The sequence below is a fragment of the Nonomuraea basaltis genome, assembly GCF_005893125.1.
Lineage (GTDB): Bacteria > Actinomycetota > Actinomycetes > Streptosporangiales > Streptosporangiaceae > Nonomuraea > Nonomuraea basaltis.
Window position 1 is genome coordinate 1 of the sequence record NZ_VCJS01000060.1, and the last position, 55,096, is coordinate 55,096.

At 68.6% G+C, this 55,096-nt stretch carries 61 protein-coding genes and 1 riboswitch; of the genes, 35 read left to right on the forward strand and 26 right to left on the reverse strand.

Features of this window, described 5'->3' with window-relative positions; genetic code table 11:
- The 4 genes from EJK15_RS26730 to EJK15_RS26745 form a co-directional block, all read right to left on the reverse strand.
- The coding region (locus tag EJK15_RS26730; protein WP_138713225.1) for a heavy metal translocating P-type ATPase at positions 1–1,498 on the reverse strand (1,498 nt) is incomplete at its 3' end.
- Positions 1,499–1,519: 21 nt separating this feature from the next.
- Positions 1,520–2,509: a hypothetical protein gene (locus tag EJK15_RS26735; protein ID WP_138713226.1), complete on the reverse strand. Its 990-nt coding sequence runs from the start codon at positions 2,507–2,509 to the stop codon at positions 1,520–1,522.
- On the reverse strand, positions 2,506–2,715 hold the full coding sequence (locus EJK15_RS26740) for a heavy-metal-associated domain-containing protein (protein ID WP_138713227.1): 210 nt from the start codon (positions 2,713–2,715) through the stop codon (positions 2,506–2,508). Before EJK15_RS26740 ends, EJK15_RS26735 begins: the two co-directional genes overlap by 4 nt.
- Positions 2,716–2,747: 32 nt before the next feature.
- The gene (locus tag EJK15_RS26745) at positions 2,748–3,029 is read right to left on the reverse strand and encodes a metal-sensitive transcriptional regulator (RefSeq protein ID WP_138713228.1); all 282 of its coding nucleotides are present in this window, start codon (positions 3,027–3,029) and stop codon (positions 2,748–2,750) included.
- A gap of 145 nt (positions 3,030–3,174) precedes the next feature.
- Here EJK15_RS26745 and EJK15_RS26750 point away from each other — a divergent pair, with 145 nt between their 5' ends.
- The 3 genes from EJK15_RS26750 to EJK15_RS74840 all read left to right on the forward strand — a co-directional run bounded on the left by EJK15_RS26750 (position 3,175) and on the right by EJK15_RS74840 (position 6,625).
- A complete protein-coding gene (locus tag EJK15_RS26750; RefSeq protein ID WP_171074551.1) occupies positions 3,175–4,098 on the forward strand; it encodes an MFS transporter in 924 nt (307 codons plus the stop codon).
- Between the two features lie 27 nt (positions 4,099–4,125).
- Complete coding sequence (locus EJK15_RS26755) at positions 4,126–4,605, forward strand: universal stress protein (RefSeq protein ID WP_138713230.1); 480 nt, start codon at positions 4,126–4,128, stop codon at positions 4,603–4,605.
- A gap of 262 nt (positions 4,606–4,867) precedes the next feature.
- Positions 4,868–6,625, forward strand: a complete 1,758-nt coding sequence (locus tag EJK15_RS74840) for a DJ-1/PfpI family protein (RefSeq protein WP_240777241.1) — start codon at positions 4,868–4,870, stop codon at positions 6,623–6,625.
- Between the two features lie 88 nt (positions 6,626–6,713).
- On the opposite strand, the gene EJK15_RS26770 is transcribed toward EJK15_RS74840, so the two are convergent.
- Both EJK15_RS26770 and EJK15_RS26775 read right to left on the reverse strand, forming a co-directional pair.
- Positions 6,714–7,238 carry a carboxymuconolactone decarboxylase family protein gene (locus tag EJK15_RS26770; protein ID WP_138713232.1) on the reverse strand — a complete coding sequence of 175 codons (525 nt, stop codon included), beginning with the start codon at positions 7,236–7,238 and terminating at the stop codon, positions 6,714–6,716.
- 388 nt (positions 7,239–7,626) lie between these two features.
- Positions 7,627–8,049: a DUF4396 domain-containing protein gene (locus tag EJK15_RS26775; RefSeq protein WP_240777233.1), complete on the reverse strand. Its 423-nt coding sequence runs from the start codon at positions 8,047–8,049 to the stop codon at positions 7,627–7,629.
- Positions 8,050–8,282: 233 nt separating this feature from the next.
- On the opposite strand from EJK15_RS26775, the gene EJK15_RS26780 reads away from it, so the two are divergent.
- Positions 8,283–9,248: a C40 family peptidase gene (locus tag EJK15_RS26780; RefSeq protein WP_240777234.1), complete on the forward strand. Its 966-nt coding sequence runs from the start codon at positions 8,283–8,285 to the stop codon at positions 9,246–9,248.
- A gap of 199 nt (positions 9,249–9,447) precedes the next feature.
- Here EJK15_RS26780 and EJK15_RS26785 read toward each other — a convergent pair whose 3' ends face one another.
- On the reverse strand, positions 9,448–9,693 hold the full coding sequence (locus EJK15_RS26785) for a hypothetical protein (protein WP_138713233.1): 246 nt from the start codon (positions 9,691–9,693) through the stop codon (positions 9,448–9,450).
- A 526-nt stretch (positions 9,694–10,219) separates the two neighbouring features.
- On the opposite strand from EJK15_RS26785, the gene EJK15_RS77185 reads away from it, so the two are divergent.
- Together EJK15_RS77185 and EJK15_RS26795 are read left to right on the forward strand one after the other, a co-directional pair.
- A complete protein-coding gene (locus EJK15_RS77185; RefSeq protein ID WP_138713234.1) occupies positions 10,220–10,480 on the forward strand; it encodes a hypothetical protein in 261 nt (86 codons plus the stop codon).
- Between the two features lie 25 nt (positions 10,481–10,505).
- Positions 10,506–11,183, forward strand: a complete 678-nt coding sequence (locus EJK15_RS26795; protein ID WP_240777235.1) for a DUF305 domain-containing protein — start codon at positions 10,506–10,508, stop codon at positions 11,181–11,183.
- A 352-nt stretch (positions 11,184–11,535) separates the two neighbouring features.
- On the opposite strand, the gene EJK15_RS26800 is transcribed toward EJK15_RS26795, so the two are convergent.
- Positions 11,536–12,222 (reverse strand): hypothetical protein, encoded by a 687-nt coding sequence (locus EJK15_RS26800; protein WP_240777236.1) that lies wholly within the window; start codon positions 12,220–12,222, stop codon positions 11,536–11,538.
- Positions 12,223–12,563: 341 nt separating this feature from the next.
- Here EJK15_RS26800 and EJK15_RS26805 point away from each other — a divergent pair, with 341 nt between their 5' ends.
- Genes EJK15_RS26805 through EJK15_RS26820 form a run of 4 tightly spaced genes read left to right on the forward strand, consistent with a single transcriptional unit; the run spans position 12,564 to position 15,926 of the window.
- Positions 12,564–13,379 (forward strand): transporter substrate-binding domain-containing protein, encoded by an 816-nt coding sequence (locus tag EJK15_RS26805; RefSeq protein WP_138713235.1) that lies wholly within the window; start codon positions 12,564–12,566, stop codon positions 13,377–13,379.
- Entirely contained in the window at positions 13,379–14,026 is a 648-nt protein-coding gene (locus EJK15_RS26810) for an amino acid ABC transporter permease (protein WP_138713236.1), read from the forward strand. The genes EJK15_RS26805 and EJK15_RS26810 overlap by 1 nt, the downstream gene beginning before the upstream one ends.
- Complete coding sequence (locus EJK15_RS26815; protein WP_138713237.1) at positions 14,023–14,760, forward strand: amino acid ABC transporter ATP-binding protein; 738 nt, start codon at positions 14,023–14,025, stop codon at positions 14,758–14,760. Before EJK15_RS26810 ends, EJK15_RS26815 begins: the two co-directional genes overlap by 4 nt.
- Positions 14,757–15,926, forward strand: a complete 1,170-nt coding sequence (locus tag EJK15_RS26820) for an aminotransferase class V-fold PLP-dependent enzyme (RefSeq protein ID WP_138713238.1) — start codon at positions 14,757–14,759, stop codon at positions 15,924–15,926. The genes EJK15_RS26815 and EJK15_RS26820 overlap by 4 nt, the downstream gene beginning before the upstream one ends.
- Before the next feature lie 425 nt (positions 15,927–16,351).
- On the opposite strand, the gene EJK15_RS70865 is transcribed toward EJK15_RS26820, so the two are convergent.
- Positions 16,352–16,504, reverse strand: coding sequence for a hypothetical protein (locus EJK15_RS70865; RefSeq protein WP_171074552.1), 153 nt, complete (start codon positions 16,502–16,504; stop codon positions 16,352–16,354).
- A gap of 202 nt (positions 16,505–16,706) precedes the next feature.
- Between EJK15_RS70865 and EJK15_RS26825 the strand changes: the two genes are divergently transcribed.
- From EJK15_RS26825 to EJK15_RS26840, 4 genes are all read left to right on the forward strand, one after another.
- Positions 16,707–17,066: a BlaI/MecI/CopY family transcriptional regulator gene (locus EJK15_RS26825; protein WP_138713239.1), complete on the forward strand. Its 360-nt coding sequence runs from the start codon at positions 16,707–16,709 to the stop codon at positions 17,064–17,066.
- On the forward strand, positions 17,063–18,016 hold the full coding sequence (locus EJK15_RS26830; RefSeq protein WP_138713240.1) for a M56 family metallopeptidase: 954 nt from the start codon (positions 17,063–17,065) through the stop codon (positions 18,014–18,016). The genes EJK15_RS26825 and EJK15_RS26830 overlap by 4 nt, the downstream gene beginning before the upstream one ends.
- Before the next feature lie 273 nt (positions 18,017–18,289).
- Positions 18,290–18,913 (forward strand): HoxN/HupN/NixA family nickel/cobalt transporter, encoded by a 624-nt coding sequence (locus EJK15_RS26835; RefSeq protein ID WP_138713241.1) that lies wholly within the window; start codon positions 18,290–18,292, stop codon positions 18,911–18,913.
- Between the two features lie 70 nt (positions 18,914–18,983).
- Positions 18,984–19,430, forward strand: coding sequence for a cupredoxin domain-containing protein (locus tag EJK15_RS26840; RefSeq protein WP_171074553.1), 447 nt, complete (start codon positions 18,984–18,986; stop codon positions 19,428–19,430).
- A gap of 27 nt (positions 19,431–19,457) precedes the next feature.
- On the opposite strand, the gene EJK15_RS26845 is transcribed toward EJK15_RS26840, so the two are convergent.
- Positions 19,458–19,862: a hypothetical protein gene (locus EJK15_RS26845; protein WP_240777237.1), complete on the reverse strand. Its 405-nt coding sequence runs from the start codon at positions 19,860–19,862 to the stop codon at positions 19,458–19,460.
- 402 nt (positions 19,863–20,264) lie between these two features.
- Between EJK15_RS26845 and EJK15_RS26850 the strand changes: the two genes are divergently transcribed.
- Entirely contained in the window at positions 20,265–21,374 is a 1,110-nt protein-coding gene (locus tag EJK15_RS26850) for a GNAT family N-acetyltransferase (protein WP_138713243.1), read from the forward strand.
- Between the two features lie 3 nt (positions 21,375–21,377).
- Positions 21,378–22,547 (forward strand): DegT/DnrJ/EryC1/StrS family aminotransferase, encoded by a 1,170-nt coding sequence (locus EJK15_RS26855; RefSeq protein WP_138713244.1) that lies wholly within the window; start codon positions 21,378–21,380, stop codon positions 22,545–22,547.
- Here the strand turns inward: EJK15_RS26855 and EJK15_RS26860 are convergent.
- Both EJK15_RS26860 and EJK15_RS26865 read right to left on the reverse strand, forming a co-directional pair.
- On the reverse strand, positions 22,507–22,827 hold the full coding sequence (locus EJK15_RS26860) for a hypothetical protein (RefSeq protein ID WP_138713245.1): 321 nt from the start codon (positions 22,825–22,827) through the stop codon (positions 22,507–22,509). The two genes, EJK15_RS26855 and EJK15_RS26860, sit on opposite strands and share 41 nt — an antisense overlap.
- Positions 22,828–23,132: 305 nt before the next feature.
- Positions 23,133–23,855, reverse strand: a complete 723-nt coding sequence (locus tag EJK15_RS26865; RefSeq protein WP_138713246.1) for a hypothetical protein — start codon at positions 23,853–23,855, stop codon at positions 23,133–23,135.
- A gap of 268 nt (positions 23,856–24,123) precedes the next feature.
- Between EJK15_RS26865 and EJK15_RS26870 the strand changes: the two genes are divergently transcribed.
- From EJK15_RS26870 to EJK15_RS76410, 4 genes are all read left to right on the forward strand, one after another.
- Positions 24,124–24,495 carry a BlaI/MecI/CopY family transcriptional regulator gene (locus EJK15_RS26870; RefSeq protein WP_138713285.1) on the forward strand — a complete coding sequence of 124 codons (372 nt, stop codon included), beginning with the start codon at positions 24,124–24,126 and terminating at the stop codon, positions 24,493–24,495.
- Positions 24,492–25,445: a M56 family metallopeptidase gene (locus EJK15_RS26875; RefSeq protein WP_138713247.1), complete on the forward strand. Its 954-nt coding sequence runs from the start codon at positions 24,492–24,494 to the stop codon at positions 25,443–25,445. The genes EJK15_RS26870 and EJK15_RS26875 overlap by 4 nt, the downstream gene beginning before the upstream one ends.
- 110 nt (positions 25,446–25,555) lie before the next feature.
- Entirely contained in the window at positions 25,556–26,497 is a 942-nt protein-coding gene (locus EJK15_RS26880) for a DUF5134 domain-containing protein (RefSeq protein WP_138713248.1), read from the forward strand.
- 468 nt (positions 26,498–26,965) lie between these two features.
- On the forward strand, positions 26,966–27,094 hold the full coding sequence (locus EJK15_RS76410) for a hypothetical protein (protein ID WP_276615430.1): 129 nt from the start codon (positions 26,966–26,968) through the stop codon (positions 27,092–27,094).
- 38 nt (positions 27,095–27,132) lie between these two features.
- Here EJK15_RS76410 and EJK15_RS26885 read toward each other — a convergent pair whose 3' ends face one another.
- From EJK15_RS26885 to EJK15_RS26930, 10 genes are all read right to left on the reverse strand, one after another.
- Positions 27,133–27,462, reverse strand: a complete 330-nt coding sequence (locus tag EJK15_RS26885) for a BlaI/MecI/CopY family transcriptional regulator (RefSeq protein ID WP_138713249.1) — start codon at positions 27,460–27,462, stop codon at positions 27,133–27,135.
- A gap of 367 nt (positions 27,463–27,829) precedes the next feature.
- Complete coding sequence (locus EJK15_RS26890) at positions 27,830–28,687, reverse strand: esterase/lipase family protein (protein ID WP_138713250.1); 858 nt, start codon at positions 28,685–28,687, stop codon at positions 27,830–27,832.
- A gap of 458 nt (positions 28,688–29,145) precedes the next feature.
- On the reverse strand, positions 29,146–29,649 hold the full coding sequence (locus tag EJK15_RS26900) for a flavin reductase family protein (protein WP_138713251.1): 504 nt from the start codon (positions 29,647–29,649) through the stop codon (positions 29,146–29,148).
- Between the two features lies 1 nt (position 29,650).
- Positions 29,651–30,115: a type II toxin-antitoxin system RatA family toxin gene (locus EJK15_RS26905; protein ID WP_138713252.1), complete on the reverse strand. Its 465-nt coding sequence runs from the start codon at positions 30,113–30,115 to the stop codon at positions 29,651–29,653.
- Complete coding sequence (locus EJK15_RS26910) at positions 30,115–31,356, reverse strand: aspartate aminotransferase family protein (protein ID WP_138713253.1); 1,242 nt, start codon at positions 31,354–31,356, stop codon at positions 30,115–30,117. Before EJK15_RS26910 ends, EJK15_RS26905 begins: the two co-directional genes overlap by 1 nt.
- Complete coding sequence (locus tag EJK15_RS26915) at positions 31,353–32,408, reverse strand: SDR family oxidoreductase (RefSeq protein WP_138713254.1); 1,056 nt, start codon at positions 32,406–32,408, stop codon at positions 31,353–31,355. Before EJK15_RS26915 ends, EJK15_RS26910 begins: the two co-directional genes overlap by 4 nt.
- An 11-nt stretch (positions 32,409–32,419) precedes the next feature.
- A complete protein-coding gene (locus tag EJK15_RS26920) occupies positions 32,420–33,550 on the reverse strand; it encodes an acyl-CoA dehydrogenase family protein (protein WP_138713255.1) in 1,131 nt (376 codons plus the stop codon).
- Positions 33,551–33,710: 160 nt separating this feature from the next.
- The gene (locus EJK15_RS26925; RefSeq protein WP_138713256.1) at positions 33,711–35,918 is read right to left on the reverse strand and encodes an MMPL family transporter; all 2,208 of its coding nucleotides are present in this window, start codon (positions 35,916–35,918) and stop codon (positions 33,711–33,713) included.
- Positions 35,915–36,091, reverse strand: coding sequence for a hypothetical protein (locus EJK15_RS70870; protein ID WP_171074554.1), 177 nt, complete (start codon positions 36,089–36,091; stop codon positions 35,915–35,917). Before EJK15_RS70870 ends, EJK15_RS26925 begins: the two co-directional genes overlap by 4 nt.
- Before the next feature lie 18 nt (positions 36,092–36,109).
- A complete protein-coding gene (locus EJK15_RS26930) occupies positions 36,110–36,994 on the reverse strand; it encodes a formyltransferase family protein (protein ID WP_138713257.1) in 885 nt (294 codons plus the stop codon).
- Between the two features lie 182 nt (positions 36,995–37,176).
- Here EJK15_RS26930 and EJK15_RS70875 point away from each other — a divergent pair, with 182 nt between their 5' ends.
- Entirely contained in the window at positions 37,177–37,341 is a 165-nt protein-coding gene (locus tag EJK15_RS70875; RefSeq protein ID WP_171074555.1) for a hypothetical protein, read from the forward strand.
- On the opposite strand, the gene EJK15_RS26935 is transcribed toward EJK15_RS70875, so the two are convergent.
- Together EJK15_RS26935 and EJK15_RS26940 are read right to left on the reverse strand one after the other, a co-directional pair.
- Positions 37,332–38,726: a sensor histidine kinase gene (locus tag EJK15_RS26935; protein WP_138713258.1), complete on the reverse strand. Its 1,395-nt coding sequence runs from the start codon at positions 38,724–38,726 to the stop codon at positions 37,332–37,334. The two genes, EJK15_RS70875 and EJK15_RS26935, sit on opposite strands and share 10 nt — an antisense overlap.
- A gap of 2 nt (positions 38,727–38,728) precedes the next feature.
- Positions 38,729–39,400: a response regulator transcription factor gene (locus EJK15_RS26940; RefSeq protein ID WP_138713259.1), complete on the reverse strand. Its 672-nt coding sequence runs from the start codon at positions 39,398–39,400 to the stop codon at positions 38,729–38,731.
- A gap of 184 nt (positions 39,401–39,584) precedes the next feature.
- On the opposite strand from EJK15_RS26940, the gene EJK15_RS26945 reads away from it, so the two are divergent.
- From EJK15_RS26945 to EJK15_RS26990, 10 genes are all read left to right on the forward strand, one after another.
- Entirely contained in the window at positions 39,585–41,051 is a 1,467-nt protein-coding gene (locus tag EJK15_RS26945) for a hypothetical protein (protein ID WP_206061120.1), read from the forward strand.
- A gap of 16 nt (positions 41,052–41,067) precedes the next feature.
- On the forward strand, positions 41,068–41,631 hold the full coding sequence (locus EJK15_RS26950; RefSeq protein ID WP_206061121.1) for a TetR/AcrR family transcriptional regulator: 564 nt from the start codon (positions 41,068–41,070) through the stop codon (positions 41,629–41,631).
- 45 nt (positions 41,632–41,676) lie between these two features.
- Positions 41,677–42,075 (forward strand): hypothetical protein, encoded by a 399-nt coding sequence (locus EJK15_RS26955; RefSeq protein ID WP_138713261.1) that lies wholly within the window; start codon positions 41,677–41,679, stop codon positions 42,073–42,075.
- A 92-nt stretch (positions 42,076–42,167) separates the two neighbouring features.
- Positions 42,168–43,700, forward strand: coding sequence for a multicopper oxidase family protein (locus EJK15_RS26960; protein ID WP_138713262.1), 1,533 nt, complete (start codon positions 42,168–42,170; stop codon positions 43,698–43,700).
- Between the two features lie 272 nt (positions 43,701–43,972).
- A riboswitch (cyclic di-AMP (ydaO/yuaA leader) is annotated at positions 43,973–44,112 on the forward strand.
- Positions 44,113–44,116: 4 nt separating this feature from the next.
- Positions 44,117–45,109: a coiled-coil domain-containing protein gene (locus EJK15_RS26965; protein ID WP_240777238.1), complete on the forward strand. Its 993-nt coding sequence runs from the start codon at positions 44,117–44,119 to the stop codon at positions 45,107–45,109.
- Between the two features lie 11 nt (positions 45,110–45,120).
- Positions 45,121–46,797: a murein biosynthesis integral membrane protein MurJ gene (gene murJ / locus EJK15_RS26970; RefSeq protein WP_138713263.1), complete on the forward strand. Its 1,677-nt coding sequence runs from the start codon at positions 45,121–45,123 to the stop codon at positions 46,795–46,797.
- Between the two features lie 54 nt (positions 46,798–46,851).
- Positions 46,852–47,517, forward strand: coding sequence for a GNAT family N-acetyltransferase (locus EJK15_RS26975; protein WP_240777239.1), 666 nt, complete (start codon positions 46,852–46,854; stop codon positions 47,515–47,517).
- Entirely contained in the window at positions 47,514–48,500 is a 987-nt protein-coding gene (locus tag EJK15_RS26980; RefSeq protein ID WP_240777240.1) for a hypothetical protein, read from the forward strand. Before EJK15_RS26975 ends, EJK15_RS26980 begins: the two co-directional genes overlap by 4 nt.
- 32 nt (positions 48,501–48,532) lie before the next feature.
- Positions 48,533–48,895 carry a BlaI/MecI/CopY family transcriptional regulator gene (locus EJK15_RS26985; protein WP_138713264.1) on the forward strand — a complete coding sequence of 121 codons (363 nt, stop codon included), beginning with the start codon at positions 48,533–48,535 and terminating at the stop codon, positions 48,893–48,895.
- Between the two features lie 13 nt (positions 48,896–48,908).
- Positions 48,909–49,775 carry a M56 family metallopeptidase gene (locus tag EJK15_RS26990; protein WP_138713265.1) on the forward strand — a complete coding sequence of 289 codons (867 nt, stop codon included), beginning with the start codon at positions 48,909–48,911 and terminating at the stop codon, positions 49,773–49,775.
- Here the strand turns inward: EJK15_RS26990 and EJK15_RS26995 are convergent, their stop codons facing one another.
- Entirely contained in the window at positions 49,776–49,991 is a 216-nt protein-coding gene (locus tag EJK15_RS26995; protein WP_138713266.1) for a hypothetical protein, read from the reverse strand.
- A 133-nt stretch (positions 49,992–50,124) separates the two neighbouring features.
- Here EJK15_RS26995 and EJK15_RS27000 point away from each other — a divergent pair, with 133 nt between their 5' ends.
- The 4 genes from EJK15_RS27000 (at position 50,125) to EJK15_RS27015 (ending at position 54,113) form a co-directional block, all read left to right on the forward strand.
- Positions 50,125–50,766, forward strand: coding sequence for a class I SAM-dependent methyltransferase (locus EJK15_RS27000; RefSeq protein WP_138713267.1), 642 nt, complete (start codon positions 50,125–50,127; stop codon positions 50,764–50,766).
- Positions 50,767–50,819: 53 nt separating this feature from the next.
- A complete protein-coding gene (locus tag EJK15_RS27005; RefSeq protein WP_138713268.1) occupies positions 50,820–51,500 on the forward strand; it encodes a WD40/YVTN/BNR-like repeat-containing protein in 681 nt (226 codons plus the stop codon).
- Between the two features lie 41 nt (positions 51,501–51,541).
- Positions 51,542–53,206: a VanW family protein gene (locus EJK15_RS27010; RefSeq protein ID WP_171074556.1), complete on the forward strand. Its 1,665-nt coding sequence runs from the start codon at positions 51,542–51,544 to the stop codon at positions 53,204–53,206.
- Between the two features lie 400 nt (positions 53,207–53,606).
- Positions 53,607–54,113, forward strand: a complete 507-nt coding sequence (locus EJK15_RS27015; RefSeq protein ID WP_276615431.1) for a pyridoxal-phosphate dependent enzyme — start codon at positions 53,607–53,609, stop codon at positions 54,111–54,113.
- On the opposite strand, the gene EJK15_RS27020 is transcribed toward EJK15_RS27015, so the two are convergent.
- A complete protein-coding gene (locus EJK15_RS27020; protein ID WP_138713270.1) occupies positions 54,114–54,992 on the reverse strand; it encodes a class I SAM-dependent methyltransferase in 879 nt (292 codons plus the stop codon).
- Positions 54,993–55,096 lie beyond the last annotated feature (104 nt).

Here is a 55,096-nt window from a genome sequence, read left to right on the forward strand (position 1 = left end):
CCTCGACGTTGGCGAAGTCCTCGACGCCGGCGTCGGAGCCGGCGGCGCGGGCGACGGCCTGGGCGATCGGGTGCTCGGAGGCATGCTCCAGCGCACCCGCCAGCCTGAGCACCTCCTCCCGGCTTTCGCCCTCGGCCACGTGCACCTCGACCAGGGTCATCTTCCCCTCGGTGACCGTGCCGGTCTTGTCCAGCACCACCGTGTCGATCTTCCGGGTCGACTCCAGCACCTCCGGACCCTTGATCAAGATGCCCAGCTGCGCCCCCCTGCCGGTGCCGACCAGCAACGCGGTCGGCGTGGCCAGACCCAGCGCACACGGGCAAGCAATGATCAGCACCGCCACCGCGGCCGTGAACGCGGCCCCCACACCATCACCGGTGCCGAGCCAAAAGCCCAGCGTGCCGAGCGCCAACGCGATCACGATCGGCACGAAAATCCCGGAGATCCGGTCGGCCAGCCGCTGCACCGCGGCCTTGCCGGTCTGCGCCTCCTCCACCAGCCTGGCCATCTGCGCCAATTGGGTGTCGGCGCCCACCCGGGTCGCCCGGACGATCAACCGGCCGCCCGCGTTCACCGTCGCGCCGGCCACCCCATCCCCCGGCCGCACCTCGACCGGCACCGACTCGCCGGTCAACATCGAGGCATCGACCGCCGAGGCACCTTCCTCGACCACCCCGTCAGTGGCGATCTTCTCACCAGGACGGACCACGAACCGGTCCCCGGCTGACAGCTCCTCGACCGGCACCCGCCGGCCGTCGGCCAACTCCACATCCTTGGAGCCCAGCTCCAGCAGAGCTCGCAACGCCGCACCCGCCCGCCGCTTGGAACGCGCCTCGAAATAGCGCCCCGCCAGGATGAACGCGGTCACCCCAGCGGCAGCCTCCAGATAGATGTTGCCGGAGCCGTCACTGCGTTCGATGGTGAACGCGAACGGGTGCGTCATCCCGGGCGTGCCGGCAGTGCCGAAGAACAGCGCCCACAGCGACCAGCCCAGCGCGGCAATGGTGCCGATCGAGATCAGCGTGTCCATCGTCGCGGCGCCGTGCCGCAGATTCGTCCAGGCCGCCTTGTGGAACGGCCAGCCCGCGTACACCACCACCGGCGCCGCCAGCGACAGCGACAACCACTGCCAGGAGGTGAACTGCAACGGCGGGATCATCGCCATCGCGATCACCGGCACGGCCAGCACCACAGACGTGATCAAGCGTTGGCGCAGCGGCCGGAGCTCGTCCCCGGGCTCCTGCCCGCCCGTTTCCCCCTTCGGCGGGGCGGGCAGGGCGGCGCTGTAGCCGGCCTTCTCCACCTCGGCGATGAGCTGCTGCGGGTCGACCCCTTCGGGGAAGGTGACCTTCGCCTTCTCCGTGGCGTAGTTGACCGTCGCGGTCACGCCGTCCATCTTGTTGAGCTTGCGCTCGATGCGGTTGGCGCAGGACGCGCAGGTCATACCGCCGATCGAGAGCTCGACCGCGTTCTGCCGGTCATCGGTGACCGAGGACATCAGCGTTCTCCTTTCTCTCGCTCAGTGGCTGTGGTCGTCGCCATGCCCGCTTGATGTGGGCGTGGATGTGGATGTTGTCGTGGGCGCGGGATCCACGTCCGTCCTCTGTCCGGCGCCGAGGGTGAAGTCGGCGGTACGGACCTTGCCCTCGTGCTGGAAGTCGAGGAAGAGCCGGTAGTCGCCGACGCTGGGCACCTCGGCATAGAAGACGATCTCGGGCCCGGCCTTGGTGGTGCCGTCGCCTGGCTCGCCGTCCGGGTGGACGTGCAGGTAGGCCAGGTCTCTGGCGCGCAGGGCCACCAAGTGGCCGTAGGCGCCGAGGTAGGGCTGCAGGTCGGTGACCGGCTTGCCGTCATTGCTCACCTTGAGGGTGAGCTTGCTGGACTGCCCGGGCGTCAGCTCGCCGTCCAGGGTGACGGTGTAGCCGTCGACCGTCGCGGTACGGCTGGCCTGCGGAAGCGCCTGCGACTTGTAGTCGCCTGCCACGGACAGGTCGGCGCCCAGGGTCAGGGCGCTGCCACCGGTGGGCGCGAAGTCGGCGAAGGCACGGTACGCCCCGGCACCCGGCAGCGTCAGCTTGACCGACCAGACGCCGTCGGGCGTCATCTCGGGGTGCACGTGCTGGAAACTGCCGAGGTCGCGGGAGACGACGATGAAGTGCAATTTCTTGTCGTGCTCGATCTCGTAGTCAGTGACCGGCTTGTTGTCGGGGCCCGTGACGGTGAAGCGGAAGTCGGTCGGCTCGCCGGGCTTGATCGCGTCGGTGAGCGGGTTGAGGGTATAACCGTTCTCGGACACTTGAAGCCCTCCGGGGGTATCGCTCTTCGCCTGCTCGGTGGCGTGCTCCCCGTGTCCCGCGCCCGCCTCCGGCGTCGCCATCGTCGCCATCGCGGCGTGGTCCTGTGCCGGGGGCGTCCCGACCGGTCCCACCGCGTTGCCCACTCCTAAGGCGCCGCCGAAGACGACGGCCAATCCCAGGACGTAGGAGCCGAGCTTGGCCGCGGTGTTCACGGGTTCGCCACCTCGTATCCGGCCTCCTCGACCGCGGCGACGATCTTCACCGTGTCGATGGGGGCGTCGCTGTCCACGGTCAGCAGTCCGGTGGCCAGGTCCACCTCGACGCCCGTGACGCCGGCCACTTCGCTGACCTCTTCCTTGACCGAGCTGACGCAGTGACCGCAGGTCATGCCCTTGACGGTGTAGGTGGCGGTGCTCATATCGATCTCTCCTTCAATACGGGTCAATGCGATCAGGAACGGACGAGTCTGGCGATGGCGTCGGAGGCTTCCTTGATCTTCGCGTCCGCCTCCGGGCCGCCCTTCAGGGTGGCCTCCGCGACGCAGTGGGCCAGGTGCTCTTCGAGGAGCGACAGGGAGAACGACCGCAGCGCGCTGGTCGCCGCCGACACCTGAGTCAGGATGTCGATGCAGTACTTGTCGTCGTCGACCATGCGCTGCAGGCCACGGATCTGGCCTTCGATGCGGCGCAGTCTCACCGCATGGTCCTGCTTGGTGCTGGTGTATCCGGGCATGTCGGTCCTCCCTCGGGTTCGTCACCCAGAACAACACTATACCCCCCTATGGTATTCCTGGAAAGCCGAGTACGTTCGGGCAGCTTGTCCGACGCTGCCGGCACCCCGGAACGCAGCCATCCATCGCGAATCCGAGGAGTTCGACATGCCACACGTGATCCGCAGACCAGGCGTGCTCGGCGGGACATCACTCGCCGTCTTTCTCGCCACCGTCCACTTCGTCAACGACGCGATCACCGCGATGCTGGGCGCCCTGCTGCCGACGTTGCAAGCGCGATTCCAACTCGGGCCGACGTTGCTGGCCCTGATCGTCGCCGTCTACTCGATCTCATCATCGGTCACCCAACCCTTCTTCGGCGCGGTAGCGGAAGATCGCAGCTTGCGCCTGGCAGGGGCGACGGGCGTGCTGCTGGCCTCGTTGTCCCTCAGCCTGATCGGTGTCGCGCCCGCCCTGGTGGCCGTTTTCGCCCTCCTGGTCATCGGCGGCATGGGCTCGGCCGCACTGCATCCCGTCGGCACGGCGATCGCGGGCGGCCCCACCACGCCGAACAGGGTGCTCGGCGTGGGGTTGTTCACGGCCGGCGGGATGATCGGGTTCGCCCTGGGCCCGGTGCTGATCCTCTCCATGGTGTCGGCGTACGGCGTGGCCGTCACCCCATGGCTGATGGCGCCGGGCATCCTGCTCGCCGTCCTGATCTTCGCTCTGCTGCCCGACTGGGAACCGCATGGCCACCGGCCCCTGCGGACACTGTTTCAGCTCCGATTGCTGCGCGGACCCATCGGCGGGCTCACGGTCGCCTCCAGCCTGGCGAGCGTCGCCTTCGTCACCTTCACCAGTTCGCTGCCCCTCTGGCTGGTACGCGAACACGGCCTGGCGACCGACGACGCGTTGATCGGATGGACACTGGCCGCGTTCTCACTGGCAGCGGGGGTGGGCTCGGTGCTCGGCGGCATGCTCGCGCCACGCCTCGGCCGCCGCACGACGCTGGTCGGCTCCCTGGTCGCCGCGGGAACCCTGCGCTCCCACACGTCCGTACCCGCCGAAGAAGTCCCCGCCTCCCGCGGCTGACACTCCACACGCAAAAGGAGAACCCCCATGTCCACACCCATCCTCATCGCCTACGACGGCACCCCAGGCGCCCGGCACGCCATCCAAGAGACCGCACGGCTGTTCCCCGCCGCCCCCGCAGTAGTCCTGTACGCCCGCCGGCCGCTGGAGAGCCTCGCCGCCCACCTCGAAGGCCACCCCGCCCTGAAACACCTGCGCGACATCGACGCCAACACCCACGACGCCTCCGAGCGACTGGCCACCGAAGGCGCCCAGCACGCCCGCACTCTCGGACTGAAGGCCGAGCCACACGTCGCCTCCGTCCCCGAGGAGGTCGTCGCCGACGCCATCGCGGACGTCGCCGAGCAGCTCGACGCCTCACTGATCGTCCTGGGCTCCCGCGGACGGCACGGACTACGAGCGATGCTGTCCGGCAGCACCTCCACCCGCGTCATGCACACCACCGGACGACCCACACTCATCATCCCGTCCAAGCCACTCACGGCCGCCCGCCGCGCCGATCGCTGAGGCGGCGTGCCCCCGGCTCCGATACTCTCGCGGAACCAGGTGCATGCGGCGTCGGCAAGATGACGGACCATGCCCAGCAGGGACTGCTTGGAGAGCACAAGCGGTTGTTCGGACAATCGAGCCATGCTTCGCCGAAGCGCCATACATGGAACCAGAACAGCGGCGGTCAGGCACCGCCAGCCGGCCCTCCTGGATGTCCGGATCCGTGGAATAGGTGTCCTTGTGGCCGTCCGTCGTGCGCCGAGAGACTGGCCCCGTGACGATGACTGGGTCCGGCGAAGTGATCTTCGCTGTGTCCGACGGGGTGTTGCTGCTCGATGTGGCGGGCCCGGTTCAGGTCTTCAACGATGCCGGTGGATATCGGGTGCGGTTGGCTTCGCTGGACGGGCGACCCGTTCGCACCGATGTCGGTATCTCGCTGAGTGTGGATCTCGCGCTGTCGGATCCGAACCTCACTGTGGACACGTTGGTCGTGCCGGGCTACCCGAGGAGCGCGTTCGCGACCCTCGCGCCCGCGCTGGTCGACGGTCTGCGGCAGGTGGCGCCTCGTGCCCGGCGGGTGGTCTCGGTCTGCACCGGCGCTTTCCTGCTCGCCGAAGCCGGTCTGCTCAACGGCCGGCGGGCCACGACGCATTGGGAGGCGTGCGACGCGTTCGCGGCACGGTTCCCCGATGTCACGGTGGAGCCGGACGCCATCTACGTGCGGGACGGTCCGATCGTCACCTCAGCGGGCGCCTCCGCCGGGATCGATCTCGCGCTGGCGCTCGTCGGAGAGGACCATGGCGAGGGCCGGGCCCGCTCGGTCGCCAAGCACCTCGTCGTGTTTCTGCAACGTCCGGGCGGTCAGTCCCAGTTCGCCGATCGCGGCGCCGTTCCCGCGCCCCGCAACGCCACCGTACGCCGGGCGCTCGATCTCGTCGCGGCAAACCCGTCCGGAGACCACCGCCTCACCACGATGGCCGCCAACCTCGCCATCAGCGAGCGTCACCTGACCCGCCTGTTCCGCCGCGAACTCGGCTTGACGCCCGCCCAGTTCGTCGAGCGGCTTCGCGTCGAAGCGGCGCAGGCACGGCTGGAGTCCGGCGACACCCCCATGCCCGAAGTCGCCAAGGCATGCTGGCTTCGGCTCACAGGAGACGATGCGCAAAGCGTTCCTGCGGGTGCTCGGCGTCGCGCCATCGGCGTACCGGCACCGGTTCCGGCTGTCCAGCCACAGGCCCACACCAGATCGTCAAGACGAAGGAATGTGATCATGCCTTTCCCCGTGTCCCGCCGCGCCGTGCTCACGACCGGTCTGGCCGGCACCGCAGCCGTACTGAGCGGCTCACCGTCCGCCGCCCGCGCCCACGCGGCCACGCCGGGCGGCCCCGACCTGTCGTTACCGTCCACCCGGCTCGCCCGCGAGGCCCTTCGGCTGGTCAACCGCAACCAGGAGCCCTACCTGCGCAACCACAGTCTGCGCAGCTTCCTGTTCGCCCGGGCGGCAGCCGAGCAGGCGGGGCAACGGCCGGGCCGGGACTACGACGTCGAGGTGGCCTTCCTGATCTGTGTCCTCCATGATATGGGGCTGACCACCGCGGCCGCCGGCGGCAACCAGCGGTTCGAGGTCGCCGGAGCCGACTTCGCCGCACGCTTCCTCGAGGAACGCGGCATGACCGACGGCCGCGTGGACACCATCTGGGACGGCATCGCCTTGCATACGACGTACACCATCAGCCGTTCACCGGTGTACCAGCGCCGCCGCCCGCCGGAGGTCATCATCACCACGAACGGGATCGGCCTCGACCTGTTCGGCCGGCCCGAAGACCTTCCACCCGGCTACGCCGACCGTGTGCACGCCGCCTACCCCCGCCTTGGCGGTGGCCGCGCGCTGACCGACGCGATCGTCGCCCACGCGATGTCCGACCCGCGCCAAGCCCCGCCGATGACCTTGCCCGGCGAGATCCTGCACCAGCGGCACCCATCTTTGCCGTACGAGACCTGGGACATGACGCTGGACTCCGGCGGCTGGGGCGACTAACGGACGGCAAACCTGTGGTGACCGCGATGCCGGGTGCCGCTTGAGTGTCCCAGCCCTGTGTCCGTCGCCCGGCCGACAACCGATACCCCTATGGGATCTCCTGAGGCTCAAGACCTATGAGGAGATTGAAGGCGCCGGTCAACAGGTTCAGCGAGACCAGACCGACGATCTCGGCTATCACCCGGTCGCTCCATCCAAGGGCACGCACCTCGGCCACATCCTCATCTGTGATGGATGAAGGTTCAGCCAGCACGCGGACGGCCAAGGCGATCAAGGCAGCCTCACGTGCATCGGTGGAAGTACCCTGTCGCGCCAGCGCGATGTCGGCTTCGCTCAGGCCCGCCGCCTGCGCGGCTTCGGTGTGCGCCGACAGGCACATCGCGCACCCGATCCACTCCTGTACGGCCAGGGAGATCTTCTCGCTCAGTGAGCGTGGGATCTTCACCCGCTTCATCGCACGAGAGAAGTCCAAGTAGCCCTGAAGCAGGGCGGGCGAGTGGGCCATCGTGGACACCATGTCGCCTACCCCACCGTGCCGGGCGACGATGTCACTCAGTAGCTCGCGGGACTTTTCGGGGGCGTCGGCCGGATCGAGCGCTTGAAGGCGTCTCATGAATTCCTCCTCGTTTCCGATCAACAATATACCCTGTGGGGGTATTTCCGCTATGGCGCTGGCGTTCCTTGGCCCGCTGGACGGCGCACCCACGATGTTCCGCGCTTGCGGTGTCTGGGCGGTGCCGGTCAGAACGCTGAACCCGGTGGGGCCGCCACGAGGATGGCCGAGCGGCAACACCCGGGCGCGCCCAGCACGGCCTCTTGGGCTGGCTCTTGCCCGGAGCAGCGGCAATCCAGCGCCCTTGCCGCCGCGCGTTGGCCAAGCGTCGGCTATAGGGGCTGCCTTGACTAAGGGAGCCGCCCTTGGAGCAGGGCGCGTGGGATCGCGACCTCTGAAGCGAGGCACCGGCATCGGCGGCGGTCGACCGATGCCATGAGTGAGGTCGTCAGTGATGGTAGGCGTGAATCACGGCGTGTCCCTTGCCCCGCCCGATGATCCACTTGTTGATCGGCCACGTGACGAGGAATGCGACCAGCAGTGCAAAGGCCAGCGCGCCCCAGAACAGCACCGACGCGAGACCGACATCCATGGCACCCGGAACGATCAGCATGACGCCGTTGTCGACGATCTCCATGACGAGGATCGACAGGGTGTCGGCCGCCAGCGCGAGCCGCAGCGCCGCACGCCAGCCCACGCCGGCTCGGAACAGGCCGCGCAACGTGAGCGCGTACCCGAAGAAGAACGCCAGGACGACGGCCAGGATGATGCTGGGGACGTCGGCCCAGCCCAGCGCAGTGGCGATCACCATGCCGAGCACCTCGCCTATGGCGCAGCCGGTGAGGCAGTGCAGCGTCGCCGACGCGGCCACTCCCCAGGTCGCCTTCTGCTGACGGCGAGCACCGGTGCGACCAGGTAGGGGGTGGCGGGCGGTGAGCCCGGAGAGCCGCCGTGAAGGCCACCGGTGTATGGGGGCCGGTGCTACTGCCGCTAGTAGACATCGGCTTCCCTGGAGCGAATTGCCGTGATCGAGCCAATCACTCCTTCCACTTCTGTACCATTTCGCCCAGGTTTGAAGACTTACGAGGAGGCATCGTAGTGGTCGTGTTGACAAGGCTTGGCCGAACAGCGTTGGCCGCAGCGCTCGCCTTGATCGCACTGACCTCGAACGCCCATGCGGAGCCGTCACCCGTCAAGGCCAGGGCCAAACTGGTGAAGCTGAACGAAAAGGCCGACCAACTCGTCGAGCAGTACAACCAGGCCGCGGAGACGTACAAGAAGGCCAAGAAGAAGTACGACACCCTCAACGCCGAGTACGGTCGCAAGGGCGCGCAGGCCGACGCCCTGCGCAGGGACCTCGTCACGGTGGTGGTCAACGACTACCAGTTCGGCCCGTCGATGGGCTGGCAGCGGTTCGCCGCCCAGGGCAGCCCTGAGCAGATCCTTGCCGGCATGGCCACCGTCCAGCAGATCGCGCAGGACAGGGCGGAAAAGGTACGGGCCTTCGAGGCGGCGACCAAGGAACTCCGCGAGCGGCGGGAAGAAGCCCAGAAGACCCTGGCCGAGGCCGAAACCGCGCGCGCCACGGTGGGCGACCAGAAAACCAAGGTCGACAAGATGGTCAAGGAGCAGACCAAGCTCCTGCGCAGGCTGGGCGCCTTCAAGGCCGGTGACCCCACCAGCCCCGGCATCCAGTACACCGGCCCGGCCTCCGGCAACGCCCGCTCCGCACTGGAGTTCGCCTTCGCCCAGATCGGAAAGCCCTACCGGTACGGCGGCACCGGACCGGGCTCCTTCGACTGCTCCGGCCTGACCCAGGCCGCCTGGCGCACCGCAGGGGTCGAACTGTCCCGCACGACCTACACACAATGGGCGTGGGGCGCCAGCCGCCGCGTCTCGCTGGATGCTCTCCAGCCTGGAGACCTGTTGTTCAGCAAAGGGCTCGGACACATGGGCATGTACGCCGGAAACGGCAAGATGGTGCACGCGCCCCAGACCGGCGACGTCATCAAGGTGTCCGACCTCGACGACTACTGGCGCAACCGCCTACTCGGCGCAGTCCGCCCATGACACCGCCGGCGAGCCGGTCCCACTGCGATCATGACCGTGGATGTGGGCGGCAGCAGAAGGGTCGACAGGCTCCGTATCGTCACGCCCGGGCCAGCGACGCCCGCACCCACCGACACGGAACCACCCAAGTTCACCTACAGGGTCCAACCAGCAGGTCCACCTGGTACGCGAGCAGGTCTCAACAGGCACCGGGCCGTTGTCAGGTGCTCGCTCGGCGGTGGCGTGCTGGGCGCTTCTGCGCTGGCTCGTGGCGCACGTCTTCCCCATAGCGGGGCTGAGGCGCAGCGAAGCTGTCATCCATGTCGTCCAAGCGGGTGAAGAAGTCGTCGTCTCCGTCGTCCAGGCGGCTGAAGAAACCCTTCCCCTCGTCGTCGTGTTCTGCCGTCCCGGTGTGGCGGGTGGAGCGGGAGGCGGACAGGGCAGCCAAAGCAGTGGTGATGGGCACGCGCAACACGATCACGTCGTCGCCGGACGCGAACCGCTGCGCCCTTGGGGACGGCGGTGCCGTGCGCGTGATTGGCGCCCATCGACGTTGAAGTCCTCCTCGGCCAGACGACTAAGGACAGTAGTACATGTCGTGCGACCTGAGGCTGGCCGAAAGCCGGGGCGACCTCCGCCGATGGTCCGGCTGGGGATACTACGACATACCGTGGAGAGTTCATGGAAGTCACGAGAGGCAAACCTGGCTCGATGCGGTCGCGTACCCCATGGCAGGGGTTTCCCCAGGAAATGGGGGATGTCTTTGAGCACGCCCGAGCCCTCCTGGGACTTTCCGTGGAGCGGCACCACTACTATTTCGATCAGATAGGAGCATGCGTTCGAGGGGACAGATGGGTAAGCGAGTCGTCAGTAGGCGCCGCCGCTACGGGCGGTTGATCTTGCTTGTCCTGCTCGTTGTCGGCGTCTGCGGCATGCATACGCTGGGGCATCTAGAGTCCCACTCATCACATGGCCAGGCAGCGGTGGCATCCATGGCCGGCGCTCAGACGTCGCACTTCGTCGTGGGTAGCGCCTTCTCTCAGGGAGACCTTCCCGATCTGGATCCGAGCGCCGTGTGCCTGGCCCTGCTGCCGTCCATGCTCCTGCTGTTCCTGGCGGCACTGCGCGCGCATGCGCAGCGCCAGTGGGGGACGACGGCTGGTGCCGGGCGGCGGCACCACGGGCTGGTTGCCCGGCCACCGCCGCGGCTCATCTCCCTCCGGCTCGCTCGCCTGTCGGTGCTGCGCATATAGGCCGATCGATATCGCGATCAGCCCCATGCACACATCCGTCAAAGGGAGCCACACAACCATGTTCATGAACCGATCGATCGTCAGGCGGCTTTCGGCAGGGACGGCCGCCGGAGTTGGTGCACTCGTCTTGCTCACCGCCTGCGGTGGCGGCGACGGCTCGATGGCCGGGCACAACATGTCCACCAGCAACAGCGCTCCGGCGCCGACAACCGCCGCCACCCAAGCGTCTGCGACATTCAACGACGCGGACGTGATGTTCGCGCAGATGATGATCCCCCATCACCAGCAGGCGGTCGAGATGGCCGAGCTGGCCGAGAAGCGGGCGTCGGACAAGGAGATCAAGGAGCTGGCGGCGAAGATCAAAGCCGCCCAGGATCCGGAGATCCAAACCATGCAGGGCTGGCTGACCGAGTGGGGCAAGCCGCTGCCGTCGCCCAGTATGGATGACATGCCGGGCATGGACCACGGCATGCCCGGCATGATGTCCGAGGACGACATGAAGCAGTTGGAGGGGGCCAAGGGAGCCGCGTTCGACAAGATGTTCGTCCAGATGATGGTCGCGCACCACAACGGCGCCATTGACATGGCCAAGACCGAGCAGACGCAGGGTGCCAACCCTCAAGTCAAGGAATTGGCCAAGACGATCGAAACGTCGCAGCAGGCCGAGGTCGAGCAGATGCAGAAGATCCTCGACCGACTCTGACGACCGCCTCTCGCCGGGCGTCCGGTGCCGGACGCCCGGCTTCTTCACACGATGGGGCCGAACCGCCGGCCTGCGCGGGCGCTTCTAGCGGGCCGGTCAGGCGTCGGCCGGCGATTCTGAGATCCCCGGAGTCGCCCTCCACCAGCCGTACTTCAGATGAATCGAGCCATCAGGCTGCATGCATCCGGCGTCGGCCTCGATCACGCTCATGGGCCGGCCCGCCCACCCAAAGCTTGCCGTTTCCGTAAGAACTCTGCCTGCCGAAGACCGGCCCAGTGTCCGGTCTGATGGGTGCGGAGTGCGGGACAGCGACGGCAGGAAGAGGTCTCACGCCTGTTACCTCTCCTGCCCGTCAGACACCGGACTTCGACCAGTCATAGGTCGCGGGCGGGGTGAACGTGGAGTCGGCCGATCCGTACACGAGGGCGATCTGCGCTTTGTCCGTCAACTCCACCGTGGCGGGATCACCAGTGATTTCTTTTCCGTTCACATACGCCTTGAGCACGTTCGTGCCGTCGTTTTTCAGCCCTCCGATGCCGCGCGCGTCCAGCTGCACCTGCCAACTGGTGAAGACCTCCTTCAACGTGTAGGTCTTGTCCGTGGTCGGCGCCTCGACATGGAGGATCCCCTCCTCATCGTGGGTGTGCAGCTCCGACATGGCGCCGGCCGATTCGCTGACCCCGATGTTGCCGGGGACGGGCGTCCGCTCGCCGTTGACGAAGACATCCAGATGGGAGTGGAAGTGCTTGGCCGTACCCTCTTCACCTGCGATGCTCAGTCCCGCTGCACGCGCCCCGGCCAGCGGGTCCGCCGGCAGCGGCCACGGCGGCAGCGCCGACTCCATGGCGAGTTTGGCGGCGGCGACATCCGCGCCCCTGCTCGCGACGATGCCCCACGACAGTGCCCCCACCGCTCCTGCGCCGAGCGCGACGGAGAGGCCGATGGTGATCAGTCGGCGGCGACGCTCCCCCTGTTGCACCTTCTGACGCATGAGCGCGATGCGGTCTCTGCGCGACTGCGTCACGGAGTTAGACGACATGTCCAGCCACCTCAGGTCAGAAACAAAACAACTATCAAGAATAGTAGCTAAGAAGCATGGCGCATCGGGCACTCGCGATGCAACCGGCACCCCGAAACCCCGACAGCCCGGGGAGGCATCCATCTACAGGTGGCGATCCTAACTATGGCGACTCGTAGATCGACATCTCTTTCATTTCCGGGCAGTCCAAAAGTTACCCCTCGGGGGTACTTGACTATTAAGGGGACAAGGGAGACGGTAGGCCCAGAAAGACCGGTACCCCCCCGTGGTATGAGAGCCGCTGGACGGTACAATTTTGCCGCCTCGGGGGCCGGTGCCGACCGCGCACGAAAGGCGCTGCCATGGCGACACCGTCACGTCGAACACCTCTCCTCATCGCTCTTACGCTGGCCCTCTCCCTCGCCCCCGGCTGCGGCTCCGACCAGGAAGACGCGGACCTCCTGCAGCGCGTCAAGTCCGCAGGTGTGATCCGCGTCGCGCAGACCCAGGCCAATCCGCCGTGGAACTTCCTCGAGAACGGCAAGCCCGCGGGATACGACGTGGACGTGGCCCACGAACTGGCCAGACGGCTCGGGATCGGCCAGGTTGAATTCGTCCCCTCCAACTTCCAGAATTTCATCGCGGGCGTTCAAGCAGGTCGCTTCGACGCCGTCATCTCCGGTCAGACCATCACCGAGGAGCGCAAGAAGCAGGTCGACTTCTCCCGGCCGTACGAGGTCAACGGGATCTCGATCTTCGTGGCGAAGGATTCGGCGGCCATCGGCGGCGTGGCCGACCTCAAAGGCAGGACGATCGCGGTCACCGCGGGCACCACCCAGGCCGCCTTCGCCAAGAAGACGATCCCCGACGCCGAAATCAAGACCTACGACAACGCCACGCTCGGCCTGACGGAGGTCGGCACGGGCCGCGCCGACGCGGCGCTGGTCTCCCGCTTCCAGGGCGCGTTCCTCGCCGAGAAGAACGGCTTGGCGGTCAAACCCACGGGCCCGCTGCTGGAATCAGAGGTCAACGGCATCTCCTTCGCCAAGGGCTCCACCGCGTTCAAGCAAGCCGTGGACAAGGCGCTGGGCGACATGATCGCCGACGGCACGCTGTCGGCCATCTCCAAGAAGTGGCTCGGGGGCCTGGACATGGCCGCCGAACTCAAGGGGGTGTGATGGACCTGCTCGCCGACTTCCTGCCCGACTTGCTCCAGGGAATGGCGATCACTCTCATGCTCGGCGTGGTCTCCTTCATCACCGGCAGCATCCTCGGCGCGCTGGTCATGCTGGCGCGCATTTCGACCAGCCGGGTGCTGCGCGCACTGGCGGCCGCCTACGTGTCGGTGTTCAGGGGGACGCCGCTGCTCATCCAGATCATGATCGTCTACTTCGGGCTGCCGCAGCTCGGGCTCGAGATCCCGCCCATCCCGTCCGCGATCATCGCGTTCACCCTGTTCTCCGCCGCCTACCTGAGCGAGAACTTCCGCGCCGGGGTGCTGGGTGTGGACCGGGGACAGTGGGAGGCGGCGGCCTCCATGGCGATGCCGTACTGGAAGACGCTGCGAAGGATCGTCCTCCCGCAGGCGATCAGGATCGCCACCCCCGCCGTGGGCGGCAGATTCGTCGCGCTGATGAAGGACACCTCGCTCGCCTCCGCGGTGACGGTGGTGGAGCTGACCCGGGTGGCCGAGGGCATCGGCACCTCAACGTTCCGGTACATGGAGGCGCTGCTGCTGGTCGGTCTCCTCTACTGGCTGGTCAACACCCTGTTGCAGGTCGGGCAGCAGGCGCTGGAGAACCGGATGGGGAGGGCGTACGCATGATCAGAATCCGTGGGCTGCACAAGCGCTTCGGCGACCTGGAGGTGCTCAGGGGCGTCGACCTGGACGTGGAGCGGGGCGAGGTGGTCGTGGTCATGGGCCCTTCGGGCTCGGGCAAGACGACGCTGATCCGCTGCATGAACCTGCTGGAGGAGCCCGAGCAGGGCACGGTCAACGTGTGCGGAGCAGAGCTCGAATGCGGCAGGCGGCATCCGGCCAGGCGGGTACGCGATCTGCGCCGCCGTACCGCGATGGTCTTCCAGCAGTTCAACCTCTTCCCGCACCTGACGGCGCTGCAGAACGTCATGGAAGGCCCCGTGTCCGTACGACGCCTGCCGCGCGCGCAGGCGGCCGAGCTGGGGCGGCGACTGCTGGACAGAGTCGGCCTGACCGACAAGTGCGACTGCTATCCGGCCAAGCTGTCGGGCGGGCAGAAGCAGAGGGTCGCCATCGCCAGGGCGCTGGCCATGGAGCCCGAGGTGATCTTCTTCGACGAGCCGACGTCCGCGCTCGACCCCGAGTTGCACGCGGAGGTGCTCCAGGTGATGCGCGAACTCGCGCGGGAAGGCATGACGATGGTGGTGGTCACGCACGAGATCGCGTTCGCCAGGGACGTGGCGGACCGGGTCGTGTTCATGGACGGCGGCAGGGTGATCGAACAAGGGCCGCCGTCCAGCTTCTTCACCGCGCCTGACCACCCGCGAGTGCGTTCCTTCCTCAGCCTGGTGGCCTCATGATCGACATCGAGCGTGCTCGCGCACTCACCCCCGGCGTCCGCCACGTCGCCCATTTCAACAGCGCCGGCGCGGCGCTGCCGTCCCGCGGCGTGCTGGACACGGTCATCGGACATCTCCAGCTGGAGGCGGAGATCGGTGGATACGAGGCGGCGGCCCGCGCGGCCGACAGGCTCCAGGCGGTGTACGGCTCGGCAGCCCGCCTGCTGAACTGCTCCCCCGACGAGATCGCCCTGATGGACAGCGCCACCCGCGCTTGGGATCTGGCTTTTTACGCCATCCCCTTCCAACCGGGCGACCGCATCCTCACCAGCAGCGTCGAGTACGCCAGCAACTTCATCGCCTATCTGCAGACGGCCGAGCGCCGCGGCGTGCAGGTGGACGTGGTGCCCGATGACGGGCTCGGCCAGATCTCCGTGGACGCGCTGCGCGACATGCTCGACGACCGTGTCCGCCTGGTGTCGCTCACCCACGTCCCCACCAACGGCGGCCTGGTCAACCCGGCCGCCGAGGTGGGCAAGGCCGCGAAGGAGGCGGGCGCGCTGTTCCTGCTGGACGCCTGCCAGTCGGTGGGGCAGCTTCCGATGGACGTCGCCGAACTGGGCTGCGATCTGCTGTCCACCACGGGCCGCAAGTACCTGCGCGCCCCGCGCGGCACAGGGCTGCTCTACGTGCGGCGCGGCGTGCTCGACAGCCTCGATCCGCCATTCCTCGACCTGTACGGCGCCCGCTGGGCGGCCCCTGGGCGCTACGAGGTGCAGCCGGGCGCGCGCCGGTTCGAGACCTGGGAGTACGGCGTGGCCGCCCGGCTCGGCCTGGGCGCGGCCATCGACGAGGCACTGGGCTGGGGGCTGCCGGACATCCGCGACCGCGTCTACTCCTTGGCCGCCCTGCTGCGCGAGCGGTTGGCCGAGATCCCCGGCTGCCGGGTCCGCGACCAGGGTGCGGAGCGGTGCGGCATCGTGACGTTCACCCTGGACGGCGTGCCCGCCGACGCGATCAAGGCGAGGCTGTCGGCCCTCTCGATCAACGTCAACGTGTCACGCCCTCCGTCGACCCTGCTCGACATGACCGCCCGCGGCCTGGGCGATCTGGTCCGCGCGTCCGTCCACTACTACAACACACCGGAGGAAGTCGCTCGGCTTTGTGCTGCGCTAGAAGTCAACTGACTCATCTGTGCTGGTGGTCACGCTCCGGGCATCGGCAGCGCGAATGATCGTGACAGTGTCGGTGGAGGGGCTGGTGACGGCCACATGGCCGCTCCCGCCGGTGGCCTCGGCATTGTGGGGACCGCTTGCGACGCGGATCTTCCCGATCAAGCGCCAAGGAGGACCGCTGAGAACGGCGACGGTGCCACTGTCCTCCAACGCGGCGAAGGCCCGGTAGGTCGGCGTCCGTTGCATGCCGGCCGTCGCTTCCTTCGTTGGACCGGTCGGCGCCGGCATCGCGCCCGCCGGCGATGAATCGTCCGGCGCGCAGCCGGAGAGGAGCGCGACAGATGCCAGGACGGACCCGATGACACCTCGGAGCCGTACGAATCCCCTATCGCCACTTGCCTCCCCACGGGGCCGAACGTCAACGTCTACCGCGAGGCTTATTCTTCCGGGAAAGCCCGTTTCGCTGTGTCCGCTGCGCTGCGTTCGCGCGCCCGATCCGCACGCTCTTTCTTCAGCACAGCGCGTACGCCGAGGAGGAAAACAGCGGCGACGATCGCGGGAGGCACTAGAGCCTCGATGATCTCGTACATGGAGACCACGACCTGTGGCTGGATGTCTTACGTTCTCTGAACTGCCATGGTAGCTCCGCTTTCCGGACCTGATCGCGATCCGGCGAGACTGGGCAACGTCGATCAAGAATTTGCTGCCGATACGCATGACCCAGAGGTCGATACAGCTTCACCCCATCTACTACGATAGATAGCAGATACGAAGGTCAGGGGGTTGCGGGCGATGCGTGGTCTCGGTGAGCTGGAGTCTGCGATCATGGAGCACGTCTGGTCCTGCGACGCGCCTGTCTCAGTCCGCGACGTGCTCGATCGGCTGCGACGCGACAGGACCCTTGCGTACACCACGGTCATGACCGTCATGGACAAGCTCCACAAGAAGGGCCTCCTGCACCGCTCTCAGCATGGCCGGGCCTATCTGTACGAACCCGTCGTGAGCCACGAGGCCTACAGCGCCCAGCTCATGCAGGAAGCGCTGGCACACGGCGGGAACCAGGCGATGACGCTGGTCCACTTCCTCGAACGGCTCACCCCTGAGGAGCACGCCGCGCTGGATGCCGCCCTGCACAGGACGGCCCGGCGGTGACCGTCGCCATCGCCCTGGCGGCGTATACCGCGCTGATCGCCTTCGGACTGCCCGGCCTCATCACCCGCAGCAAGAGACTGCGTGCCGCCCCGCGCCTGTCGATCGCGACCTGGCTGGCCGGATGTGGCTCGGCGGTCGCCGCCGCAACGCTGAGCGGCCTGCAACTGGCCTTTCCGACGCACACCATCGGTGACGAGCTCGCCGCGCTGGTCACCGCGTGCACGGATATGTTGGCCGGCCATCCCCCGCCTCGCACTATGCGTCCCGTCGTCGTTCTGGCCGGCCTGGCCGTCAGCGGCCTAGCGGTGATCCGGCTCTGCTATGTGATGGCGGCCGTCCTGTGGACCGGCTGGCGGGACCGCCGGGCGCATCGCGCGGGCCTTCGGCTGGCCGGACGAGTGGACGCCCGACTGGGAGCGGTGGTGGTGCCGCATGCCGAGCCAGGGGCGTACTGCGTGCCGGGGCGCCGTCCGACGATCGTGGTGACCACGGGGGCCCTTGGCGCCCTCGATCGCCGCCAGCTGGCCGCCGTGCTCGCGCACGAGCGGGCACACGTGCGTGGTCGCCATCACCTCCTCCTGACGGCCGCTCTGGTGGCGGCGCGGGCGTTTCCTCGTCTGCCGCTGTTCCGCGAGGCCGGATCCGCCGTGCCGCACCTGGTGGAGCTGTTGGCGGACGATGTGGCGGCCCGCCGGCACGACCGGCGGGTGATCGCCTCAGCCCTGGTCACGCTCGTGCGGGCGACGACTCCGCTGACAGCGCTCGGTGCCGGCGGGGCGACGGCGGTCGCGCGGGTGATGCGGTTGCTGTCTCCTGCTCCGCCGGCTCGGTCCAGGAGCGACACCGTGGTCGGCCTCGCCTGCCTCGGCGGCCTGCTGGCCGGTCCGGCATTCGCGAGCCTCCTGCCGTCGTTGGTCACCTTCCTGCTCTCCTGCCCGGCATTCGGCTGACCCGAAGGAACATGCGTCTCACGCGAGTCGCGTGAGGATCTCCTCGAGCCGGTCGACCTCTTCCTGCTGGCCCTTCACGATGTCCCGGGCCAGTTCCTTGGCCTCGGGAGGCCTTGCTCCGCTTCTCCTACGCCCCATAGTTGCTAATGTCATGCAGTACGGTTCCAGGGCTCGTTCGCCGAGGTCGGCGGCGTAATCGGGACGTTGGTGTCAGGGTTCTTCCTGTATCTGGTCGCCGGGCTGAACCTGGTCATCTTCGCCGGGATCTGAAGGCTGTGGCGCCAGGCCCGCCAGGGCGCCTACGAGCCGGAACGGCTGGAGCGGCTGCTGACCGAGCGCGGGCTGCTCAACTGGGTCTTCAAGGGCCGCTACAACCGCATGATCAATGCCGACTGGCACGTATACCCGGTCGGCCTGCTGTTCGGGCTCGGCTTCGACACCGCCACCCAGGTCGGACTCATCGGGGTGTCGGCCGGGGCCGCCGCGGGCGGCAACCTCCCGCCCCTGGCGATCATCTCTCTCCCGTTGATCTTCGCAGCGGGGATGTCTCTGTGGGACACCTTGGATGGGGTGTTCATGTCGCGGGCGTACGGCTGGGCCTTCACCAATCCGCTCCGCAAGATCTACTACAACCTGTCCACCACGGGTCTTTCGATCTTTGTCGCCTTCGCCGTCGGGACCGTCGAGCTCCTCGGCATCCTCGCGGAGAAACTGGGGATCGACGACCGGCAACCCTGGTCGACCCTCGCTGCGGTCGATCTCAACCTGCTGGGTTACGTCATCGTGGGCGTTTTCCTGGTGACCTGGCTGGGCAGCGTGGCCTATTGGAGAATCGGCAGGCTCGAACAACGCTATGGGCGCCAGACCGCAGTGGAGCCGAACGTCGACATCCCCTAGCGCCACTCCGGTTCCGTCCGAGCGAACCGCGACACCGAGCCGATCAGCTGAAGAGGGCAGGAGGTTCTCGATGGCCGGGATCAGCCAGTACAGGCGGACGGCTGCGGCGATCACATGTGCGGCGACCGCGGTGCTGTTGGGCGTCGCGGGATGCGGTGGCGGCACGACGGGGGGCGGTTCTCCCGCGCCTCCGGCGACGACGTCGGCTCCGGGCACCTCCTCGCCCACCCAGGCGGGCACCGTGGTCGACGTGACGATGCAAGAGTTCTCCTTCGTCGTGCCCGAGCGGGAGCTCGCCGCAGGCACCTATACGTTCACGTTGGACAATGCGGGGAGCGCGCCGCACGCCATGGCCATCCGAGGCCCCGGGATCAGCGGCGAGCAACAGTCCGAGACGATCAATGGCGGAGAGAAGACCCAGTTCACGGTCACGCTTCAACCTGGAAACTATGAAGTGTGGTGCCCTGTGGGCAATCACCGGGCCCAGGGCATGGAGACCACTCTGACCGTCAAGTGACCGCCGGCAGCGAGACGTTGTCCGCCGTCAAAGTGGCGTGCCATCGAGTTCGTGTGTCCGGGAGGTGGGCATCGGACACGATCGCAGCGCGGCAAGCCGTCGCCGCAGCGCGATGACGAGGAGGGCGAGCGAGCCGATCGCGAGAACCGGTTGTACGGGTGCGAAATACGTCAAGGCTCCGGACGTGCCGAGAGCCAGCACGACGAGCTTGTTGCAGATGGGACAACCGACTGCGAATGCCGAGACTACCCCTCCGATGAGGGTTTTGGACTCCTGAGGCGCGCGCACCCGGACCGGCGCCACGTAGGTGCCGGCGATCAGCCCCGTGAGGATCGCGCTGGTCAGCCAGACCGGGTAGTTCCACCACAGGACGGGCGTCATCCTGGTGAACCACGAGGTTTCGATGATCGCCGTCGGCACACCGATCGCCATCGCAGCGACCACGGTGGCCCCGGCCGCTACAGCCCACTGCCGTCGAGTCCAATGCCGCATCATGAAGTCCGACCCATCGAGAAGATACTATGAAAGATAGTTGAGAGGCTCCTGAATGACAAGCGGACCGCCCCCGCTGCCGGGGCGCCGGCGGACCCTGTACCGTTCCAGGATCCGCCGGCGCAATTTGGACCGCCTGCTCCACGGCTGACGACCCAGGCAATGCCGGGCCGCAGGCCTCCACGACGCGGCAAGAGCTGTCATGACACCGGCACAGCCATACGACGATGGATCGTCGTATGACACCTACCTCAGGCAGGCAGGTGTGGCATGCCGCCTCGCTATCTACCGATACTTATCCACTATGATTCGTAGTAAGAATCGCCGAACACTGTGGGGCCCATGAAGATCACGGTCGTACAGCCCAAGGAGCTAGGCTCAGCTGAGCTGGACACCTGGCGGACGTTGCTGCGTGGGAGCACGGATCTCATCAGCCCGTTCCTGTGCCCGGAGTTCACGATCATCGTAGGACGCTTGCGAAGCGACGTGCGGGTGGCCGTCATCGAGGACGGCGGCGACATCGTCGGCTTCTTCCCCTTCCAAAGACACCCGCTGGGCGTGGGGAAACCCGTCGGCGCCGGGCTCACGGACGCACAGGGCATGATCCTCGCCCGCGACCTGGAGCTCAACGTGAACGAACTGCTCCAAGCGTGCGGGTTGAGCGTATGGGAGTTCGACCACCTCCTCCCCGATCAGTTCCCCGGTCACCACGCCAGCCGCCATCCCTCTCCGATCATGGATCTGCGTGACGGCTACGAGGCGTACGCCGACACCGTCAAGCGCGAGTCCGGCAAGACCTATCGGACGACTCAGTACAAGACCCGCAAGATCGCTCGGGATCACGGCGAGCTTCACCACCACTACGGCACCCGAGACCTGGCCGCGTTGCGCATGCTCATCGGGTGGAAGAGCGAGCAATACCGCAGAACGGGACGCACCGACCGCTTTGCGCACCCCTGGATTGTGCAACTCGTGGAAGACCTCCTCCATACGAGGACTCCCACCTTTGCCGGCGTGCTCGACATGCTGTGGGTCGACGACCGGCCGGTGGCCGGGCATTTCGGGCTACGCAGCGACACAGTGCTGGCCGGCTGGTTCCCCGCCTACGACACCGCCTTCGCAGGCTACTCGCCGGGGCTCATCCAGCATCTCGCCATGGCCAGGGAGGCCGCCAAGCGCGGGATCCGCGTCATCGACCTGGGCCGGGGCGAGAAGGAGTACAAGGAGAAGCTCAAGAACGGCCAGTGGCAGGTGGCCGAAGGACGACTGGCGCGTCCGACGGTGGCTGCCGGGCTGCACTGGCTGCTCCGCGCGCCCGTAAGAGGTGCACGCAGAACCGTGCTGGCCAGCCCGTCGTTGCGGGTGCCCGCCGATCGCGTGCTCAAGACCTACGGCAGGCTGCGGTCCACGCTGTCGTCACCCGCGCACGATCACACGTCCTCCTCGAGGTGAATCATGTTCGAGCGGCTTGAAGCGGAGTTCGCCTCCCGCCTGGGCCGGGAGTGTCTGTACGTGCCGTCGAACAGGTTCGGCCTCTTCATCGCACTGCGCCACCGGATGGATCCGGGCCAGCGTCTGCTCGTGTCACCGAACTCGGCCGACGAGATCCTGTTCCTGGTGCTGGCCGCCGGGTTACGCCCGGTCATCGCGCCGATCGATCCGCGCACCGGCGCCATCGATGCACACGCCATCGACGACCTGCGCTTCGACGGGATCCTGACCACCAACCTGTACGGCGTCCCTGACGACGTCATCACCCTGGGCAGAGCCTGCGCCGAGCGCGGCATCCCGCTGATCGAAGACGCCGCCCACGCGATCCAGACCTCGGTGGCGGACGGTCCTGTGGGCACTTTCGGCGACGCGGGCGTCTTCAGCCTGTCCAAGGCTGCGGGGGCGTCCCCCGGCGGCATCGTCGCGATGGCCTCACCAAGTGATCGTCAGGCGCTGGGGGAGCTACGCGACCACTGGCTCACCCCGAGGTACCCGGCGACGGAACTCGGGATCCTGCTGAAAACCGCCGTGCGGAACGCGATCGTCGCGACCTCTCTGGCCCGTCCCGTGTGGGAACTGGGACAGTGGCTGGGCATGCACGAGCCGCGGCGGGGACACAGGATCCCGCTACGCCGGGCAGCCTTGGCCGGCCGGCTGACCGGGACCGGCACCTTGTATCCCGGGTTGGACGCCCTCGCTCCCTGGGTGCGGGCGGACAATCACCACTACCGGATGCGCCAGGGACCGCTGACCGAGCGGCACGCGCTGCGACGGCTCAAGGTACTGGAGGCCACGCGTGAGCGCAGGCTGGCCGGCGTGCGCCGCCTCTCCCAATTGGAGACGGTCGCACCGGGCGTACGCGAACATCTCGATCAACCGTTGTTCCGGGTGCCGCTACTCGTCGAGGATCGGGACAAGGCGATCGAAGCTCTACGACGGGTGGGCGTGATCACGGGATACGTCTATGACCCCCCGTTCGACGACTATGCACCGGGCCTCGTAGAGCCATCCCCCGCCCCCGCGGCGGCCCGCTGGTGGTCTCAGCACGCGCTTCCCATCGACCCCCTGCAGACTGACCGGGCCCTGCCGATCCTCACGAAGCTCTCTGCCCCGACATGGACACCGTCCGTTTGAGCACCGGACGTTTCACTGCCGGAGGCCCCGCGGGACTCGGCGGCACCGACCCCTGCGCGGGGCGGGCACCCCGCACGATGGCCTTGCCCATGCGCACGGCCTGCGGGACGGACTTGGGCTGGTAGCGCCAGACGGCGCTGTACTGCGGCATCCCGGTCTCGGTGGCCTCGACCTCAGGGGCGGCGGCCGCGTGGTGCGAGTTCCGGTACATGTTGTAGATGTCGTTCCAGTTGTGCTGGACGGTGGTGACGACGTTGTCGTAGTAGCCGAGCCCATGCAACCGTCGTTGGAGTGGTCCAGGCCGAAGAGGTGGCCGACCTCCTGGCAGAAGATGCCCCGCTTCATGCTGGAGCTGTAGCTGTAGTAGTAGTTCAGCCGGGCGTGGCCGTGGGTGATGTGGCTGCCGGAGTAATTGATGATCTCGGCCAGCCCGCCCCAGCCGGTGTTGCCGTAGTTGCCGTCGAAGAGGCGCTGATGTCGGTGTGGGGGACGAACAAGAACGAAGTTGACACTTTCCTTACAAACCGCCGTCAAGCTGGAATAACTGCCATGCCGACTGATAGTCCAACTATCAGCGATAGGAGATCACTCGTCCGGCAGCAGGTAGCGCCAGGAGACCGCGAGTGAGACCCCGGACGGCGCGCGGTACACCGGCCAGTCGCCCTGTTGGCCAGCGTCGTAGGGGATCAGCCGTGCGGCCGCCGAGGCGGCGTTCCCGGACAGGTCGCGCGTGTGGACGGGGGCGCCCGTGCCAGGTGGCTCCGGCACGCCTTCCGGCCAAGCGCGGGCCTTACCGCCCTGGGTCTCCTCGGCTACCAGCCGAACACGTTCTGAGGAGTAGTCCTGCCCTTCGGTCGCGGCGCGCTGCGCAAGGCGGTCCAAGCGGGCGCGTGCGTTGAGCAGGGGTCCTGCGTAGCCGTCGCCGGATTCGTCGAGGGCCGGGATCCTTACCTCGCGCATCTCGCCTCCTGCGGCGCGTACGCCGAGCACCGTGGTGGGTGCGTCCATGACCACCGGGGTGCCGGGCCGGGGCGTCGCCGTCGCAGGCTGACCGGACAGGTCCCGGGCCAGCGCACTGACAAGGTCGGACAGCTCGGCCTGGGAAAGCCGCAGGGTGCGGGCGGCGTCGACGATCGCCTGGCCTTCGCCGTAGACGACCACCCGTGGCGGCCGGATCGCGAGCAGACCGGGCTGCAGGAACCCGCCCTCCAAGCGCCACACCGCGACCGGTCGGTCGCCCTCCGGGCTCACCGTGGCGGGCGCTCCAGAGGCTTCGGGGGTGCCGTCCTGGCCACACGCCGCACTCATGAGCACGACGGCGCAAATCAACGCCAGCGACCTGCACCTCATATCCCTATGACGCAGGGCGTACACATGCGGTTCAAGCCGGTGCGGCGCCGCTTCCCGGAGGCCACGGAGCGGAGGCCACAGGAGCCCAAGACCGTGATCGCGACGGCCGCGCCGCACCCATAGGCCGTCCAGCGATCATGGAGGGAAGGAGAAGCCCTCTCCCGCACACCGATCTACGATCACGGGTAGCATTGGAGCAAATCACAGGTGGAAGGGCGATTGCGTGGTGCGCAGCTTGGGCGACCTGGAATCGGCGATCATGGATCGCTTGTGGTCCTATCATCGGCCCGCGTCTGTCCGGGACGTGCTCGAGGATCTCCGTCGTGACAGGGAGATCGCATACACCACCGTCATGACCGTGATGGACAAGCTCTACAAGAAGGGCCTGCTGAAGCGGCACCCCCAGGGCAAGGCCTACATCTACGAGCCGTGGCTCAGCAAGGAGGCCCACACGGCTCAGCAGATGCGCGAGACGCTGGCCCGGAGCGATAACCAGGCCGCCACGTTGGTGCACTTCCTGGAGCGGCTGAGTCCGGAAGAGTCGGCGGCGTTGGAGGCGGCGCTGCGGGTGTTCGCGCCGCGGGGCTCTCGCTCATGATCGCCGCCGTCCTCGCGGTGTACGCAGTTCTCGCGACGACGCTGCTGCCTCGGCTGCTGGTGCGGGCGCGGTGGTCTGATCGCGCCCCCCGATTGGCGATCTCTCTATGGCTGGCCGCGTGCGCGTCCGCCATCGCCTCGGCGATCCTGGCGGCCGTGGCCACCGCCGTGCCCGCCGACACGATCGGGCATGGGCTGGCCAGCGTTATCGAGGCCTGCTTCGCCATGCTCGACAGCGGATTCGATCCCCTCGCGATGCCCATCGGAGCCTGGCTCGCCCTCCTCGCCGCAGCCTTGATCGTGGCCTGGGCCGCCTCCAGCGTGGGAGCGATGCTGTTCACCGCGTGGCGGGAGCGCCGACGGCACGCCGAGATGCTGCGCCTCCTCGGCCGCCGCGACGGCGCGTTGGGTGCGATCGTGCTGGAGTACGACGAGCCGCTGGTCTACTGCCTGCCCGGCCGCCAGGCCGAGACGGTGGTCACAACCGCCGCGCTGCGGTCGCTGCCCCCCGAATCCGTTGCCGCCGTCCTCGCCCATGAGCGGGCGCACCTCCGCGGCAGGCACCATCTGGTGCTGGCTCTGGCCGACGGCCTCAAGCGCGCGTTCCCTGGCCTGCCGCTGTTCGCCACGGCCAAGAAGGAAATCGTCCGCCTGGTCGAACTGCGGGCCGACGACGTGGCGGCCCGCCATCACCCGCGCATCCACATCGCCGCCGCCCTGGTGAGTCTGGCCACGGGGCGCGCCCCCGCCTTCACGCTCGGCGCGGGCGGGGAGACGGCGCTGGCCCGGGTTCGCCGCATGCTCCACCCGGCCATCCCCTTGTGCCGTCGCGAGAAGTTCACGGGCATGGCCGCTGTCGGCGTGCTGTTGGCCGGACCCGCGGCAGTTGCCCTTTTCCCCGGGCTCAGCGCCCTCGTCGCGCACCACTGCCACAATCTCTTCCTCCTTTGAGACGGCAACCCGCCACCATCATCACTACAGCCGTTAGCAGTTAGGTCGCCTTCTGCATAGGCGACAAGGCGCTACCTGAACCGTCTTCTACGCGGGTGCGTAGTACTTCCATGAGCGGGGCGGTCGCGGCCAGAGCCGTCCGGGCAGCGCGACGTGAGCACCACGGCTCGGACACTCTGCAGGCGTGGCTGTCCCGCCGGGGAACGCCGACGTGGGAGGTGGCGATGGGCTGGTTGACAGCTCTGGTAGCGGTCGTGGCGGGAGTCCTCAGCGCGCTCCGGCTGGTATCCGTCAAGGGGTGGACCCGGTACGCGGCCGGAATCGAGCTGTTCATGGCCATCGGCATGGCACATATGAGCCTGCCGGCGACGGCGGGCTCATTCGGGCAGTACGGGCTGTGGTGGGCCGCCGCGTTCGCTCTCACTGCGTTGGGGAGCACGGCGGCCGCGACCACCCATGCCCTTCGCCACGGCTGGCGCCACGGTATCCACTGGGCCCATCAGGTGCTCGCGAGCGGCGTGATGGTCATCATGGCGCTGATGGCCGTGCCCGCTTCCTCCACCGACACCGATCTGGCCCACGGGTCCATGGCTGGAATGCCGGGGATGGACATGGGGTCGATGCCGGGTATGGAGAGCCATTCGGCCGCCGCGGCTCAGGCGCATGCTCACACCTCTGCGGGCGCCGACCCCGTCTGGCGGGTCGCCTTCGCCGCACTGGCGGTGTATTTCCTGCTGTCCATGGCCGCATCGATATGGACCTGGCTTCGAGGCGAGGGGCGATCGATCGCGGGGACGGGCGGGAAGAGCGGCCGGCCGGGCCGTGCGGTGCACCGCCTGCTCGTCACGCTGGACAGTGTCGTCGACCTGCTGGTGTACATGACCGCGTCTCTCTGGGCCCGGGCTCAGACCGCAGGCGGGGTGGCGTCTCCGCTCAACGCCGGAGCCCACCGCCGCAGACCAGGCGCGGACGCCTCGGCCGACGCCGCGTTCACCGCACATCTCGCCATGGCGACCAGCATGTCGGTCATGCTTTGGGCCATGGCCTCCTGACCACGGCGGCGTGCTCCGTCAAAGCGGGCCAGCGCGGCGGTCAGGTCGGTCGCGTGGGTGGTGAGTGCGGTGAGCACAACCGCATCCTCCAGGGCTTGGCAGGCGCCCTGGCCGAGTGCGGGTGTCATGGCGTGGCGGCGTCGCCGAGCAGCACCACGCGACCGGAGACGTACCGGGGCAAGGACGTGGCCAGGTGATAGATGTCGTGCCGCAGCAGCGCATCCGGTGGGGTGGCGGCCAGCACCGCCGGAATGGGATCGTGTCAGCCGGCGAACCGGTCGGCATGCGCGCCCTCCGGCGCGGTGCACCCGCTCGCGCGGCCTGGTCGGCGAGCATCCGGTGCAGGTCGCGATGCCCTCGCCCTCGACATGGGCCTGCTCAAGACCGGTTTGACCGGATTCGCACTCCTGCTGCGTCCGGGCGCCGATTACCTGATCGCGATGCTGCCCGCCAGCGTGGTCTTTCGCTGTGGGATTGCCCGCCCTCTTCGTCGGCGCCACCGCCTCGGCGGTGCGCGCCGCCCCCGGCCAGCACGCCGGGACCGCCTCCGGCCCCGGCGGCAAAGGCCGCAGAGTCATCCCACTGGCCATGCCGTGACTGTGGCCGGCTTTTCATGGCGGTCGTCGCCACCGACGTCAAGTCGTAAAAGATCCCGTCGGCGTAACGCGCCTCACGCACGTCAACACGTATCCGATGCGATTTCGTGCCGTACCCAACACGTACGACATGAGCAGATCTTTCAGTTCTGCCTGGCTGATGGCCGGCCAGTACAAGTGCGTGCCGTCGACGGTCCCCCTCTCCAGAAACCCAGCGCGGTGAAGGGCATCCAGGGCCTTCAGGAGGATGACCGGGGTAGCGGGCGTCTCGTGTCGCAGATCCTCGAGGAGTTCCTGAACAGTGGCCGGGCGACCCCACTCCCACAGACGATTGATGATCACCGCTTCCAGCTCGCCGAACCGCCCCACGAGACCATCCCATCCAGGCTCCTATGACACATAGTAGACCATGGCGTGTGGTCCGACCGTTCCCGATTGCGCCGTCTCATGGGGAGATGGGAGAGCAGCGGGGCGCTGCCGCGACCTGCCCGATCGGCTTGGACACCATCGGTGCCACCTCCTCGGCATGGCCGCTTTCACCTTTGATGGTCATCACGTTACGAGCGCACGCGGCAGCCGCCGGTCAGCGGCACGTGAGGATCATGTCAGGCATCGATATCCCTTTCGGCTCGTGCCGGCTGGGCAGGTCGCCTCCCCTCCCAGCCAGATGGCCGCACACGTCGATCGGCCGGCGCGCGACCCGCCTCCGCGCCGCAAGAGACGTGGAGGCGGGGCTTCAGGCCGCTGCCGCGGCCGCCTGACGCCGTCCGCCGCGGAGCGGTACGACCTCCGGAGCGGCGGGCGGCACCGCGATCGATGGCCGCGTGGGCGTCATGCCGCTCAGGTCCTTGACCAGGATGCGAAAGACGTCAGGATGGACGAGCATGCCGCTGTGGGTGGTTTCAACCTTTTCGTGCCGGGCGTAGGGGTCCAGGCAGCTGCGCCAGCGCACGACCAGGTCGGTCTCGGTGTAGACCGAGGTGTAGGGCAAGCCGGGAAATGGGGCCGACAGGTCGGAGCGAAAGTCCTGGCAGCACTCCCCCACCAGGCAGGCGAATGACATCAGGCGTGGCACGCCGAGGGTCCCGGCCAGGCCCAAGATGGTCAGCTGGGTGACCAGGACGCGGCTGGCCGCGACCATGTCCGTGAGAGGGCTGGCAAGCGCGACCACCCCAGCCACCAACTCGGGATGGCGCACCGCGGCGACGCGGGCGAACTGGCCGCCGCGGCTGTGCGCGACGACGGCGACCGGACGGCCGTGCTCATCGGCCATCCGCTGCAGGGAACGGGTGACACCCGCCATAGTGCGCTCCCCGCAGTCGAAGCCGTACCGGACCGGCGCGAGAGCAGGGCGGCATCCCGCGCGCTCCAGCCACCGGCGCATGGGCTCGAACAGCACGGGCACGCTGGCCAGACCCCCCACCAGCAGCACCGGAAGGCCGTCCCCGTCGAACGGCGGCAAGAGGTAGTCGGGGTCGTCGCAAAGGTCGAGCCAGCCCTGGAAGAGCCGTTCCCGCCGGACGGCCGGCCGGGGAATCCAGTCATCGACGAGCTTCTCCACCACCCGCCGACTCTTGAGAACACGTGCACGCACAGGTCTTACCTCTCTCCGACAGCAACGGGTTGGACGGCCGGCTCGCACAGGGAAGCGGGCCAGAGCCGGGAAAGATCGTCGAGTCCGGTCAGCTCCGCGTCACCGTGGAAGCTCACGACGACGCGGTCTCGAAGGCTCATGAGCATCACCGACACGCCGTGCCGGTGGGGCGGGAAATTGATCCCGACGATCGTGTGCAGGGGTCGTCCGGCCAGTGTGAGCCGGGTTCGGGCGCCCTGACATGTGCCTGCCCAGGTCGATCGGATGATCGACCTCCCAGCCGCGCCCTCCGGGGAAGCGTCCGGCGCAGGCCGAGCAGGAGGTCGAGCCTGGCGGCGACATGTGCCCTGAGCTCGTCGATGGTCGGTGGAGCGCCGGCAAAGAGCAGGATGCCGCCCATCCTGGGCTGTAGCGAGGAATGATCCGTAGGAATCAATCGGGTCATCGGAACATCACCTTCAGGCGGCCGGCCGCTGGTAGCCGCCACGGTGCCAGATCAGTGGCTCGCCCTGGCGGTCGCGCAGGGAGAGGACCTCGCCGATCACGACGGTGTGGTCGCCGGACGGCATGGCGTCGTACACACGGCAGGTGAGCCAGCCCATGGCCTGGCGCAGCACCGGGGATCGGTCGATGAGCTCGTAGTCGACCGCGGCGAACTTGTCCTCGGCGGACCGCCGGGCGGCGAACGCCCGGGAGACCTCCGCCTGCCCGGTGTGCAGCAGGTTGACCGCGAAGTGGTCGTTGCCGCGGATGGCTCTCAGTGTCGCCGACTCGTTGCCGATGCAGACCAGCAGCAGGAGCGGGTCCAGGGAGACCGAGCAGACCGTGCTGGCCGTCATGCCGGCCATCCCCGCGTCTCCGGCCGTGGTGATGACGCAGACGCCCTTGGGGAGCCGGCCGAACAGGTCGCGATAGGAGCGGGTGTCGGGACGACCTGCATCGACGAGGGTGAGTGCCGTCATGTCAGCCTCCCACTTCGGCCGGGACGAGGAAGGTGGTGGCCGCGCCGGTCAGTCCGGTCAAGATGTGCTGGAGGTTCTCGATCAGCGTGCGCTCGGCTATCGGGTCGATGATCGGGGCGAGGCTGGGCATGCCCAGGTCGAAGGCGGCGTCGAACTCGATCACGACGTCCGGGCCGGACTGCTCGACCTTCCACGCGCCGTCGAAGCGGTCGAAGTCGCCGTCGGTCTGGGCAAAGGTGATGGTGCGATCGGCGGCGTTCACGATGTCGCGCTCGGACCAGCGCAGGACGCCGTTGCGGAAGGTGACCGCCCAGTCCGAGTCGAGCGCGCCGTCGGAGGCGGGGGAAACCGTCACTTCACGTACGGCGTGGGTGAACTCGGGGTAGCGCTCGAACGCGGCCAGCGTGGCGAAGACGGCGTCGGCGTCGGCCGTGAGGACGAGGGCTTTCAGGATGACCTGTCGCATCAGAAGAGTCCTTTCACAGTGGTGGCGGCGTCGTCGAAAGCGGTCAGCAGCCAGGTGAGGTCGGTGTCGGTGAGCACTGCGGGCGGTGTGAGGCGGATGACTTTGTGGGCGTTGAGGCTGTGGTTGACCAGCACCCCGCGGTCGAGGAGTTCCAGGACGAAGGCGCCGGCGACATGCTCGTCGCGCAACTCCAGGCCGATGAGCAGCCCCGCGCCGCGGACCTCGGTGACAAGGTCGGGGCATCGGTCGGCGACGATGCGGGCCAGCTCGCTGTACAGGAGTTCTCCCAGGTCGGCGGCGCGCTGGACCAGGCCCTCGCGCTCGATGGTCTCGACCGCCGCCCGGGCGGCGGCCATGGCGATGGGCGAGGCGGCGAAGGTGGAGGTGTGCAGGAACGGGTCGCGGCCGAAGGGCGCGTAGGCGGCGTCGGTGGCGACCATGGCGGCGACCGGCACCACTCCTCCGGACAGGCCCTTGCCGACGAGCATGACGTCAGGGGTGACGCCTTCGCGGTCGGCTCCCCACCACTGTCCGAGCCTGCCGAGCCCGGTCTGGATCTCGTCGAGGACGAAGAACGCACCGTTCTGGCGGCAGATCCGCTGGACGTCGGTCAGGTAGCCGTGCGGCGGGATGATGACGCCGCCTTCACCCTGCACCGGCTCCACTACCACGCAGGCGTCGGGGCTGATGGCCTCGGCCAGCGCGGCGGCGTCTCCGTACGGCACGTGGGTCACGTCCGGCAGCAGCGGCCGGAACGGAGCCTGGTAGAGCTCCTTGGCGGTCAGCGACAGCGCGCCCATGGTCTTGCCGTGGTAGCCGCCGGCGGCGGAGATCAGCCGGGTCTTGCCGTGGGCGCGGGCCAGCTTGATGGCGGCTTCGGTGGCCTCGGCGCCGGAGTTGACGAAGTGCACCCGGTCCAGCCCTTCCGGGGTGATGCCGGTCAGCGCCTCGGAGGCCCAGGCGGCGGCCGGCTCCAGCAGCAGCCGGGTCGACATGGGATGCGTGCGGACCTGCGTGACGACGGCCTCGACCACGGCGGGGTGGGTGTGCCCGACCAGGAACACTCCGTACCCGCCACAGTCCAGGTAGCGTCGCCCCTCGGCGCCGAAGACGTGTGCTCCGTGCGAGGACAGCTCCAGCTGGCCGCCGGTCATCTCCGACAGCCGGGCCCGTCCCTTGCTCAGGTGACGGCGGTAGAGATCCAGCACTGCCGCCGCCGGGTGGTCCAGTTGCTCGGTCATGCGGCCACCCTCCGTGCCAGGCCCTTGGCCTCGGCGTAGTAGCGCAGGGAGGCGACGAAGGCGCCCTCGAGCTCGGCCGGCGTCAGCGCGGCGAGACCCGGCACGCGATCACAGCAGCACGCGAACGGCTCGGGCGTGCAGAACAGCACGGTCATGGCGAGCATGTCGTCGAAGCGCCTGCGCTGCTTGTCCGGAAGCGGGTCGATGAAGACCGGCCGGATCAGCCGGTCGACCATGTCCTGGGAGACCAGCCGGGGCAAGTCCAGCTCCAGGCCCAGACTCCGGCCGGTCTCCAGCGCCAGCTCGACGATCCGGCCCGCGGTGAGAGCCGCCTCGCCCGCGGTGATCCAGTAGTCGCCGCCCACTGTGCCGGCCTGGGTGCCGGCCCGTACCAGGCCGGCGATGGCGCGGGCGAGCAGGTCCTGGGGGATGAAATCGACGCGGGCGTCCGGCCGGAGCGGGACCAGGGGCAGGGCGTTCTTCAGCATCGCGCCGGCGATGCCGTGCAGGCCCTGGAACTGGGCGATCCGGCCGGTGACCGAGTCGCCGATGACGACCGAGGGCCGGATGATGTTCGCGGCCACGCCGGATTCGCGCACCAGATGCTCGGCGGCGCGTTTGCTGTCGAGGTAGACCTCGGGCCGCGCGGTGCTGCCGGTGTCGCGGGCCAGGTCCTTGCGGGCCACGAACGCCGTGCTGACGTGGTGCAGGGGCACCCCGGCCCGCTCGGCCAGCGCGAGGATCTCGGCGGTGCCGCGGACGTTCAGGTCCTCGGTGGCGCCCTTGTCCACGCTGAATCCGGTGATCGCGGCGCAGTGCACGATCGCGTCGATCCGGCCCGCCAGGTCGTCGTACTCCTCGCGGTCCAGGCCGAACCGGGGCGCGGTGAGGTCGCCGCGGATGCCGAGCACGCCCCGGCCGGTCACCGGCTTGCGGTGCGTCAGGCAGATGATGTTGTGATCGCCGAGCTGCTCCAGCAGCGCCTGCCCGACGACGCCGCCGGCGCCGGTCAGCAGGACGGTACGGCGGTTCGTGAAGTTGATGATCGACATGCGTTCTCCCCTCAGGCCACGCGCAGCGGGTGGCCGGTGACGTAGTCGCACAGCGCCTGGGACATGCGGGTGCGGGACGGCGGGTGGAACATCAGCGCGGCCGAGGCGGCCGACAGGTAGGCGACGTCGCCGGAGCCGATGTAGGACATACCGCCGAGCAGCTCCACCGCGCGGCGCGTGATGCGCCCGATGGCGTCCTGGACGGCGTAGCGGGTGACCAGGGCCTTGGCGAACATGTCCTGGCCGCGCTCGCCGTCGCCCATCGCATGGGCGACGCCTTCCAGCGTGGTCATGGCGGCGTCGGCCTCGATGATCAGGGCGACCCGCTCCACCGCGTCGGCCTTGCCGGCTGCCAGCACCTTCTCGGCCAGCGCGCTCGCGACCCCGAGGTAGGAGGCGGTGACCAGCAGCTCGAACCACAGGAAGCCGCTGGCCTGCAGCTCGTCCAGTTGCTGGTCCTCGGTGGTCTCCGTCATGACGACGAGATCCTGCGGGACCTCGACGTCCTTCAGTACGACCTCGTCGCTTTCGGCGCCGGCCAGCACGAAGCTGTTCCAGAACGGCTTGACCTCGATGCCGGGGCTGCCCGCGGGAATGAGGGCGACGGCCAGCTGGTCGCGCCCGTGCTCGTCGGTGACCGCCACGGAAGCGGTGAGCAGGTCCATCGAGCGGGACAACGTGCAGGGCTTCTTGGACCCCGACACCACCAGGGTGGTCCCGCGCCGCACGGCATGCAGGGTCGGCGACAGGATGGCGGCGCCGGTGCGGCCTTCTGCGAAGCCGGAGGCGAGCAGAAGGTTGTCCTTGGCGATGGCCTCCAGCAGCATCCACTCGAGGCCGTCGCTGCCGATGCTGGCTTCGACCAGGCTGGCGACGGAGAAGTGGTGCATGGTGGAGGCGACCGCGAGCGAGGGCGAGCGGCTGCCGATGGCCCGCTGGATGCGCATGGCCTGCAAGGGTGTGGCGCCCAGGCCGCCGTGCTCGGCCGGGACCAGCAGGCCGGGCCCTCGGACCGCCTTGAACGCGGATAGGGCCGGGTTGCCGGGCTGCTCCAGGTCGGTGAGGCTGTGCCGGGTCAGCTCGGCGTCGAGGCCGGGCAGGAATTCCTGGAGCGTTTCCCGCTCTTTTTCCATGAACCTCATGCTTGCTCCGTGACTCATCCGGTGGGCTTCTTTCTGTGACTAACGCTATTGGTGTGCCCTCCAGAGATCTGGAAGGCGTCATGCATCGCTGTGTTAAGAAAATGAAAGGAGCGGCCTCCGACGAAACTTCGTCGAAGGCCGCTGCATTAGCACAAGAGCTTCACGAGATACTCACCAGCTCCTTTCTCTCCGCAACGGGAGGCGCTTCCTCCTCTCGTAGTCCGATTCGGGTGTGCAGCCATCGCAGCCCGGGTGGGGCCCACCAGTTGGCGCGGCCGGCCAGTCGCATGAAGGCGGGAACGAGCAGGCCGCGGACCAGTGTGGCGTCGACGATGACGGCCAGGGCGAGCCCGAGGCCGAGCAGTTTGAGAAGCGTTATCCCGGAGGTCGCGAAGGCGAGGAGCACCGCGGCGATGAGAACCGCGGCCGCGCTCACGATACGACCCGTCTTCTCCAGCCCCATCGCGACCGCCCTGGTGTTGTCGCCGGTCCGCAGATATTCCTCGCGAATTCGCGACAGCAGGAAAACCTCATAATCCATGGAAAGGCCGAAGGCGACGCAGAACATGAGCACCGGAATGGTCGCGTCGACCATGCCGGTCACCGTGAAATCTCCGACCAGCCAGCGCAGGTTCCCGTCCTGGAAGACGTACACCATGGCGCCGAAGGTCGCGGTGAGGCTGAGCAGGTTCAGCAGCACCGCCTTGATCGGGATGATCACGCTGCCGGTGAACAGGAACAGCAGCGCGAACGTGGTGGCGGCGATGACGAGCAGCGCCATCGGCAGGCGGTCGCCGATCGACTTCTTGGTGTCGACCAGGAACGCGGCCTGTCCGCCCACGTACTTCACCGCCGGGGCCGCCGCGCTGCGGATGCGCTCCACGAGATCGGTCCCCTGGGCGGAGTACGGCTCCGCGTCCGGCACGACCGACATCCAGCTTCCCGCGGGGCCGATCAGCCGCTTGGACGTCTCGGCCGGCGGCGCCACCGGCCGGCCGTCCATGTAAAAGCCGGTCGGCGCGTCCACGCGAGCCACGCCGGGCATGGCCGACAGCTTCGTCGCGTAGTCGTGCAGCCCGGCCCGGTCGGCGTAGCCGGGCATCACCACGGGGATGGCGGCCGCCTCCCGCGTGTCGAACCGATCACGCAGCACCTGCGAGGCCTGGTGCGCCGGGGAGTCCTTCGGCAGCACCCGGTCGTCGGTCAGGCCGAACGAAACCGACAGGAAGGGGCTGCCGAGCAGCACCAGCAGGGCGATGACGGCGGCGGCGACCGGGATCGGCCGGCGCATCACCGCCAGAGCCAGCCTGTGCCAGAATCCGCCGGCGCGGCGGCGGCGAACCCGCGCGAGCACGTCGTACCGGTTGACCCGATGCCCCAGGAGGGCGAGCAGCGCCGGGAGCACCACCACCGAGGTGAGCGCGGCCAGCAGGACCACCGCGATGCCGCCATAGGCGATGGAACGGAAGAAGTACAGCGGGAACACCAGCAGCGCCGACAGGGACAAGGCCACCGTGATCGCGGAGAACGCCACGGTCCTGCCCGCCGTCCGCACCGTCGTGGCCACCGCGTCCCGCACGCCGGCCCCGGAGTCCAGCTCGTCGCGGAACCTGCCGACCATGAACAGGCTGTAGTCGATGGCCAGCCCGAGCCCGAGCGCGGTGGTCACGTTCATCGCGAAGACCGACACCGGGGTGAGCTCGGTGAGGACCTGCAGCACGGCCGTGGTCGAGACCACCGAGACCGCCCCGACGACCAGCGGCAGCAACGCGGCGATCGCGCTGCCGAAGATGAGCACCAGCAGCACCAGAGTGACCGGCGCGACGATCAATTCGGCCCGGAGCAGGTCTTCGGCTGTGGTCTTCTCGACCTCTACCGAGACCTGCGCCATCCCGGCCGTGCGGATGTCGAGCGCATGATCCTGGATGATGGGTGCGAGCTTCTCGGCGGTCGCCCGGTAGGCGTCCTCGTCGCCGCCGAGCCGTACCAGCACCAGACCGCTGCGCCCGTCGTCGGCCCGCAGCGGAGCGGGTTCCCCTGCCGTCCAGTACGACTCCGCCGATACCACGCCGCGGAAAGCCCGGACCCGCTCCGTCAGAGCGCGGGCGGCATCGTCCACGGCCGGGTCGTCGACCGCCTGCCCGGCGCGCCCGGCCACGATGAGCACCAGGTTGGGCGGCCCGGTGCCGAAGTCGCGGGCCAGTATGGCGTCGACCCGCATGGACTCCGAGGCGGGGTCCTGGAACCCGCCGTTGGACAGGTTCTTCTCCACCCCGGCGCCCCAGAACGCGGCCAGGGCGGTGACGAGCACGGCGAAGGCCAGGACAAGCCCTCGCCGGGCCACAGCGAGATGAGCGATGAACTTCATGGCAACTCCTTGAGGGCTTGCACGACCACGGCGGCGAACCGGTCGGGGTGCACGGCGGTCATGGCGAACACGAGCAGGGCTGCGGCGACCAGCAGCGCGATGGCCAGAAGGATCTGCACCCAGGACGGGGTTCGTGCCCGTAACCTGCGCAGGCGGCGCCACGTCTTGACCATGGCCGATCGCCTCCTTTCTCAGTCGCCACCGATGGTGACGGGAGGGGTGTCAGCGGACGCGCAGGGCTGTGTAAGAGCGGTGTCAGCAGTGCGTTCTTTTCTGGTTCCGCGGATCACGGTGACCAGGTCCCGCAGGGTGGACAGGCGCAGTCCTCGGTCGCGGGCGGCGGCCAGATGCTCGCGCTCGGGATAGGAGTAGTAACTGCCGCCGGACTGGTGGACCGCCTCCGTACGGAGGCGGTCGAAGTCGCCGAGCACCTCATCCAGCATGTCGACGCCGACACGGTTGACCCAGCTGTCGTTGAAAAGAACGCTGCGACCGGGCGGCGGCGTGGTGGTGCGCTGGGCGAGGACGGGGCCTGCGTCGATCTCGCGGTTCTCGATGAGGTGGGCGGTGATGCCGAACGGCGTGCCCGGCTCGATGGCGGAGTACAGGGTGGGGAACAGACCGCGGCAGTGCGGCAGGTAGGCCGCATGAACATTGATCACAGCCCGGCTGGGAGCCGTGATGACGCCTTCGCGCAGGATCTGGTCGAACCAGTAGACGACGACGAAGTCGAGGTCGGCCTCGCGCAGCGCGGCCACGACCTCGGGGGCGTTGACATTGCCGGTGTGGATGTGGCGGATGCCGTGACGGGCGCACAGGTCCCCGACGCGGCTCCGGTGGGGGACGAACCTGAGGATCAGCGGATACAGCAGGAACGAGTAGGTCAGATACTTCACGAAGGCCGGCCCCGAACGGCGCAGGTTGGTCCAGGTCTGCTTGACCAGGCCGCCCCGGCGGGTGGCGTGGACGTCGCTGGTGACGACGAGGGCCAGCTCGTCGTGGTGGCGCTCGACGATCTCGGTGATGGCGTCGCCGAGCTGCGCGCACTCGGTGGTGAACAGGGCGATGCGAGCCATGGGTCTCCTCTCTCAGCTGTGGTGCCGACGCTAGGGAGAGCCACATCAGAGACCCTGCAGGCGCGTGTAAGCGACGCGTTCGCCTTGTGTTGCCGACGCCTTGTCGCGTCCCTGGGCTGCCGCTGTCGCACCGGTTCCTAGCGTGGGCGTGCAGGCGTTCTCCGGAGGAAGGGAGCATTCTCGTGATCGACACCGATGTCGTTCAGGCGGCGATCAACGCCGTCGTGATCGTGGTGGGCGTGACCATGGTCATCGTCGCCTGGACGCTGGCGGCCTGGCGGCACTCCACTCGTCAGGCCGAACCGGCCCCGGCGAATGAGCCCACGCGCGAACCGGTTCAGGTATGAGATCCGTTCGGCCGCCAGGCCGGTAGGCGCACCACCACGTCCAATCCGTGCGGCACGGCATCCTCCAAGGTCGCCGTGCCGCTGACGTTCTCCAGCAGCGTCGCGACGATCGCCAAGCCCAGGCCGGAGCCCTCCCGTTCCGCCGAGGACGAGCCGCGCCAGAACCGATCCCAGGCGCGCGTCTTCTCCTCTGCCGTCATCCCCGGCCCTTCGTCAGCGACGTGCAGCAGGACGCTGTCGCCCTCGTGCGCCGTCCGCACGCGCACGGTGCTCCCCCGCGGCGCGTGGTCCACGGCATTGTCCAGCAGCACGTCCAGAACCTGGCCGAGCACGGCGACCGAGGAGGACGCCTCGACCGGCGCACTCTCGAACATCAGCGTCACACCCCGGGCGTCGGCCGCCGGATGCCAGGCCTCGATCCTGTCCTTGGCCAGGGAGGAGACGTCGACGCGCCCCAAGGGTGTCTCCCGGCCCTCGGCCTGCGCCAGCCGCAGCAGCGCGTCCAGGATGCCGCCGAAGCGCTCGGCCTCGATCGACGCCTTCCTCACCTCCTCCTTCACCTCCTCGGAGGTCTCCGGGGCGACGACCTCTTCCAGGTTCTCCAGCCGCAAGCGCAACGCGGTCAGCGGATTGCGCATCTGGTGAGACGCGTCGGCGGTGAAGCTCTGATGGGCGCGCAACAGCGCGACCAGCCGGCCGGCCATGGTGTTGAAGGCCTGTGCCAGACTCCGCAACTCCGGCGGACCCGTGTCGGCCGGCGCTCGGACCTCGTAGTTTCCGGCCGCGATCGCGCCCGCGGCGGTGTCCAGGCTCCGTACCGGCCGCATGACCCATCGTGTGAACGGAGCGGCCAGCAGGGCCGCCGCCGCCAGTCCCAGCACGAGGACGGCCACCAGGACCAGCAAGGTCCGGGTGCCGGAGTCCCGCACCTCCTCGGTCGGTGAGATCATCACCACCGCCCCGACGACACCATGCTCGGCTCTGACCGGCTCGGCGATGAACAGCGGGAGCGCGCTGACGTTGTAGGGGTAGTCGACGAAATCCGCCCGCTCGCCGGCCAGGGCCAGCATCAGCCGCGCCCGCCAATCCGGGTCGGTGACGGCCACATCTCCCGCGGCGGACACCACGGCGCCGGACGTGTTCACCACGGCGATCCGCGAGCCTGTCGAGGCGCGATAGTCGCGCATCTCCCGTTCCAACCGTCCCCACTCCCCCTCCGTCAGAGCGGGGACGGCCTGCCCGGCCAGCCGGGCGGCCTCGCGTAGCCGCGTGTTGGCCAGGTGGTGGAAGTCGTTCATCACGAACGTGAAGAACAGCGGGATCTCCAGCGCCAGCAACAGCAGCGCCGTCAGCGACATGTACGTCAGCATCAACCGCCGGCGCATGGTCAGGAACCGGGTTCGACGAGCCGGAACCCGACGCCGCGCACCGTCTCTATCCACGACGGATCGCCCAGCTTGGCGCGCAGCGAGCCGACGTGGACGTCGAGGGTGCGGGTGGAGCCGAACCAGTTCTCGTCCCACACCCGATCCATGATCTCTTCACGGGTGCGTAAGGCGCCGCCGTCCTCGGCGAGGAAGGCCAGCAGGTCGAACTCCCGGCGAGTGAGCTCGAGCGCGACCCCGTCGAGCAAGGCCCTTCGCGTGCGGCGGTCGACGACCAGCTTGCCGCGGTCCGCGGGCGGTTCCTCCTCGGCATCGCGCCGCTGCCGCGACGCCCGCCGGGTGACCGCCTCGATCCGGGCCAGCAGTTCGCGGAAGCCGTACGGTTTGACCACGTAATCGTCGGCGCCGCCCTGCAGCCCGATCACGCGGTCGATCTCTTCTGATCGGGCGGTCAGCACGATGATCGGCACGTCGGAGAACTCGCGTAACCTGCGGCACACCTCCAGGCCGTCCAGATCGGGCAGGCCCAGGTCCAGCAGCACCAGATCGGTCTTCCCCGCGAGCAATGCCTCCGCGCCCGTGGTCACGTGCTCCACATCGTGCCCATGCCGCACCAGTCCGGCCTTCAGCGGCTCGGCCACATGCGCGTCGTCTTCCACCAGCAAGATCCGCACCCCGGACTCACCCCCGTCGTAAGGCACGATCCACTAAAGGGAATAGTAGAGGGAGCCGTGGACTTAGCCAAGGGAGTTAACCGAGCATTCATTGATCAGCAACGATCAGTCCTAGTAGAGCAGTCGGCGACCGGACGGCGTCCGTCCGATTGACATGCGAACATGTAAGTCGCAGAATTGCGCCATGAGAGTCGCAGAAACAGGACATTTCCATCGCATTCTGCTTGCCCCCTGGGTGGTCGGCCTGATCGTGGCGGCTGGGCTGGGATCACTGTTTGCGACGTACTGGGACGACGCCTGGCACACGGACATCGGGCGGGACGACGCCCTCATCGCTCCCCATCTGGCGCTGTACGGGTCGGTCGCGGTGGCCGGACTGGCGGTGGCCGCGTGGGGCGCGCTCGTGGTGTGGCGGTCGCGTTCCTTGCTTGCCGCGGTGCGGCATCCGGCGCTGCTCACCGCCGCGGCCGGCGCTCTGGTGACGCTGGGCTCGGGTGTGGCGGACGCCTTCTGGCACGAGGCGTTCGGCCGCGACGCCGTGCTGTGGAGCCCGCCGCACATGCTCGCGGTCTTCGGGACCGTGGCGCTGATCGTGGGCGTGCTGGCCGGAGCCCGTCCCGGCACTCCGTCGTGGCTGCTGTCCGCTGCCGGAGGGCTGCTGCTCGGCAGCGCCCTGATCGCCGTGCTGGAGTTCGAGACGGACGTCCCGCAGTTCAGCGAGGCGCTCTACCTGCCCGTGTTGCTGGTCAGCGCGTTGTTCGCGCTGGGGATGCTCCGCCGGCTCATTCCCGGCCGCTTCGCCGTCACCCGGGTGGTCGGCATCTATGTGCTGGCCCGCCTGATCGTGGCCGTGGTGCTGACGGCGCTCGGTCGCACCGCCCCGGATCTCCCGCTCGCCATCGTCGGTCTCGCGCTGGCGGACCTGCCGTGGCGGAGGCCGATCACCGCCTACGCCGCGGGTGCGGCAGGAGTATCGGCCACGACCTTGGTCTCCGCGGCGATCGGCACGGCGGGCGTCCCTGTCATCAGCGTGTTGCCGGCGGCGATCCCGGTGATCGCGCTCTTTCTCGCGGCCCTGCTCGCGGACTCCCGATTGCGTCCGGTCGCCGCACTTCTTCTCGCGGGCGGAATCGCCGCCCTTCCGATGTCGATCCCGGACCCGGCGCTGGCGCACGACCCCGGTCAGGGCGAGCCCGTCGCGCAGGTCCTTCTGGCAGGGGCCGCTGATGGGAACGGCATCCTCACTCTGGCCGCTGAACTGCCGGTCGCGTGCTCGACCTCCGATCCCTGCAGGGTTCTGGCGCGCCGAGCAGGCGAGGTGATCAGCGGAAACCTGAGCGTGGAGGGCCGGCAGGTCACGGGAACCGTCAGGGTCCCGACGACCGGTCTTTGGTTCGTCTACCTCGAGGCGGCCCATGCCCGCGGCCCGGTCGAGACGTGGCTGGCACTGGATGCGAGCACCGCGCAACGGATCAGCGAACGGCGCGATCTCTACCTCCCGGCGGGCCGGGCCGAGGGAGCCGCTCTGCCCGGCGCGGAGATCGCCGCAGGCAGCGCACTCTATGCCCTCGGCCTGGCCGTGCTCGGCCTCGCTATTCTCCAAACGCGGCGGTCCCGGCGACCGGAGACCAGGATTGCGACGTCAACGTAGCGCTAGTGTGGCGTCCGTGACCGCGATCGAACCCTCCCTCGTCGACGCCACCGCCGCCGCCGTCGCCAAATGGGGCCTGCCCCAGGCGACCCTCGAAAGGGTGGCCGACGAGGCCGGCATCTCCCGCGCGACCTTGCACCGCCGCGGTGTCAGCCGGGAGGCGCTGGTCGCCGCACTCGCCGCCCGCGCGGCCGACGAGTTCCGCACCGCTCTGTGGCCTGCGCTGACCGGCCCGGGAAGTGCCGCCGAGCGGCTCAGGGCGATGCTGGAGGCGATGTTCCAGACCGCCGACGGCCACCTGGAGTTGCTGGCCGGCATGTACATGGCGCACGGCGAGATGTTCCACCAGCCTGGCCCCGACGCGCTCACGGTCGATATCTTCGCGGCCCCCTTCGAGCGGTTGCTCCGCGACGGCGTGCTCGACGGCTCGCTGCGCGAAGTTCCTCCCACCGTCACCGCCACGGTGCTGTTCAATACCGCCGGCTGGGGCTATGTCCACCTGCGCGCCAGCCACGAGTGGCCGCCGGAGCGCGCCAGGGATGCCGTCATCGACCTGGTCATGAACGGCCTGCTGCCGTAAGTGTTTCTACGACGGACCATAGGAGTCATCCCGTATGCTCTGACTATGAGGTCAACGGAGGTGGGACGGCCGGCGGGCATGCTGCCGCGGCTGCTGCTCCTCGTCCTCCTCATGCTGGGCGTGGCGGCGATGCACACGCTCGGCCACGTCGTCGGCCACGACGCGCCTCAGCCGTCCGCCACCGGCATGCTCCACGCGGAGGGCGCTCATTCCCCCGTGCCGGACTCCGGATCCGGTGATGCGCCGAGCGGGGCACCCGACCCAGCGTCCGTCTGCCTGGCGATCCTGGCCGCTCTCCTCGTCCTGGCACCGCTGGGCCCGCGCATCGCGGGCCTGGCCGCTGCCTGGCTGCGATCACATCCCGGACGGCGCATACCACGGCCGCTTCGCGGCCCGCCTCCTCTGTCGCTCATCCTGACGCGCACGGTCGTGCTGCGGACGTAGGCGTTCCGACCCCGGACCGCTGGAGCCGTCATGCCCAGCCTCGTCCGGTCTCCGCCCGTCCGTCAGCGCAAACCGTCAGCGAGGCATCAATCATGCACAACATCAGTCGACGCACCCTGCTCCGGGGCGGTCTCGGTCTCCTGGGAGGAGCCGCCCTCACGGCGTGCGCCCAGAACGGCACCCCCACCTCCTCCCCCGCATTCATCGGCCCGATCAGCGACCAGGTCCGCGCCGCCGAGCAGGCCCGCCGTCCCGGTGCGGTACGCGACTTCACCCTCGTGGCCGCCGAGAGCGATGTGGACCTCGGCGGCCTCACCGCACGAACCTGGGCCTACGACGGCCGCATCCCCGGCACCCCCATCCGGGTGAGGGCGGGCGAAGTGGTCCGCGCCCGGCTGTCCAACACCCTGCCCAAAGACACCAGCATCCACTGGCACGGCCTGGCGCTCCGCAACGACGCCGACGGCGTGCCCGGCGTCACACAACAACCCGTCGCGTCAGGGGCCACATACGTCTACGAATTCACCGCTCCCGACCCGGGCACCTACTGGTTCCACCCGCACACCGGCACCCAGCTCGACCGCGGGCTCTACGCCCCGCTGATCGTGGAAGACCCGAACGAGCCGCTGACGTACGACGACGAATGGGTCGTGATCCTCGACGACTGGCTGGACGGTGTCACCGGCACGCCGGACGAGGTGCTCGCCGAGTTGTCCGGCGGCATGGGCGGCATGGACCACGGCGGCATGACCGGTATGGCCGAGATGACGCCCAGCCCATCGCCCGGAACGAGCAAGCACATGCTGATGGGCGCCACCAGCCTGCTGCTCGGCGGGGACGCGGGCGACGTACGCTATCCGCACTTCCTGCTCAACGGGCGGATCGCCACCGCACCGGAGACCTTCCGCGCCAAGCCCGGCGCGCGGCTGCGCATCCGGATCATCAACGCGGGCGGCGACACCGCCTTCCGCGTGGCGCTGGCCGGGCACCGGCTGACCGTCACGCACACCGATGGCTTCCCCGTGCAGCCGATCGAGACCGACGCGCTGCTGATCGGCATGGGCGAGCGCTACGACGTGCTGGTCACCCTCAAGGACGGCGTCTTCCCGCTGGTCGCACTCGCCGAGGGCAAGAACGCGGTGGCCCGCGGCCTGATCAGGACCAGCCGGACGACCGCAGCGCCCAAGTCGGACCTGCGCCCGCGTGAACTGGAGGGCGACGTCCTCCGCAACGCCAAGCTCCGCCCGGCCGAGGCCGTGCGGCTCGCGCCCAAGAACCCCGACCGCACCATCAAACTGGAGCTCACCGGAAGCATGGCGGCCTACGACTGGGGGATCAACGGCAAGAAGTACAACCCGAAGATCATCTCAGCGATTCGGTCAGGAGAGCGGGTCCGCCTGTCGTTCGTCAACCGCACGACGATGTGGCACCCGATGCACCTGCACGGCCACACCTTCGCCCTGGCCGAAGGCGGCATCCGCAAGGACACCGCCATCGTCCTGCCGAGCACCAGGCTGGACGTCGACTTCGACGCCGACAACCCCGGCCTGTGGATGATCCACTGCCACAACATCTACCACGGCGAATCCGGCATGATGACCCTGCTCGGCTACCAGCAGACCTGACGCGACCCCCGCCGGCCGGGTTCAGCGACGAGCAGCGAGGCAGGCGCATGGCCGCCAGTCAATATTCCAAAGAGCAGACTGGCCCGTCGGGATGAACCCCGCCTCCCGGGATATCCGTCCCGGGAGGCGGGACCCCATGTGAGGCATAGGGCGCCCGCGGGGTCCGCCTCATGGAACCGTCGCGGGCTCCCGTGTGGGTGGCATACCTCTCTGCGCGAAACCTCCGCACTCTCCCGCAGTCTCTACTATGGTTCCTCGTAGTGCGGTTGCCCTCAGCCGCCGAGCCGAGTCCCGGTCCCCCGACCGGGAGCCGGGGACCCACGATGCAGGGGTGAATCGGCGGCCTCTGTCGTCGTAGGGCGACTCCAGCCCGAACCCGTCAGCTAACCCGGTAGGCAGAAGGAGAGGAGCTCTACGTGGTGGGTCGTCCCCCCACGCCATGCCGTCGTGCCTGGTACCCGCTGGCGGCCCTGCTGGTCGCCCTGGTCATGGGCGCGAGCGTCGGTGCCGCGGCTCACGCGGCCCCCAAGCCCGACGCCAAGGAGCTGCGCCGGCAGCTCGCCAAACAGCAGAAGGAGCTCGACGCGCTGATCGGCGACTACAACGCCAAGCGTGTTGCGCTCGCCGCCGCCAGGAAGGCCGAACAAGCGACCCAGGCCCGGCTACGAGCGGCGCAGAGGAAATACGAGCAGGCCCAACAAGGTGTCCGGGAGCTGGTGACGCTGCGTTACCAGCAACCGGATCCGAACCTCGCGATGTTCTGGGGCGGAGCCGATCCGAGCACCACCCTCAGCCGCGCGGCCATCTTGCAGCAGCTCGCCGCCGAGGAGGCGGCGCTCGTAGCGGGCTTCGCCAAGGCACGCGACGACTACGCCGATTCGGCCGGCGATGCCAGACGAAAGGTCAAGGATCTCAGCGCGGTCACCGCCGAGGTCGGCGAGCGGCGTGGGGAGGCGGAGGATCTCATCGAGGGGATCAAGGACAAGCTCGACAAGCTGACCACCCCCACCTCGCGAAGGTCCGACGGCACCTGGGTGCCGGAGCTGCCCTCGGGGCCCGACAACATCACCCTGCGGATGCGGAACGTACGCGACCTGATCCGGCAGCGCTTCGACCTGTCCTACGGCGTCGGCTGCTACCGCGGCGCCAACGACGGCGGCGAGCATCCGCTCGGCCGCGCGTGCGACTTCATGCTGAGCTCCGGCGGCGCGATGCCCTCGTCCGAGCAGGCGAGGCTGGGCGATGAGATCTCCGCCTGGGTGATCGAGAACGCCCAGCGGCTCGGCATCATGTACGTGATCTACAAGCAGCGCATCTGGCACGTCCGCACGGGGGCGTGGAAGCCCATGAGCGACCGGGGCGGTGTCACGGCCAACCACTACGACCACCCGCACATCTCGGTCTACTAAGAAGGGGTGTGATGGGCGTGGAGCCCGCGAAGACCGGCGACGACACCGCGCCGGCCCCTCCTCCCGTGGACGCCGCTCGCACGACGGGCAGCTCGCTGCTGCGGTCCGGATCGATCATGGCCGCGGGGACCATGGTGTCCCGGGTCTCCGGCTTCGGCCGGACGGTGGTGCTGGCCGCCGCTGTGGGGACGCAGTTGCTCGGTGACGCCTACAACACCGCCAACATGATCCCGTTCGCCCTCTACGACCTGCTGGTCGGGGGCCTGATGACCGGTGTCCTGGTGCCCCTGCTGGTGAAACGGCGGGCGCGCGAGGCCGACGATGGCAGGGCCACGGAACAACGGCTGGCAACGGCGGCAGGCGTCGTGCTGCTGGCCCTCGCCGCGGTGGCGGTTCTGGGGGCGGAGTGGCTGATCGGGCTGTATGCGGGAGGGTTCACCGAGCCGCAGTTCGAGGTCGCGGTGTTGCTGGCCCGCTATCTGCTGGCTCAGGTGTTCCTGGTGGGGCTCAGCGGCGTGCTGGGTGCGATGCTCAACGTACGGGGCCGGTTCGGCGCTCCGATGTGGGCGCCTGTCTGCAATAACCTGACCATGATCGCGGTGGGGGCGGCGTTCCTCGTCGTCGCCGGGCCTGGGGTGGAGCCGGCGGACATCACCCGGCCGCAGATCGCGCTGCTCGGGCTGGGGACGGTGGCCGGGCTGCTGGCGCAGGTCACGGTGCTGGCCCTGGCGCTGCGCTCGACCGATTTCCGCTGGCGTCCGCGTTTCGACCTGCGGGGTTCCGGTCTGGGCGAGGCCGTACGGGCGGGCGGGTGGATGCTGGTCTACGTATGCTGCACCCAGCTCGGATTCGTGCTCACGGCGAACCTGGCCAACCGGGCCGGCGCCGTGAGCGCCGCCGGAGAGGCGGGCACGGGCGCGGGACTCAGCACCTACACCTACGCCTACCAGCTGTTCCAGCTGCCCTACGCGGTGATCGCGGTGTCCTTGATGACGGCGCTGCTGCCCCGGATGAGCGACCACGCCGCCCATCAACGCTGGGCCGAGCTGCGCGGCGACTTCCTGTCCGGGGCTCGTACCGCGGCGGCGGCCATGGTGCCGCTGTCACTGGCGCTGGCGGTCGTGGCGGTCCCCCTGTCGCAGGTCGTGTTCGCCCGCGGCGCCACCTCGGCGGCCGATGCCGCCAACATCGGCCGCGTGCTCGCCGTCCTCGCCGTGGGCCTGGTGCCCTTCACCGTTTACCAGCTGATGCTTCGCGTCTTCTACGCGATGGGCGACACCCGTACGCCCGCGATGCTGGCGGCGGCCAATCTCGGCGTCCACGCCGTCCTGGGCACGACGGCCTACCTGCTGCTGCCGCCGAGCCGGGTCGTCGTGGGAGTGGCCGCAGGCTTCATGATCTCCTATGCGTCCGGCACTCTGCTGGCCGGCTCGATGTTGGGCCGCCGCCTGGGCGGCATCGGCGCCCGCGCCCTGGCCGGGACCCTCGCCCGTCTGTACGTGGCAGCGGCGCCGGGGACCGTGGCCGGGCTCGTCACGCTGGGGTGGACGTCCCCGCACGGGCCCATGATCGCGCTCGGCGCGACCTCGGCTGCCTGTCTCCTGGGACTCGCGGCCTATGTCGTGATCGCCCGTGCGTGGCGAGTCGAGGAGATTCGTCTGCTCATGGCCCGGCTCCGCCGCACCTGAGTCAACATCTACTATTGCCCATCGTATCTATTACAAATGTAGTAGATTGCGTGTATGTCGCTACCCCTGTCTCCCCGGACGCCGGTCGTGTCGTTGCGGGTCATGGAACTGCGTGACATCCCCGCTGTCGTCCATCTGCACCGGATCAACCTGTCCCAGGGGTTCTTCGTGGAACTCGGGGACAAGTTCCTGAGCCGCTACTACCGCACCTTCCTGACCAGTCCGGCGGCGGTCGCCTTGATCGCCGAGGTCGACGGGGAGCGCGCCGGGTTCCTGGTGGGCTGCACCGACGCGGCCGTACATCACCGGCACGTGATCCGCCTGGAGCGGTGGCGGCTGGCCCGCGCCGGCGCCACCTCGCTGCTGCTGCGCCCCGCCTTGACGGCGAAGTTCATGCGAACCCGGGCCCAGCGGTACACGCGCGGCCTCAAGCGTGCCCGCGAACACGCACCGGCCGGCACGGCGGAGTCCCGGCGAACGGGTGTCCTCAGCCACATCGCGATACGCGATGACCTGCGCCGCCACGGAGTGGGCCGCGCACTGGTCACCGCATTCGTGAACATCGCCAAGGTCCACGGTGTCGAACGCCTCCAACTGCAGGCCGCCGCCGACAACACCGCGGCGCAGCGGTTCTACGAGGACCTCGGCTGGAAACAGGACGCAGAGATCCAGGACCCCGACGACAAGTCGTGGATTTCCTACGTCCTGGACCCGCGATGAGGCTGGTGGCACTGGGCGCCGGGCTCATGATGGCGCTGGCGGGGTGCGGCCTGTCTGAAGCCACGCCACGCACGCCCGCCGATTCCGGCAAGCCATCGAGCGCCGCAACCGCCTCCTCCTCCGCGGAGAAGGCGAGGTCCGCCTTGCCCAAGGTCGCACCGTTCACCGTCGCCGCGGACGAACCGGCCCGCCCGGTCAAACGCGCCGCCGTGGCCTACCTGGAAACACTGCTCAACTATCCCCAAGGCGGGGGAAGCGTGCCCGCCGGCCGCGAGCGTTTGGCCGCCCGCGGGCTGCCCACCCAGAACATCGCCGCCGCCAAGCCTCTGCTTCACGCGGATGCCGCCGGCGCCCTGCAAGTCGTCTATCCGCAACTGGGCGGACTCACCGCGACCAGCTCCTCGATCATGACGGTGGTACGGCAAGCCGTGCTCCGCGGCGACACGCTGACCACCACCACGCGCACCCTCGATGTCAGGCTGGCCAAGCGCGACGGGGTCTGGCAGGTCACGCGGATCGCCTCGAGCGGTGGCAGGGCGTCCAAGGCGCAAGCTGTCGGTGCGCTGGCGAAGCAGGTCTTGACCTCCCGCACCATCGTGCTGCCCGACACCGCCCGCTGGGACATCCAAGCCGGGCGCGTGGACGACCGCGTCCTGCGCATGCTCCTTCGATTGTCACGCGATCACAAGCTGTCAGTGTGCGTGCTGTCCAACGGCCACCCGGCCAACGTCTACGGCAGCGCCTCGGTGAGTAACCACACCCGCGGGCGCGCGGTCGACATCTGGGCCATTGACGGCAAGCGGGTCGCCACCTACGCGCGACAACCAGGAAATGCGCGCAACCCGGCACGCATCCTGATGGAGACGGCCCTGCGATATGGTTCCGACGAGGTCGGCGGCCCGTGGTCGTTCGCCAACCGGTACGGCGGCACGTTCACCAACACGGTCCACGAGGACCACCTGCACATCGGCTTCAAACGGTGAACCGGCCGACCGGGACGGGAAGGAGGATCGAGGTGTCACGCCGCAAACTAGGGCAACTCGAGGCCGAAGTCCTGGCCGTGCTGGCCGGCGCCGACGGCTACCTCTCGCCTGCCGAACTGCGCGAGCGGCTGGCGGGCGGTCCCGCGCACACCACCGTCAACACGGTCCTGTTCCGGCTGCTGGACAAGAAGATGGTCGAGCGCCTCCCGCGCGGGCGGGGGTTCGTCTACCGGCTGGTCGCCGACGAGTCCGGCCTGGCGGCCGAACGCATGTTCACCCACCTGCGTCTGGCCCACAATCCCTCCAGCGTGCTCGGCCAGTTCGTCCAGGGACTCAATGAATCGGAGGAGGCCGCGCTCCGCGCGTTCCTCGCCAAGCGCGGAGAAGGCACATGAGCCGGGGGAAGGCATGAGCACCGAAGCCCTCCTGCCGGCGATGCTGCTTGCGGCGGTGAGCCTGCTGCTGGGATGGCGCCAGCCGCGCCTGCACCCCGCCTGGACCGCTCGCCTCTTGATCGCTCTGTCCGCGACCACCGCGACGACCGTCTTCGGCACATTGGGCTTCGTGATCCTGATCGCGACGGCGCAACCGCCTCCCAAGAGCCCGGCTCAGGCCGTGTTACCCGGGCACGGCCCGATTCCCCTCCCCGCAGCCGTCCTGGCCGCCATCGTCATGGCGTTGATGGCAGCCTCGATCGTACGGCTGAGCTGGCATTGGCGGTGCGACGCCAGACTCGTGCGGGCGCTGGGTCGTGGCGTGGTGGCGGACGACCGGCCGTTCGCTCTGGCGGTCCCGGGCCGTAGCGGAGGCGTCGTGGTCTCCACCGCGCTGCTGGGTCTGCTGTCGGGGCGGGAACTGGGGGTCGTCTTCCAACACGAGGCGGCTCACCTCAGACATCGCCACCACCTGTACCTGGCGATCAGCTCGGTGGCCGTCAGGATCTTTCCTCCCCTGGCCTATACGCACCGGGCACTTCGCTTCGCCCTTGAGCGCTGGGCAGACGAGGATGCCGCCGAGGCGGTGGAAGACCGGGCTCTCACAGCGCGCACGATCGCCCGCGTCGCGCTGGCCGATCCCCGCCCGGCGCCCGGGGGCTATCCGGCGCTGGCCGATTCCCACGTGGTCCGGCGAGTCCAGGCTCTGCTTGAGGAGACGCCCAGCGACAACAGCCTGGCGGGGCCCATCTTGCTCAGCGGCACCTGGGTGGCCACCGGCGGCGCCGTCTCCTCGGCCCTGCAACTCCACCACGCCGCCGTGCTGCTCGTCTTGCTCTGATCAGTGTCCGCCGGAGCGCAGAGCGTCCACTCGCACCGTCTCGCCGGTGGGGGCCGGCAGGACGTCGTAGAGATGGATGGAGGCCCTGCGGGACCGTGCAGGTCCCGGCTCAGTTCGACGCCTATGACGCCCCGGAACGGGATAGTGCGCGGCGGCCTGGAAGACGATGCGGCCCATCCCCGATCCGAAGTCGATGAACACGTCGTCGGTCCGCACCGTTCTCGACGAGGTGTACGCCTTCGCTCCATTGGCCGACCCACATTCTCTCGCCTGCTACTAGATATCGTAGTAGATAATCTGAGCAAAGCATGCTCCCGGACAGGCGGAGAGGCAAGGGCCGAGAGGAAACATGAGCGGACTGCACAAGGCGTTCTTCGGACTGATGTCTCTGGCGGGTCGCCGGGCACATGGTCTGCTGCTGCGCTGCTACTTCGACATCTGGCATCTGGTGCCCGACCCGTGGAACCACGCCACCAGCACCTACGAGCGGCAGAAATACACCACCACGCTGGCCTGCGTGCCGGAGGGGGACCACATGCGGATCCTGGACGTGGGTTGCAGCGAGGGCACTTTCACCCTGCTCGCCTCGGCCGCCCATCCTGACGCGGAGACCGTCGGTGTGGACATCTCCCGTCGTGCGATACGGCGGGCGGCTCGGCGAGCGCGCGAGAGCGGGGCACGGGCCGCGTTCATCAGGAAGGACGTCCTCAACGAGCCCTTCGACCGCTTCGATCTCGTCTTCTGCGGCGAGGTGCTGTACTACTTCGGCAGAACGGGCCGCCGACGGGATGCCGTGCTGCGCCTGGTGTCGCTCGTCGAGCCCGGCGGGCTGCTGGTCCTTACCCATGCGGCCGACCAGGCACAACGGCTGCATCCCGACTTCGACGGCCATCCCATGCTGAAGAAGGTCGACGAAGTCCGCGCCGAGGGTTACACCGTTTCCGTCTACCGTCACGCGAATCCCGACGGCTCTCTCGACAGACGCATCTGAACGCGGCACCGGACTTACCCAAGCTACTACATCAACTAGTAGAATCTGCGACTATGCGCGATTCACGGCTTTGTGCCGCAGCGGCGGCGCTGGCCATCCTGGCTCTTGTCGCGTCGGCATGCGGACAACCACAACCCTCCTCAGCACCCGAGCCCGACGATCCGGGAATCGGCCACATTCATGGGCTGGGCGTCGATCCGGCCGACGGGGCCCTCTACCTGGCGGGCCACTACGGCCTGTTCAAGGTCACGTCGGTGGAGACCGCCCAGCGGGTGGCGGGACGCATCCAGGATCACATGGGCTTCACCGTGACCGGGTCAGGAACGTTCCTGGCCAGCGGCCACCCCGGCGACCCGGGCGCCGCCAGCCCGCACATGGGCCTCATTCGCAGCAGCGACGCCGGTCGCACGTGGGCCACCGTGTCCGAGGGCGGTGCCGCCGACTTCCATGCCTTGCAGCCTGCGGGAGGCAAGCTGTACGCCTACGACAGCCAGACGGGGCGGGTAAGGGCGAGCGCCGACGAGGGGAAGACCTGGACACCCGGCGCCCAGGAGGACGTCATCGACCTGGCCGCCAGCGCCGCCGAGGCGGACCGCCTCTACGCGACCACCCCGGGCGGGTTCGCCGCCGTCGACGCCAACCGGCTGCTCGCCGCGACCGAGGACGGCACCGTCCACGAGTCCCGGAACGGCGGCGGCGACTTCACCGTCGTCTTCCGCCCGGCGGCCTCATGAGCACTCCCCGGCCCAACCGCCGTCGTAGGTCCGGCGGCTTCATGAGCCTCCTGCGCTCACCGCGCATGTTCATCCCGGCCGCCGTCGTCATCGTCGCGGCGCTCGCCTACGCCGTGCCCGCCATCGCGTTCGCCGGGAAGGTCCCTCTCGGCACCCGGGTAGACGGCGTCGACATCGGCGGGCTGTCTCCCGAGTCAGCTCGCGCCCGCCTCGACGAGGGCCTGAACAGGCGGTTGAAGCAGCCATTGACGTTGATCGCGGCGAACAAGCGGAAACAGCTCACGCCTGCCCAGCTCGGGCTGGGCTTCGACGCGCAGGCGACGGTCGAGGCCGCGATGGAGGGTGCCACCACGCCGACGGGCATCGCCCGTTCCCTCTTCGGCAGCCGGCAGATCCGCCCCGTGGTCACTGTGGACGAGCAGCAGCTCGCCGCCGGACTCGCCGGACTGGCCAAGTCCGTGGACAGGAAGCCCGCGGAGGGCGGCATCCGCTACCAGGGGCTGGAACCGCAAGCCACACTCCCCAAGCCGGGCCGCACGCTGGACCGCGACGGAGCGGCACAACCCGTACGGGCTGCGTTCGTGGCCGGCCGCACCTCCGCCGAACTGGACGTTCAAGTGACGCCGCCCGCCCTCACCGCCGCCGAGGTCCGGCGTGTTGCCGCCACCACCGCGCGCACGGCGGTCGCGGCTCCTGTCACGGTAGCCAGCGGCGGCAAGGAAGCCGCCGTGTCCAGGGAGGAACTGGCTGCCGGCCTCCGCTTCGTCTCCGACGGCAAGGGCGGTCTGCGGCCCTCCTTCGACGCCTCTGAGGTCAGCGCGGCCCTGGCCAAGACCTTAGTGAGCACTGCGCCGAAGGACGCCTCCTTCAAGATTGTCAACGGCAGGCCGCGGGTCATCCCCTCACAGGCAGGCCGTGGCGCCGACATCGAGGCGCTCGGTCGGGCGATCGGCGAAGCCGTGGCGGCGGGTAGCCGGCGCGTCGAGCTGCCCGCGGTGGCGCGGCAGCCCCGGGTGACCACGGCCGAGGCGAAGAAGCTGGGTGTCAAGGAGAAGGTGAGCTCGTTCACCACCCAGCACCCCTGCTGTGCCCCTCGCGTGACCAACATCCACCGCATCGCCGACATCGTGGACGGCTATGTCGTGCAGCCCGGGGAGACGTTTTCGCTCAACGGCGTGGTGGGCAAGCGGGACAAGGCGCGCGGCTTCGTCGAGGCACCGATGATCCTCAACAACCGCTTCGTCAACGACGTCGGCGGCGGAGTGTCGCAGTTCGCCACCACCATGTTCAACGCCGTCTTCTTCGGCGGCTTCGAAGACGTCCAGCACATGCCCCACCAGTACTACATCTCCCGCTACCCCGCCGGGCGCGAGTCCACGGTCTCCTATCCCCAGCCGGACTTCCGCTGGCGCAACGACTCGCCGTACGGGGTGCTCATCAAGACGTCCTACACCAGCACCTCCATCACCGTGCAGTTCTGGAGCACCAAGCGCTACGACATCGAATCGCAGAGTTCGGGGCGCTACGACGTCAAGCCCATCACCAGCCTCACCGACTCAGGTCCTGACTGCATACCCATGGACGGCGCGGAGGGGTTCGCCATCGACGTGTGGCGCATCTTCAAGAAGGACGGGAAGGTCATCCGCAAGCAGCGCTTCCACACCGTGTACGACGTCGAGCCCCGCCTCACCTGCACGAAGTCCTAAGTAGACGATTACCCAGAGCTTATGTATGCATACGGAAAGCGAGACAGGCTGATCCATGTGATCGTGAGCATTCACTGGAGCAGCCGCGCCAGGAGCGCGTTGCTCATCGTGCTCACGATCGTCGCCGCGTTCCCTATCCTGCTCTGCGGTTTAGCGCCGCACGCGCATGGCGACCATCCCCAGCACGTCATGCATGGGGCCAGCGCCCCGGTGGATCACGGGGAACACGACGACCATGACGTGACGTCCTGCGAGACCCCCGCTACCCAGCCTGCCCCCGTGATGGCTCCGCCCCCTGGCACGAGGCTCGCCGCTGCCATCCCGCACCGTCCACACGATTCCTCGGTTTCCCGGCCGGCAGATCTTCCGTCGCCGCTCTCGTCGGCGGGACGCCCGTACTGTGGATCCCCGAGCTACAGGGAGAGCGCGGGCGCGGCTTCTGGGCCAAGCTCGAAGGCCACAACCCCGGCGGCATCAAGGACCGCCCGGCGCTCCACATGATCCGCCAGGCCCGCTGCCGCGGCGAGCGCGGCCGGGAGCCCCCGTCATCGAGTCCACCAGCGGCACGCTCGGCCTCGGGCTCGCCCTGGCCGGAATCGTCTACGGCCATCCGGTCACCTTGGTCAGCGACCCCGGCATGGAACCGCTCATGCACCGGCTGCTCAGCGCGTACGGGACGCGCATCGAGGTCGTGACTCGCCCGCACCTCACCGGCGGCTGGCAGGAGGCCAGGCGCGAGCGGGTGCGTGACCTCCTCGGGGACAACCCCGGCGCCTACTGCCCGGACCAGTACCACAACCCGGACAACGTCAGCGCCTACGATGCCCTGGCGCGCCCCGGCAAAGTGGTTTTGGTGCCCATGGTGTCCGGTTCAGGCGAAGTCGGCGGGAATCCGGGAAATGCGTAGTCAGGATGGGCGTCGGGCGGTGATGAGCCAAGCGGCCCCTTTTAGGAAGATGCCGTCGGGCGTCTGGTGGGGGATCAAGGCGTCGCGTACCGCGTCGAGCGCCTTGGCCACCGTAGCCGGGTCGGCTTGGGCGAGCAGTGTGTGCACCAGATCGATCTCGCGGACGAAGCCGGTCACATCGTCGGGGGCGGCGCCCAGCCGCATGGGCTCCTCGGCCGGATCGACTCTCACCTGCGTGAAGCCGCTTGCCTCCAGGAGTTGGCGGGTGTGGTCGGCGTCGGCGAGGGAGAACGGACCGGACCCGGCCTCGTCGAGCCGGGGCAGCGGGACGTGAGCGGACAGGGCCGTACCCAGCTGAATGATCCATTCGTTGCGCAGCGGCTCTTGCCAGCACAGGAACGCCAGCCGGCCGCCCGGACTCAGCGCCTGCATGATGTTGGAGAAGGCGGCGGTCGGATCGTTGAAGAACATGACGCCGAAACGGCTGATGGCGACGTCGAAACCCGCCACCGGGAACGGGTAGACCTGGGCGTCGCCCTGGTCGAAGCGAACGTTGCGGAGATCTTCCTCCTCCGCCCGGCTACGTGCCTGCTCCAGCATGGGGGCTGACAGATCCACCCCCAGCGCCGAAACGCCCTCGGCGGCCTGGCCCGCGGCGCATGTGGTCTGCCCGTTTCCGCATCCGACGTCGAGCACCCGCTCCCCCGCGCCCACCGCGGCCGCGGAGAGCAGGCGGTGGGTGAATCGGTCGAGCATGGCGTCGTAACGGTCCCGGTAGGCGACCCAGTGGCGGCCCTGGTCCCCGTTCCACGCCTCGGCCTGCTCGGCGTTGACGATGCGCCGCGAGTCTGACGGCGTGGCATCGTTCCGAATCGACATGGCAAATCCCTCCAGCGCTTCTACTACCGATAAATAGTACTATAGCGTGCTAGTAGTCGCGATCGCGAGACGCGGCAGGACGCCGTCGCCAAGCGCGCCTTTCT

Coding starts and splice junctions, on each gene's coding strand:
- EJK15_RS26800 (WP_240777236.1), bottom strand. CDS start 12,222: ATGTCGTCTAACTCCGTGACGCAGTCGCGCAGAGACCGCATCGCGCTC.
- EJK15_RS26750 (WP_171074551.1), top strand. CDS start 3,175: ATGCCACACGTGATCCGCAGACCAGGCGTGCTCGGCGGGACATCACTC.
- EJK15_RS26880 (WP_138713248.1), top strand. CDS start 25,556: ATGAGCGGGGCGGTCGCGGCCAGAGCCGTCCGGGCAGCGCGACGTGAG.
- EJK15_RS27010 (WP_171074556.1), top strand. CDS start 51,542: ATGAGCCTCCTGCGCTCACCGCGCATGTTCATCCCGGCCGCCGTCGTC.
- EJK15_RS26770 (WP_138713232.1), bottom strand. CDS start 7,238: ATGAGACGCCTTCAAGCGCTCGATCCGGCCGACGCCCCCGAAAAGTCC.
- EJK15_RS26815 (WP_138713237.1), top strand. CDS start 14,023: ATGATCAGAATCCGTGGGCTGCACAAGCGCTTCGGCGACCTGGAGGTG.
- EJK15_RS26855 (WP_138713244.1), top strand. CDS start 21,378: ATGTTCGAGCGGCTTGAAGCGGAGTTCGCCTCCCGCCTGGGCCGGGAG.
- EJK15_RS26825 (WP_138713239.1), top strand. CDS start 16,707: ATGCGTGGTCTCGGTGAGCTGGAGTCTGCGATCATGGAGCACGTCTGG.
- EJK15_RS26905 (WP_138713252.1), bottom strand. CDS start 30,115: ATGCGACAGGTCATCCTGAAAGCCCTCGTCCTCACGGCCGACGCCGAC.
- EJK15_RS26960 (WP_138713262.1), top strand. CDS start 42,168: ATGCACAACATCAGTCGACGCACCCTGCTCCGGGGCGGTCTCGGTCTC.
- EJK15_RS26745 (WP_138713228.1), bottom strand. CDS start 3,029: ATGCCCGGATACACCAGCACCAAGCAGGACCATGCGGTGAGACTGCGC.
- EJK15_RS27020 (WP_138713270.1), bottom strand. CDS start 54,992: ATGTCGATTCGGAACGATGCCACGCCGTCAGACTCGCGGCGCATCGTC.
- EJK15_RS26990 (WP_138713265.1), top strand. CDS start 48,909: ATGAGCACCGAAGCCCTCCTGCCGGCGATGCTGCTTGCGGCGGTGAGC.
- EJK15_RS26850 (WP_138713243.1), top strand. CDS start 20,265: ATGAAGATCACGGTCGTACAGCCCAAGGAGCTAGGCTCAGCTGAGCTG.
- EJK15_RS26935 (WP_138713258.1), bottom strand. CDS start 38,726: ATGCGCCGGCGGTTGATGCTGACGTACATGTCGCTGACGGCGCTGCTG.
- EJK15_RS26955 (WP_138713261.1), top strand. CDS start 41,677: ATGAGGTCAACGGAGGTGGGACGGCCGGCGGGCATGCTGCCGCGGCTG.
- EJK15_RS26925 (WP_138713256.1), bottom strand. CDS start 35,918: ATGAAGTTCATCGCTCATCTCGCTGTGGCCCGGCGAGGGCTTGTCCTG.
- EJK15_RS26820 (WP_138713238.1), top strand. CDS start 14,757: ATGATCGACATCGAGCGTGCTCGCGCACTCACCCCCGGCGTCCGCCAC.
- EJK15_RS26980 (WP_240777240.1), top strand. CDS start 47,514: ATGAGGCTGGTGGCACTGGGCGCCGGGCTCATGATGGCGCTGGCGGGG.
- EJK15_RS26795 (WP_240777235.1), top strand. CDS start 10,506: ATGCACACATCCGTCAAAGGGAGCCACACAACCATGTTCATGAACCGA.
- EJK15_RS26930 (WP_138713257.1), bottom strand. CDS start 36,994: ATGGCTCGCATCGCCCTGTTCACCACCGAGTGCGCGCAGCTCGGCGAC.
- EJK15_RS26840 (WP_171074553.1), top strand. CDS start 18,984: ATGGCCGGGATCAGCCAGTACAGGCGGACGGCTGCGGCGATCACATGT.
- EJK15_RS26740 (WP_138713227.1), bottom strand. CDS start 2,715: ATGAGCACCGCCACCTACACCGTCAAGGGCATGACCTGCGGTCACTGC.
- EJK15_RS26805 (WP_138713235.1), top strand. CDS start 12,564: ATGGCGACACCGTCACGTCGAACACCTCTCCTCATCGCTCTTACGCTG.
- EJK15_RS27005 (WP_138713268.1), top strand. CDS start 50,820: ATGCGCGATTCACGGCTTTGTGCCGCAGCGGCGGCGCTGGCCATCCTG.
- EJK15_RS26900 (WP_138713251.1), bottom strand. CDS start 29,649: ATGACGGCACTCACCCTCGTCGATGCAGGTCGTCCCGACACCCGCTCC.
- EJK15_RS26810 (WP_138713236.1), top strand. CDS start 13,379: ATGGACCTGCTCGCCGACTTCCTGCCCGACTTGCTCCAGGGAATGGCG.
- EJK15_RS70865 (WP_171074552.1), bottom strand. CDS start 16,504: ATGTACGAGATCATCGAGGCTCTAGTGCCTCCCGCGATCGTCGCCGCT.
- EJK15_RS26915 (WP_138713254.1), bottom strand. CDS start 32,408: ATGTCGATCATCAACTTCACGAACCGCCGTACCGTCCTGCTGACCGGC.
- EJK15_RS26910 (WP_138713253.1), bottom strand. CDS start 31,356: ATGACCGAGCAACTGGACCACCCGGCGGCGGCAGTGCTGGATCTCTAC.
- murJ (WP_138713263.1), top strand. CDS start 45,121: ATGGGCGTGGAGCCCGCGAAGACCGGCGACGACACCGCGCCGGCCCCT.
- EJK15_RS26920 (WP_138713255.1), bottom strand. CDS start 33,550: ATGAGGTTCATGGAAAAAGAGCGGGAAACGCTCCAGGAATTCCTGCCC.
- EJK15_RS74840 (WP_240777241.1), top strand. CDS start 4,868: ATGACTGGGTCCGGCGAAGTGATCTTCGCTGTGTCCGACGGGGTGTTG.
- EJK15_RS26845 (WP_240777237.1), bottom strand. CDS start 19,862: ATGGCGATCGGTGTGCCGACGGCGATCATCGAAACCTCGTGGTTCACC.
- EJK15_RS27000 (WP_138713267.1), top strand. CDS start 50,125: ATGAGCGGACTGCACAAGGCGTTCTTCGGACTGATGTCTCTGGCGGGT.
- EJK15_RS70870 (WP_171074554.1), bottom strand. CDS start 36,091: ATGGTCAAGACGTGGCGCCGCCTGCGCAGGTTACGGGCACGAACCCCG.
- EJK15_RS77185 (WP_138713234.1), top strand. CDS start 10,220: ATGGCCGGCGCTCAGACGTCGCACTTCGTCGTGGGTAGCGCCTTCTCT.
- EJK15_RS26865 (WP_138713246.1), bottom strand. CDS start 23,855: ATGAGTGCGGCGTGTGGCCAGGACGGCACCCCCGAAGCCTCTGGAGCG.
- EJK15_RS26755 (WP_138713230.1), top strand. CDS start 4,126: ATGTCCACACCCATCCTCATCGCCTACGACGGCACCCCAGGCGCCCGG.
- EJK15_RS26975 (WP_240777239.1), top strand. CDS start 46,852: ATGTCGCTACCCCTGTCTCCCCGGACGCCGGTCGTGTCGTTGCGGGTC.
- EJK15_RS26945 (WP_206061120.1), top strand. CDS start 39,585: ATGAGAGTCGCAGAAACAGGACATTTCCATCGCATTCTGCTTGCCCCC.
- EJK15_RS26875 (WP_138713247.1), top strand. CDS start 24,492: ATGATCGCCGCCGTCCTCGCGGTGTACGCAGTTCTCGCGACGACGCTG.